The 57671-nt window shown below is 47.7% G+C and carries 40 protein-coding genes and 6 pseudogenes (1 of these 46 running past the window's edge); 12 read left to right on the top strand and 34 right to left on the bottom strand.

Annotation, left to right across the window (positions count from 1 at the left end; all coding sequences use genetic code 11):
* The 3 genes and pseudogenes from JCM15548_RS26240 to rlmN form a co-directional block, all read left to right on the top strand.
* Positions 1-403: pseudogene (locus JCM15548_RS26240) on the top strand (glycoside hydrolase family 10-like protein) (it extends 1102 nt beyond the left edge of the window).
* Positions 404-426: 23 nt separating this feature from the next.
* On the top strand, positions 427-1098 hold the full coding sequence (locus tag JCM15548_RS08505) for a ferredoxin--NADP reductase (RefSeq protein ID WP_062124374.1): 672 nt from the start codon (positions 427-429) through the stop codon (positions 1096-1098).
* Positions 1099-2145, top strand: a complete 1047-nt coding sequence (gene rlmN, locus JCM15548_RS08500; RefSeq protein ID WP_062124372.1) for a dual-specificity RNA methyltransferase RlmN — start codon at positions 1099-1101, stop codon at positions 2143-2145. It begins immediately after the preceding gene.
* 262 nt (positions 2146-2407) lie between these two features.
* Here the strand turns inward: rlmN and JCM15548_RS21930 are convergent, their stop codons facing one another.
* The 3 genes from JCM15548_RS21930 to JCM15548_RS23470 all read right to left on the bottom strand — a co-directional run bounded on the left by JCM15548_RS21930 (position 2408) and on the right by JCM15548_RS23470 (position 6109).
* Positions 2408-3916: a family 16 glycosylhydrolase gene (locus tag JCM15548_RS21930; protein WP_062124370.1), complete on the bottom strand. Its 1509-nt coding sequence runs from the start codon at positions 3914-3916 to the stop codon at positions 2408-2410.
* A 205-nt stretch (positions 3917-4121) separates the two neighbouring features.
* On the bottom strand, positions 4122-5858 hold the full coding sequence (locus JCM15548_RS08490; protein ID WP_227625611.1) for a retaining alpha-galactosidase: 1737 nt from the start codon (positions 5856-5858) through the stop codon (positions 4122-4124).
* Positions 5852-6109: a hypothetical protein gene (locus JCM15548_RS23470; RefSeq protein ID WP_227625610.1), complete on the bottom strand. Its 258-nt coding sequence runs from the start codon at positions 6107-6109 to the stop codon at positions 5852-5854. The genes JCM15548_RS08490 and JCM15548_RS23470 overlap by 7 nt, the downstream gene beginning before the upstream one ends.
* Before the next feature lie 295 nt (positions 6110-6404).
* On the opposite strand from JCM15548_RS23470, the gene JCM15548_RS08485 reads away from it, so the two are divergent.
* A complete protein-coding gene (locus JCM15548_RS08485; RefSeq protein ID WP_062124368.1) occupies positions 6405-7346 on the top strand; it encodes a bile acid:sodium symporter family protein in 942 nt (313 codons plus the stop codon).
* On the top strand, positions 7343-8701 hold the full coding sequence (locus JCM15548_RS08480) for a 1-acyl-sn-glycerol-3-phosphate acyltransferase (protein ID WP_062124366.1): 1359 nt from the start codon (positions 7343-7345) through the stop codon (positions 8699-8701). The genes JCM15548_RS08485 and JCM15548_RS08480 overlap by 4 nt, the downstream gene beginning before the upstream one ends.
* Here JCM15548_RS08480 and JCM15548_RS08475 read toward each other — a convergent pair.
* The 4 genes from JCM15548_RS08475 to JCM15548_RS23460 form a co-directional block, all read right to left on the bottom strand.
* A complete protein-coding gene (locus JCM15548_RS08475) occupies positions 8694-9188 on the bottom strand; it encodes a 3'-5' exonuclease (protein WP_062124364.1) in 495 nt (164 codons plus the stop codon). The two genes, JCM15548_RS08480 and JCM15548_RS08475, sit on opposite strands and share 8 nt — an antisense overlap.
* Before the next feature lie 227 nt (positions 9189-9415).
* Entirely contained in the window at positions 9416-11725 is a 2310-nt protein-coding gene (locus JCM15548_RS08470) for a glycoside hydrolase family 2 TIM barrel-domain containing protein (protein WP_227625609.1), read from the bottom strand.
* Complete coding sequence (locus JCM15548_RS23465) at positions 11671-11913, bottom strand: sugar-binding domain-containing protein (protein WP_262486956.1); 243 nt, start codon at positions 11911-11913, stop codon at positions 11671-11673. Before JCM15548_RS23465 ends, JCM15548_RS08470 begins: the two co-directional genes overlap by 55 nt.
* Positions 11877-12299 (bottom strand): hypothetical protein, encoded by a 423-nt coding sequence (locus tag JCM15548_RS23460; RefSeq protein WP_227625607.1) that lies wholly within the window; start codon positions 12297-12299, stop codon positions 11877-11879. The genes JCM15548_RS23465 and JCM15548_RS23460 overlap by 37 nt, the downstream gene beginning before the upstream one ends.
* Before the next feature lie 189 nt (positions 12300-12488).
* Between JCM15548_RS23460 and JCM15548_RS08465 the strand changes: the two genes are divergently transcribed.
* On the top strand, positions 12489-13439 hold the full coding sequence (locus JCM15548_RS08465) for a glycoside hydrolase family 43 protein (protein ID WP_062124404.1): 951 nt from the start codon (positions 12489-12491) through the stop codon (positions 13437-13439).
* 71 nt (positions 13440-13510) lie between these two features.
* Here the strand turns inward: JCM15548_RS08465 and JCM15548_RS23455 are convergent, their stop codons facing one another.
* The 14 genes and pseudogenes from JCM15548_RS23455 to JCM15548_RS08420 all read right to left on the bottom strand — a co-directional run bounded on the left by JCM15548_RS23455 (position 13511) and on the right by JCM15548_RS08420 (position 32039).
* Positions 13511-15070 carry a glycosyl hydrolase family 95 catalytic domain-containing protein gene (locus JCM15548_RS23455; RefSeq protein WP_227625606.1) on the bottom strand — a complete coding sequence of 520 codons (1560 nt, stop codon included), beginning with the start codon at positions 15068-15070 and terminating at the stop codon, positions 13511-13513.
* Positions 15058-15918: a glycoside hydrolase N-terminal domain-containing protein gene (locus JCM15548_RS23450; protein WP_062124361.1), complete on the bottom strand. Its 861-nt coding sequence runs from the start codon at positions 15916-15918 to the stop codon at positions 15058-15060. Before JCM15548_RS23450 ends, JCM15548_RS23455 begins: the two co-directional genes overlap by 13 nt.
* A 272-nt stretch (positions 15919-16190) precedes the next feature.
* On the bottom strand, positions 16191-16559 hold the full coding sequence (locus JCM15548_RS23445; protein ID WP_227625617.1) for a DUF5110 domain-containing protein: 369 nt from the start codon (positions 16557-16559) through the stop codon (positions 16191-16193).
* 33 nt (positions 16560-16592) lie between these two features.
* Positions 16593-17407: pseudogene (locus tag JCM15548_RS26235) on the bottom strand (glycoside hydrolase family 31 protein); the annotation flags it as partial.
* Positions 17326-19023: a TIM-barrel domain-containing protein gene (locus tag JCM15548_RS08450; protein WP_369403687.1), complete on the bottom strand. Its 1698-nt coding sequence runs from the start codon at positions 19021-19023 to the stop codon at positions 17326-17328. The gene JCM15548_RS08450 and the pseudogene JCM15548_RS26235, both read right to left, overlap by 82 nt.
* Positions 19024-19274: 251 nt before the next feature.
* A complete protein-coding gene (locus JCM15548_RS21585; protein WP_157482565.1) occupies positions 19275-21356 on the bottom strand; it encodes a hybrid sensor histidine kinase/response regulator transcription factor in 2082 nt (693 codons plus the stop codon).
* An 11-nt stretch (positions 21357-21367) separates the two neighbouring features.
* A complete protein-coding gene (locus JCM15548_RS21580) occupies positions 21368-23434 on the bottom strand; it encodes a ligand-binding sensor domain-containing protein (RefSeq protein ID WP_062124357.1) in 2067 nt (688 codons plus the stop codon).
* Between the two features lie 156 nt (positions 23435-23590).
* Positions 23591-24645: pseudogene (locus tag JCM15548_RS08435) on the bottom strand (glycoside hydrolase family 5 protein).
* Between the two features lie 125 nt (positions 24646-24770).
* A complete protein-coding gene (locus JCM15548_RS23440) occupies positions 24771-25109 on the bottom strand; it encodes a BACON domain-containing protein (protein WP_227625605.1) in 339 nt (112 codons plus the stop codon).
* Between the two features lie 79 nt (positions 25110-25188).
* A complete protein-coding gene (locus JCM15548_RS08430) occupies positions 25189-27150 on the bottom strand; it encodes a hypothetical protein (RefSeq protein ID WP_157482561.1) in 1962 nt (653 codons plus the stop codon).
* Between the two features lie 20 nt (positions 27151-27170).
* Positions 27171-28889 (bottom strand): RagB/SusD family nutrient uptake outer membrane protein, encoded by a 1719-nt coding sequence (locus JCM15548_RS08425; protein WP_062124353.1) that lies wholly within the window; start codon positions 28887-28889, stop codon positions 27171-27173.
* Positions 28890-28906: 17 nt separating this feature from the next.
* On the bottom strand, positions 28907-29623 hold the full coding sequence (locus JCM15548_RS23435) for a SusC/RagA family TonB-linked outer membrane protein (RefSeq protein ID WP_227625604.1): 717 nt from the start codon (positions 29621-29623) through the stop codon (positions 28907-28909).
* 44 nt (positions 29624-29667) lie between these two features.
* Positions 29668-29916: a TonB-dependent receptor domain-containing protein gene (locus tag JCM15548_RS23430; RefSeq protein ID WP_262486958.1), complete on the bottom strand. Its 249-nt coding sequence runs from the start codon at positions 29914-29916 to the stop codon at positions 29668-29670.
* Positions 29917-29936: 20 nt separating this feature from the next.
* Positions 29937-32039 (bottom strand): SusC/RagA family TonB-linked outer membrane protein, encoded by a 2103-nt coding sequence (locus JCM15548_RS08420; RefSeq protein WP_227625603.1) that lies wholly within the window; start codon positions 32037-32039, stop codon positions 29937-29939.
* Positions 32040-32544: 505 nt separating this feature from the next.
* Between JCM15548_RS08420 and JCM15548_RS23425 the strand changes: the two are divergent.
* Positions 32545-33006: pseudogene (locus JCM15548_RS23425) on the top strand (ligand-binding sensor domain-containing protein); the annotation flags it as partial.
* 722 nt (positions 33007-33728) lie between these two features.
* Positions 33729-35990, top strand: a complete 2262-nt coding sequence (locus JCM15548_RS08410) for a sensor histidine kinase (RefSeq protein ID WP_083985046.1) — start codon at positions 33729-33731, stop codon at positions 35988-35990.
* Positions 35991-36114: 124 nt separating this feature from the next.
* On the opposite strand, the gene JCM15548_RS08405 is transcribed toward JCM15548_RS08410, so the two are convergent.
* From JCM15548_RS08405 to JCM15548_RS08390, 4 genes and pseudogenes are all read right to left on the bottom strand, one after another.
* A complete protein-coding gene (locus tag JCM15548_RS08405; RefSeq protein ID WP_062124347.1) occupies positions 36115-37824 on the bottom strand; it encodes a glycoside hydrolase family 9 protein in 1710 nt (569 codons plus the stop codon).
* Positions 37825-37872: 48 nt separating this feature from the next.
* Positions 37873-40303: pseudogene (locus JCM15548_RS08400) on the bottom strand (glycoside hydrolase family 94 protein).
* Between the two features lie 52 nt (positions 40304-40355).
* A complete protein-coding gene (locus JCM15548_RS08395) occupies positions 40356-41975 on the bottom strand; it encodes an MFS transporter (protein ID WP_062124345.1) in 1620 nt (539 codons plus the stop codon).
* 70 nt (positions 41976-42045) lie between these two features.
* The gene (locus tag JCM15548_RS08390) at positions 42046-42810 is read right to left on the bottom strand and encodes an NUDIX hydrolase (RefSeq protein ID WP_062124343.1); all 765 of its coding nucleotides are present in this window, start codon (positions 42808-42810) and stop codon (positions 42046-42048) included.
* 306 nt (positions 42811-43116) lie between these two features.
* On the opposite strand from JCM15548_RS08390, the gene JCM15548_RS08385 reads away from it, so the two are divergent.
* Positions 43117-43866: an NYN domain-containing protein gene (locus JCM15548_RS08385; RefSeq protein ID WP_062124341.1), complete on the top strand. Its 750-nt coding sequence runs from the start codon at positions 43117-43119 to the stop codon at positions 43864-43866.
* 24 nt (positions 43867-43890) lie between these two features.
* Here JCM15548_RS08385 and JCM15548_RS08380 read toward each other — a convergent pair whose 3' ends face one another.
* From JCM15548_RS08380 to JCM15548_RS08370, 3 genes are all read right to left on the bottom strand, one after another.
* Positions 43891-44367: a low molecular weight protein-tyrosine-phosphatase gene (locus JCM15548_RS08380; protein WP_062124338.1), complete on the bottom strand. Its 477-nt coding sequence runs from the start codon at positions 44365-44367 to the stop codon at positions 43891-43893.
* A 64-nt stretch (positions 44368-44431) separates the two neighbouring features.
* On the bottom strand, positions 44432-45109 hold the full coding sequence (locus JCM15548_RS08375) for an NUDIX hydrolase (RefSeq protein WP_062124402.1): 678 nt from the start codon (positions 45107-45109) through the stop codon (positions 44432-44434).
* Positions 45110-45260: 151 nt separating this feature from the next.
* Entirely contained in the window at positions 45261-46262 is a 1002-nt protein-coding gene (locus tag JCM15548_RS08370) for a substrate-binding domain-containing protein (RefSeq protein WP_062124336.1), read from the bottom strand.
* A 156-nt stretch (positions 46263-46418) separates the two neighbouring features.
* On the opposite strand from JCM15548_RS08370, the gene JCM15548_RS08365 reads away from it, so the two are divergent.
* Positions 46419-48200 (top strand): methyl-accepting chemotaxis protein, encoded by a 1782-nt coding sequence (locus tag JCM15548_RS08365; RefSeq protein WP_062124335.1) that lies wholly within the window; start codon positions 46419-46421, stop codon positions 48198-48200.
* A gap of 15 nt (positions 48201-48215) precedes the next feature.
* Here the strand turns inward: JCM15548_RS08365 and JCM15548_RS08360 are convergent, their stop codons facing one another.
* The 3 genes from JCM15548_RS08360 to JCM15548_RS08350 are packed head-to-tail and all read right to left on the bottom strand — an operon-like array spanning position 48216 to position 49847.
* Entirely contained in the window at positions 48216-48566 is a 351-nt protein-coding gene (locus JCM15548_RS08360; RefSeq protein WP_062124334.1) for an MmcQ/YjbR family DNA-binding protein, read from the bottom strand.
* Between the two features lie 25 nt (positions 48567-48591).
* Positions 48592-48960, bottom strand: a complete 369-nt coding sequence (locus tag JCM15548_RS08355; protein ID WP_062124329.1) for a YraN family protein — start codon at positions 48958-48960, stop codon at positions 48592-48594.
* Between the two features lie 17 nt (positions 48961-48977).
* Entirely contained in the window at positions 48978-49847 is an 870-nt protein-coding gene (locus tag JCM15548_RS08350; RefSeq protein WP_227625615.1) for a S66 peptidase family protein, read from the bottom strand.
* A gap of 220 nt (positions 49848-50067) precedes the next feature.
* Here JCM15548_RS08350 and metG point away from each other — a divergent pair, with 220 nt between their 5' ends.
* Entirely contained in the window at positions 50068-52101 is a 2034-nt protein-coding gene (gene metG, locus JCM15548_RS08345; protein WP_062124318.1) for a methionine--tRNA ligase, read from the top strand.
* A gap of 138 nt (positions 52102-52239) precedes the next feature.
* Here metG and JCM15548_RS26685 read toward each other — a convergent pair.
* The 3 genes and pseudogenes from JCM15548_RS26685 to JCM15548_RS08325 all read right to left on the bottom strand — a co-directional run bounded on the left by JCM15548_RS26685 (position 52240) and on the right by JCM15548_RS08325 (position 55443).
* Positions 52240-54305: pseudogene (locus JCM15548_RS26685) on the bottom strand (Aq_1262 family (lipo)protein).
* Between the two features lie 209 nt (positions 54306-54514).
* A complete protein-coding gene (locus JCM15548_RS08330) occupies positions 54515-54982 on the bottom strand; it encodes a hypothetical protein (protein ID WP_157482557.1) in 468 nt (155 codons plus the stop codon).
* Positions 54946-55443: an HU domain-containing protein gene (locus tag JCM15548_RS08325; RefSeq protein ID WP_157482555.1), complete on the bottom strand. Its 498-nt coding sequence runs from the start codon at positions 55441-55443 to the stop codon at positions 54946-54948. The genes JCM15548_RS08330 and JCM15548_RS08325 overlap by 37 nt, the downstream gene beginning before the upstream one ends.
* Positions 55444-55661: 218 nt before the next feature.
* Between JCM15548_RS08325 and JCM15548_RS08320 the strand changes: the two genes are divergently transcribed.
* Positions 55662-57251: a site-specific integrase gene (locus tag JCM15548_RS08320; RefSeq protein WP_162198196.1), complete on the top strand. Its 1590-nt coding sequence runs from the start codon at positions 55662-55664 to the stop codon at positions 57249-57251.
* Positions 57252-57671 lie beyond the last annotated feature (420 nt).

Genomic DNA, 57671 nt, shown 5'->3' with positions numbered 1-57671 from the left:
CGTCAAAGGCAGTGCCTTCTACAGCCACAACCATTTTATGCGTGAGAACAACAACCTGAACAGCATGCTTCAGGATTCCCTTTATCAATCACGGGCACTTACACCGCCCATGCCTTGGCTGAACAATATGGCCCCCCAAGCTGTTAAAAACGTGCGCCACAAAAGGGGCATCATTACCTGGGAAGCTCCTGAGATGGTCAACACCATCCATAAGCCCTTGAAATACATTGTCTTTATTGACAGTGGGGACGGTCAGGAGGAATGGTTCATCACCCCTAACCGGTTTTACAGGCCCAGTAATCCGAGTTCAAACAAAAAATCCCGCTACACCATTTCGGTGGCCAGTATGGACAATTTTAATCAAATAAGTGAGCGAAGCGAACCCCTGAAAATTCGCTTTTAGTCACTGCAACGCATTTATACATAATGGCAGAGGTCGTCAAAAGAAGAAAAAAAGTATTACCGGCAAAAGTACACGCCAACCGGGAAATCACGCCGGGCGTATTTGCCTTGGAAGTTGAAAAACTGAGCGATTTTATACCGGGCCAAGTCATTGCAGCAGCCATGCATGCCGATGATGACTTGCGGCTGTACAGCATAGCATCAGGTGTGGACCAGCCCTTCCTGCGGATTTTATTCGATGTAAAACCGGAGGGACAGCTAACGCCGCCCATGTCAAAGCTGAAGGCAGGCGACACCCTCTATATATCAGCACCTTTCGGTCGCTTTACCAAAACGCCCGAAGGGGCCTGGTGGATAGCCACCGGCACAGGTATAGCGCCCTTTATTTCGATGGCCGAATCGGAGGAATTTGCCCACAGAACGCTCTTGCACGGGGCCCGCTTTCTCAACCAGTTTTACTATTCGGATCTGTTTAAAGAAAAGATGGGCAGTAACTACCTGCGTTTTTGCACAGCTGAAAGCAGCGAGGACGTGGTTTCGGGTCGCCTCACCACTTTCTTAAAAGAAAGCAATAATATATTGCCCGAAAGAAAGTATTACCTTTGCGGAAATGCCAACATGGTGGTTGAAGTAAGGGACTTGCTGCTCAACAGGGGGGTTCCTTTTGAACACATTATTGCTGAAATATATTTTTAGATGACAAACAAAGCGGTACTTTTTGGAAAGACACTGGATGAATTAAGGGTGGTGGTAAAAGAACTGGGACTTCCCGGTTTCACGGCCACACAGATTGCCGACTGGCTTTATAAAAAGAAGGCAGGCAGCATTGAGGAGATGACGAACCTGTCGAAAAAGGCCCGGGGGCTGCTGTCCGACCAGTACGACATGGGCCTGACCATGCCCAGCAAGGAGCAAGCCTCCGTGGACGGTACCAAGAAGTATCTCTTCCCGGCCCACCGCAACTTATTTCTCGAAGCGGCCTACATTCCGGAAACGGACCGCAAAACACTTTGTGTTTCTTCACAAGTGGGATGCAAAATGGGCTGCCTGTTTTGTATGACCGGTAAACAGGGTTTTCAAGGTCAACTCACGGCCGGTGAAATCATCAATCAAATCCGCAGCATTCCGGAAACGGATGAGTTGACCAATGTGGTTTACATGGGCATGGGCGAGCCCATGGACAATATAGAAGAGGTGCTTAAGAGCATTGAAATTTTAACATCCGACTGGGGCTTTGCCTGGAGTCCGCGACGCATCAACGTCTCCACCATTGGCGTCATACCGGCCATGCGCCGTTTTATTGAAGAAAGCGAAGCCCATTTAGCGGTCAGTATGCACTCGCCCTTTGATGAGGAAAGAAAAAAACTCATGCCCATTCAGCAGGTCTATACCATTGAAAATGTCATTGAACTCCTGCGCGAATACGATTTTGGCCGCCAGCGCCGCATCTCCTTTGAATACATCATGTTTGATGGCATCAACGACACGGCCGCCCATGTCAAGGGCATCACCAAATTACTCAACGGCTTGCGCTGCCGACTGAACCTCATCAAGTTCCATCCCATTCCGGATTCCCCGTTGCGGGGTACGCCGCACGACAAGATGGTCTGGTTCAGCGAGCAACTCAACAAAAAGGGGCTCACCACCACCATCCGCCGCTCGCGGGGCGAAGACATCTACGCCGCCTGCGGCCTCCTCTCCACCAAGCAACTCCTGAAAAAAGAGGAGGATAAGGATTATTAATTGGGGAAGGGTTGATGGGGGAAGAAGGGTGAGAAGGGGTGAGAGGGGTGAGAAGGGTTGATGGGGTGAAAAGGGTTGATGGGGTGAGAAGGGTGAGAAGGGTTGAGAAGGGGTGATAGGGCAAATGGCAAAATGAAAGGAAGTCCCGCGAAGCGGGATAAAAAATTAACAGTGTGCACCCCATCCTCTCACACTTACCCAAACTACCCCACTTACCCTACCAACCCCACTTACCCTACCAACCCCATCTACCCTTCCTACCCTACCTACCCACAACCACCTTCCTCGCTTTCCCATCCACTTCCACCAGGTAAATCCCCTGGGCCAAACCGGCCACATTAAATTGAACTTCACCGTGCAAAGCCACTTCTGAGGCCACCTGAACACCGGTTAGGGTGTACAAAGCCACTTTCTTTCCCGGGTCTGTATGCACAAAAACATTGCTCTCAGCGGGATTGGGAAAAACGGTCACATGAATGGCATCCACTTCATCCAAGTTGGTGGTACCGGCGGGAGCAAAAGAAATATTATCCAGGTAGACTTTGGTGGTAAGGGTGCCCGCTCCAATATCCCCCATTTCAAAGACGAGCTTACCCACGGTCTCCACATTCTCCTTCGATATGGGAAGGGAAAAATCCTGCCATTCAGTGGTCAGATCAAAACTCGCCGGATCCATGTAGGCGATGAACCAGGGATCGACGTTCAGTCCTTTACCCAAATTCACATTGATGGTACGGGCATGATCGGCCTTTGCCCGAAAAGTCAGCACATAATCCCCGTCAGGAATCGACAAACCATCTTTAAACAATTGGACAGAGTAGGCTGCCCAACCGGCGTTGGATATGGTGATGGTGGCCAGATGCTCTTCAGGGAAGGCCACACTTCCGGCACCGCCATCTCCAAACCAGGAATCCCAGCCCTGCGAATCGGTTTCCACCACATCCCCTTCGCCGTCGAGTTGATAAACGCGAATGTAATCCACAAACATCTGAGCAGGCAGGGGTGCGTTTATATTATTGGGATTGGTAATACCAGTGAAAGAACCACCCACAGCCAGATTCAAAATAAAATAGTGTGCCCAGTCGCGAAACTCCTCTGCATCGGCGCTGGTGATGTCCATGGAAAAGTAAGGCGTGCTATGGTCATTCAAATGCATCTCTATGCGCTGGGGGGTCCAGGTCAGCGTGAACTTGTTGTAATCGTACAAAGATGTCCCTGCAGGGGCGGTCCACTGCGGGCCATAACCGGCATAATTGCCCTGATGCTCCCAGTGCAAGGCACCATTCAAAGTTCTTTCCTGCGTGCCGGCAGCAATTCCCTGCGCGTTACCGGCCTCCATAATATCTATTTCGCCACTGGCGGGCCATCCCTTCTCGGTGCCCAGCATCCAGAAGGCCGGCCACAAACCATTGGCCAGCACGGGTAATTTAATGCGGGCTTCAATTTTTCCATATTGGACCTCTACTTTGCCACGCGATTGAATGCGTCCCGAAGTAAATTGGTAGCTGCCAACCGTCTCCTTTTTGGCTGTAATAATCAGGGCATTGTTTCCTTGCCCGTCGGGACCCACAGCCACGTTCGCGGCCTTATAGTATTGCAATTCGGCATTGGATCCGGTGTTCCAGATACCAACACCTTCTTCGTAGTTCCAGACATCGGTATTAAGTGCGGTGCCATCAAAGTTTTCTTCCCAAACCAATTCGTAATTCTGAGAAAACAGACCACCGAAAACGAAAACAAAAAGGAAAAGAAGTAAAGAATTGTTTTTCATTGTCATTGAGATTTTAGGGTAACTTAAACCTGCCTGTCGGCGACAGGCAGGTATAAATGAAATTTCAGGTGTGAAATTGAAATATTTTCAATACCTCAAAACTAGACATCCATGTTAACAAACGCTAAATTTCCTGTTCACATAAATCTCATAAAACGACAAAAACAACTCACAAAAACCTCATCAAAACATCTATTTTTAAGAATTACTCAGGTGAAACAATCGCGGCCCAGCCGCCTCCTGAGGCCATGGAAATGGGGAGTTTGGTGGAGCGGTTAACTTTTATGACTTCCCGCTTGTAATCGGAGGCTTCCCGGTTGGCGTTGATGCCATCGCGGAAAATGAGGGCCTCAAATTCCCCTTCGGGTAGAAAGGAAAAATCGACTTCAAGATCGCGCTCATCCCAATTGGTCATCGCCCCCAAATACCAATGGTTGTCTTTACGGCGGGCCATGAGGATGAATTCGCCCAACTGGCCGTCCAGGGCTTGGGTTTCGTCAAATACAGTGGGCAGCGCAGCAATGAATTCTGTGGACGCTGACTCCCGCATGTAGTTGGTGGGCTTATCGGCCAACATGCTAAAGGGTGACTCAAAAATCACATACATGGCCAGCTGGTGGCAGCGGGTACCCTGACTCATGGGATTGCTATGCACAGCACGCCAGTTCGATCTGTTGGCATTGTTCATGGCGCCAGGCGTGTAATCCATGGGGCCGGCCAACATGCGAATAAAAGGCGCCGTTACATCGTAGCGTGGAAAATCTGTGTAAGTGGTCCACTTTACCTGCTCCAGACCAAACACCCCCTCGTAAGTCAAGACGTTGGGATAAGTGCGATGCAAACCGGTAGGTTTGTATGCGCCGTGAAAATCGACAAACTGTTCATATTCGGCGGCTTTACGAGCTGCTTCATAATAAAAATTCACCACCGGCTGATCGTCGCGGTTCATGAAATCAATTTTGTAGCCTTTGACGCCCATGGCCGAATATTTGGCATAGACCTCGTCCATCTGGTGGCGCAAAGGTGCCCACCCGGCCCATAAAACAATATCGACCCCTTTGGCCTTTCCATGGTCGATGATGGCCTGCAGGTCAATTTCAGGAATAATGTTCAATAAATTGGTACTTTCCGACCAGCCCTCGTCCAAAATAACATACTCAATGCCGTGCTCTGCAGCAAAATCAATGTAGAATTGGTAGGTTTCCGTATTGATACCTGCCTCAAAGTCCACCCCCGAAATATTCCAATCGTTCCACCAGTCCCACGCCACCTTCCCGGGCTTGATCCAGGAAGTATCTTCAATACGTGAAGGCGATGCCAACAGAAACACCAAATCATTGTCCAGCAATTCCACATCTGTCTGAGCCACCGTCAAAACCCGCCAGGGGAAGGTACGCGTGCCTTTGGTCCTGGCTATGTAGTCGGCATATTCGGTGACAATCGACTGCAGATTATTATGTCCGCCTGGCGTTTCAGCCAGGGGGACACCGGCCTGCTCCGCCACAAAACCGTTGCGCGCCTCATTGATGGTCAGATAAAAGCCGGGATAATCTTCCAAATCGGCTTCGGTGATCACCACTTTGCTGCCGTTCTCGTTTTCAATCAACAAAGGAAGGATGATTAAGGAATCGGCATGCATTTCATTGAACGACTGAATGGTATATGGGCTCTCATAGGAAGCCTGATAGCGGTGGATACTTTCCCGGATGTAGGGAACCCATGCCTGTCTGGCATGGGGAAAATCCAAATCAATGGTTTCGCCCATCACGGTTATGTCACGCCTTATAGCGGTCTCAAAACGATAGGCCATGCCGGCATCGTACATTCGGAATACCAGTTTGTAATCGCCTTTCATTTCCAATGTTAAAGCATTGTAGACCTCCGGAATACGGCTCTTTTTGTAAAGATCAGAAAGCACCTCTCCCTCGTAGGCATCTACCAACTGCGACGAACTGCTGCCTGGTGGCCCAAAACGCCCTCTCTTTCCAATTCCATGGCGATGGAAGGGGAAGTCGCCACTACCAGACCATTTTGCTTAAGCGTCCAGCCGATGCGTTCATCCACCTTAACAGATAACTCTAATGAGCCATCGGGCGAGGCCACCTGATAAGAGGGGTGCTGGGCCTCTAACGGGGCCAGGGCCATTGTTAAAAACAGCAGAATTAATACAGCATGATTTTTCATTCCTTTCATATTGGTCGTTTTTTAGAAGCGGGGGCACTCCGGCCACAAGAAGCGGGTCATTAAAATAGGGATTCCCCACCCGCTTACAACACAATAGGTCGTTAGATTATTAGGTCGTTAGGGTAAATTAAGTAAATAAAAAAGTTTAACGAACTATTGATAACAAAAATAGCATTAATAATAAAGGGGGACTACTTCAAAACGGACAAAGACTTTGCATATTCTACCAAAGGGGATTTATGGGAAATTCAGATACTTTTTCTAATTTCGCCTTTTCATTTGGAGGCATTCTAGAAAAACAACGATGAAGGTTCTTGACAATATTGTTTTAAATTTTTCGCAGGAGGGGCTACTGGCTCTAAATATTGTGATAGCCCTGGTGATGTTTGGTGTGGCGCTGGATATAAAATGGCAACATTTTATTGATATTGTCAGAAGTCCCAAAGCGGTTATTGCCGGTGCTCTGTCGCAATTCATCCTTCTACCGGCCGTCACTTTTCTTTTAATCCTGGCGGTTAATCCCACACCCACAGTGGCTCTGGGAATGATACTGGTCGCCTCCTGTCCGGGGGGCAACATTTCCAATTTCATGAGTTCCCTGGCCAAAGGCAATACGGCCCTATCGGTCAGTCTCACCGCTGTTTCAACCTCTGCCGCCCTCATCATGACACCTCTCAACTTCACCCTTTGGGGCCAATTGTACCTGAGTTACACGGCCGCTTCCGATGCGTATCTGGTCCCCATCGAAATTGAGTTGATGCAGGTGGTGCAAACAGTGGTTCTTTTGCTGGGTATTCCGGTGCTCGCAGGATTGTTGTTCAATGAATACCTACCCAAAATCACGAAAAAAATCACCCAACCTTTCCGAAAAATATCCATCCTGATCTTCATTACCTATGTGGTGGTTTTACTGTCGGCCAACTTCGATCACTTCATCAGACACATCCATCTCATATTTTTGATTGTTCTCATTCATAATGCACTGGCCCTGGGTACGGGTTTCTCCGTGGCCTCTGTCTTCAGGCTTTCCCGAACAGACCGAAGGTCGGTCACCATTGAAACCGGCATTCAAAACTCAGGTCTGGCACTGGTGCTTATCTTTAACCCCAAAATTTTTCCACCTGAGCTGCAATTGGGCGGCATGGCTTTTATCGCAGCATGGTGGGGCGTATGGCACATTGTCAGTGGCCTCCTGCTTTCAAGCCTCTGGTCCCGAAAGTCATTAAATAAACCTGTTGTACAATGAGTTACGAAAAATGGTCGCCAGGATATTGGCTATTAAAGTCTTATGTTAAGATTGTAGACTGGTTCATCCACAAAAAGATCATTGTGGTTGGGGAAGACAACATACCCGACAACAAGCCGCTTGTTTTTGCACCGAATCATCAAAATGCCCTGAGTGACCCAATGGCCCTCGTGCTTCATTTGGCCCATCAACCGGTCTGGTTGGCCAGAGCCGATATTTTTGGTCAATCGAAAATCGTCGATGCCATCCTGCGTTTCATGAAAATCTTACCCGTTTACAGAATACGGGATGGCATCGGAAATCTGGAAAAGAACGATGCCACCTTTAACACTTCGGTAAAAATCCTCGAAAACAATGCCTCCCTGGCACTGTTTCCGGAGGCCGCCCACACCGGCAAGCGACAGGTGAAAGAACATAAAAAAGCGGTACCGCGCATTGTGTTTATGGCTGAGGAGAAATCCGGCGGACAACTGGACATCCAAATTATCCCCACCGGCATTCATTACAGCCACTACTGGAAGTTCAACCGGGTGTTGTTGGTCAATCTGGGACAGCCGGTAAAAGTAAAGGATTTTTATGACCTCTATTTGACGGATGCGCAGGCAGGCATCAAAAAACTGAAAGAGGCGATCTATGAAGCCACGCTGCCGCTGATCGTTAATTTCAAAAGCAAGCAGTATTACGATATTTTTGAGCGTATCCTGAAAATTTATGGGCCCCGCTTTCTTAAGCGCAGCGGTTTGAAACATACGCATGGCCATTTGTTTAAAACGGACCAGGTACTGGCCAACCGGCTGGACCAGATGGAAAGCGAAAAGCCGGAAGCAACCGGAAAAATGGTAGAAAGGGTTAAAGGCTACCACCAAAAACTCAAAAAACACCAACTCAAAAACAGGGTGGTGAAGCCTGGCAATAAATGCTTGCTACCATTGATGGGAAATGCCTTGTTGCTGGTATTCACTTTGCCTCTGTTTCTATATGGTCTGGTATTTAATGCCCTGCCCTTTTTTCTGATAGACCGGTATGTGCGGACCAGGGTGAAGGACGTGGTATTCTGGAGCAGCTACATTCTGGTGGCTTCCATGGTTCTCTTTCCGCTGTTTTACCTCCTGCAGTTTTGGGCCATCAGCGCTTGGGTGCAGGATCTGCGACTGGCCTTTCTGATGGTCGTCAGTTGGCCTTTCATGGGAAAACTGGCCTTTAACTGGTATATTCTTTGGCGAAAAACATCCGGTCAATTCAATTTCTACCGCATTAAGTGGTTCAATAAATCGCTTTTCAATTGGCTCATTGCCGAAAAGCAAGCCATCTATCAACTTTTGGATGAGCACCTAAAGCCGGCCGACTTCAAATAAATAACTCCCGGGCAATCCAGGCACAAGCCTCGGCATCGGCCAGAGCATGGTGATGCTGATCGAGGTAATATCCGCAGTACTCTGCCACCGTGTGGAGCTGGTGATTGGGCAGTTGCTTCAACTGCTTCCGGGCCGCCTGCAAAGTGCAATGAAAGGGGTAATCGGGATAGTCCAGACCATACATTTTAAACACGGCCTTCAAACATCCTTCATCAAAAGGCCGGTTGTGCGCTATCAACGGCAGCCCCTCGATCAGCGGCTCTATCTGCCGCCAGACATCCGGAAAAACCGGTGCCTTGAACGTGTCCTGGGCCGTCAGACCATGCACCCGCGTATTCCAATAAAGGTAATAGTCGGGCTCTGGCTTAATTAGACTGTAAAAGCGCTCGGTTATTTCCCCGTTCTTCACCACCACCAGCCCCACACTGCAGACACTGGTGCGGTGCTGATTGGCAGTCTCAAAATCAATGGCGGCAAAATCAATCATAACACAAAAATAAAGCGGCTGTCTAAAAAGTCACTCTGTGGATCTCTATTTGTTCTCTGTGGTTTCTCCGTGAAATTTAATTAGTTACACAGAGGTTCACAGAGAAATGAGGGAGTAACACCGAGGCTACAAATCATATAGGTTTCCCCAGGATAACTTTTTAGACTGCCCCAGCAAAATTATAATTTTTACCGTCTTTTCTGTAATAAAGCTACCGATTTTTCGGTCTATTTAATGTGCGCTCTTCTTTCTGAAGCTTCCGCCTCAATGCTTAAACTTCCCTCCTTCAAGCCGGATGACGTGGCTTTGACTTCAATAGCTCCGGGTGCTCCGGTGGATTGCACAAGAACCTGGGCCAGACCGTTGAAGGTCCTGCGCTGCCATGGTTCAGCCGGAATGACGACTTTCAAGGCGCCAGGATCCATGTTCACCTCGTCCCAGGGATGCGCCATCACAAAGGGCTCCGCCACAATGGTCACCACATTGTCCCCTTCTTTAAGCAAGTCGGTACTCAGTTGCAGCGTATGCTCGCCCCTGTCGAGGTGCTCACCCAGCAAATGGCCATTGACATAAAGCGACTGCCCGGTGCCAATGCTTCGGTACATCCATTGAATCTCGCCCTTCAACTGCGCTTCTGTCAGTTCAAAAGCACCCCGAAAGACCCTTGGCGCCGATTCGGAACCCGGCACCAGCGCACCATCCGCAAAAGCATTCTGCCAATGAGCGGCATCGTAAGAAGGTTGAACAGCAGCTGCAAGATCAACCTCAGACAAGCTCTTTTCTTTCCACTGGGATAAGGGAATGGCGGAAACAGTTTCTAAAAAACGATCGGGCTCATGAGAGGTTGGATCGCCATTACCGACACCTATTATCCGGCCCGGGCCGGTAATAGAAAACACAAGCTCCTCATTGGCATCCGGCACCACTCTGCCTGCTTCATCCACCACCCGGACGGTGATAACAGAAAGATCTTCATGGTCCCCCTGAATGCTGGTCCGGTCGGCCACCATCTCAACCGCGGCGGGTTGACCGGTGGTGGACACAGCGGATTGCATCTTTTCCTGCCCATCCTTATAGCCTATGGCTTTGATGGTACCAGGTGTATATGTGACCTTCCAGCTCAGGTGACTGTTGGGTTCCATTTTCTGGCTTCCCAGACTCTCATTGTTCAGGAACAGCTCCACCTCATCCATGTTGCTGTACACCCAGACATCAATTTCCTCTCCCGGGCGGTCGGGCCAGTTCCAATGCGGCAAAATGTGCAGCACATCTTCCTGGCTCCACCACGACTTCAAATAATAGACATTGTCCTTAGGCAGACCGCACAAATCAAACATCCCAAAATAGGAAACAACCGAAGGGTAGACAAAGGGAGTGGATTCTCCGCGGTAGTCGAAGCCGGTCCATATGACCATGCCCGACAAGTAATCCCGGGATGCATAATGTTTCCAGCCATGCTGTATGCTGAAAAAACCGGTGGGGGTATCCCGGTCGTAGGCCGCCAGATACTGCTTTTCCTGATCGTCCACATAAATGCCACGTGTCGTATTGGTCGATCCCTCCTCTGTACCCAGAGAGGCCTGCCAGGGATATCTGGCATGGTGGGCATCGGTAGATCCATGACGCAGATAATTATAGCCCATCACTTCTACCACTGAAGAAATACCGCCGCCCCAGGTACCACTAACGGCGGCATTGATGGGTCGCGTGGTATCGTATTTTTTGGCGTAGGCTTGCATATATTCAGCCATTTTGGCCCCCCGCTCATTGCCTTCAATTTGCCATTCTTCGTTGCCAACGGACCAGAGCACCACACTGGGATGGTTGCGGTCACGAATCATCAAACGGCGCAGGTGGTCCAGAATCTCATCCGTGGTGCCCATCAACCGGTTTTCATTCAGGATCAGCATGCCCATACGGTCGGCCGCTTCCAGCAAAGCCGGCGTAGGCGGATAATGAGCTGTGCGATAGGCATTGTTCCCCATATCTTTCAGCTGCTTCAATCGCCACTCGTGCAAGGCATCCGGAATGGCCGTGCCCACACCCGCATGGTTCTGGTGGTTGTTGGTCCCCTTGATCTTCACATGCCGACCATTCAAAAAGAAGCCTTTGTCCGGCGTCCACTCAATGGTCCGGATGCCAAAAGTCGTCGGATAGCGGTCCACCACCTCGCCATCACGCAGCAATTCGGTCACCACCTGATACAGGTGAGGTGTGTCCAAATCCCACAACAACGGATACTCCACCGGCAGAAGCATGGTGTATTCATCGCTATACATGGGCGCCAGCTGATATAATTCACTCGTTTGAGAGGCTACCACTTCTCCCCGTGGGTTCACAATGGCATTGCGCACCTGAAAAGAGGACGGCTCCGTGGCTTTATTGGTCACACGGATACGTGCCGTCACCTCTGCCCGGTCGCCCTTCACCTCCGAAGTAACGTAGGTACCGTATTGCGGCACATGCGTGGTGGAAGTCTTGGTCAGCCAGACATGCCGGTAAATACCAGCCCCTTCATAAAACCACCCCTCCTCCATGGAGCATCCGCCCGGACGGCAATCACATTTTCACCGCCATAATTCAGGTACTCACTTATATCAAAGGAAAAGCTGGTGTACCCGCTGGGTTCATGGCCACAATAAAAACCGTTCACCCAGACTTTCGCATCGCGATACACACCATCAAACTCTATAAAAAGACGCTTTCCCTCATCCTCAGCCGGCACCTCAAAAGTCTTGCGGTACCAGCCCACACTGGATTCGGGAAAAGCATGTCCCACCGTTTTATAACCATGACTGTGACTGGCATGCCCGGCGAAGCCTGTTCTACCGCCCAGTCGTGCGGCAAATCCAGCGTACGCCAGGTGCGGTCGTCAAAGCCTTCTGCGGCCGCTCCATCCCCATAGCCGGCCTTGGCCAGATAGGTAAAATACCGGGTTCCCACATTAAAATCCTGCTCTATATCGCTGGCATGTCCGTAAGCAAACTGCCAGTTGAAATTCATTAGCAGTCGCTCACGCGGTGCAGCCAAAACAACTCCGGCTATCATTAACCAGGCGGCTGTCAGAAATAACTTTCGCTGCTTCTTCTTATTCCAAATCAAGTCTCTCATTGTATTCCATTTTTAATGCCTCAAATTTAAGCGACTATAGCTTAAAAAAACCGCTTATTTGTCACCGGAAGGGTGATTAAATGTATTGCTTGCGGCTTGAATGGATTGATTTTGTATCACTTTTTTTAAAAAAACTGCCAATCCAATCGATGACGAATGGCTATATTTGAAAAAATTAATTTTACATCTATGAAAAACTTTGTTGTATTGTTTTTGGGCGTCCTGCTTTTGGCAGCTTGTCAAACGCCCCAACCAAAAGAAGAGCCGGTTTACCTCTTCAGCTATTTCAAAGGAAACGGCGAGACCGGTCTGCACTACGCCTGGAGTCAGGATGGTTATACCTGGCAGGAAATGAACGAGGGCCAACCCCTGTTGGCCCCCATGGTAGGAAAAGACAAACTGATGCGCGACCCGTGTATCATTCAGGGACCCGATGGCACCTATCACATGGTGTGGACGGTCAGCTGGACCGACAAAGGCATTGGTTATGCCTCTTCGGAAGACCTTTACAACTGGTCGGAACAAAAATTCATTCCCGTGATGATGCATGAAGATTCGGCACGCAACACCTGGGCGCCCGAGATCACTTATGATGCCCAAAACGATGAATTCATGATCTATTGGGCCACGACTATTACCGGCCTGTTTCCGGAGACTTACACAGAGGCTGACGCCGGTTTGAACCACCGCATGTACTATGTTACAACCAGGGATTTTGAGACTTTCAGCGATACAAAGTTGTTGTACGAACCCGGCTTCAATGTGATTGATGCCTCCATTGTGCCCACTGAAGAGGGCTATGTGATGTTTTTGAAGGACGAAACGCGCACACCGCCTGCCAAATCACTGCATGTGGCCATGGCCGATGAACTCACCGGTCCCTATTCCAATCCTTTGGTAAAAATCACGGGCGACTATTGGGCAGAAGGCCCCACTTCTCTGTTCATTGACGGAAACTGGATCGTCTATTTCGACAAATACACCGACCATCAAATGGGCGCGGTCAAATCAAGCGATTTGCAAAACTGGACCGACATCTCCGATGAAGTCTCGTTCCCCGAGGGAACCAGACATGGAACCGCCTTGAAAATTGAAAAATCTACTTTGGAGCAACTCAGGGAAAACCTGGCTAAGGAATAAATACAAACATCCACGAACGAAAGGGCTTGTAAAAACCCTTCGTTCGTGGACTTTTTATTTAACCCAAATTTCTAGTAGACCACAGAAATCGTCTGTGAGTCACCCGCTTTCAACTGAACCTTCAAGCCGACGGAGGTTCCCTTTTCTATAGATACACGACGTTTCTGACTGCTCTCGAAGGATTGCATCGCCGGCAGCAGCATTGTTATATTCTGGTCGATGGCTGATGTAAGGACCACTTCGAGACCTGTCGGGGTCCACGACAAGCGATCGATCACGATCTGACCACGCAGGGCCATTCCTTCCACAGAACCGCTTTTCCAATCGGGCGACAAGGCGGGCAACAATTTCACCATCCCCATTTCTGAATAGGCCAGGGAGCGCAAAATCACTGCCGGAAATCCACCACTCATATCCATATTGAATAAATTACCCGAATTGTGATAGGTCGCCAATGAGGGTGCCCAGTAATACCTCGACATTAAATCAATAATTTCACCGGTCAGCCCTGCTTGTCCCGTATTGGCCGTGACCATACCGAGTTGGGCCAGACCAAAGACCATTTCTCCGCCGCCCGACCGGCGGCGATGTTCCATGCGGGCCTCCACTGTTTGTAAGGCTGCCTCTGTCAGTTTCGGGTTGTCCTTGAAATCGGGATCGATCCGCTCAAACAAACTGTAGAGCTGTGATACATGGCGGTGACTGTGGTTTTCCTCAAAATGTTCCGGCAGCCACTCGGCCAGTTCCCCATCCGCGTTGATCTGGTATTCCGGCATCCGCTCCAGCATATTTTCCCATTTTTGCAATTGGGCAGAAGTTTCACCCACCACCTTCCCGGCTTCGATGCAATTTCGGAGAAGCTCCTTGGCAATCATCACATCCATGGTGGCATTCACCACGAGTTGGGAAGGACTGTTACCCGGATTGTTCTCCGGCGAATAGGAGGGTGAAAATAAGTATTTACCATCTTCGCCTTTAATCAGGAAATCTTCATAAAACCAGGCACTCTCCTTCATGAAGGGATAAATGCGGTCCTTCAGCAAATCCTTATCCCCGGTGTATAAAAAGTAATCGTACAGAATCCCTGAAGTCCACCCAGCACCCCCGCTCCACAACGTCAGCGTCCACGTTTGGTCATAATGAATGTTGTAGCCATGACTGCTTGAGTGGGCCGGCACATGAATTCCGCGGGTCCCAAACAAGCGCTGGGCGTTCACCCTGTACCAGGGCATCATGCGTTCGTGGTAGTCGAGATAGGCCATCATCAGTTCAGGGGTATTGGCACTCAACAAATGCGACACGGCTACCTCTACATTGCCATCGTGGGTAAAACCGGACGACCACGGGGGCGTCCAGGTGCCACTCCATATCCCTTGCAAGGTTGGGGGATTGGTTCCGGTTGAGGAGATGATGTTGTAACGGGCCGCATCAAACTGCTTTTGAATAATGGCCGGTGTCGACCCCTGGCGGGCCCGCACCACAAAGGCTTCGGACTGCAAATCCGCTTCGGGTCCATCTCCCAGACTTAAGGTCACCCGCTTAAACAATTCACCGTGCGTGGCCTTTTGGCCTGCCAGCAAGCGCTCATAATCTGTGCCTTTTGAAGCCAAATGGGATTTCAGGTCTTCCACCAAGGATTGAGTTTCATCGTAGTTGGCTTGACCGCCATCACCACCAACACCTCATCGGCATCTTTAATGACCAGTCGGCCACCAACCACCTCCTGTGTACCACCCTCGGCATGCACCTGAGCCACTCCCTCAAATCCCTGAGGAATACCCTCGTACTGGTGATGAAAGAAAGTCTGGTAAGTCAGGAAGTCCTCCGTTACCTCTGCCGTCGCACTTTTAATGGCGCCATTAACAAAGGCCGACTGGTCCCAGGCGATGGGATGCTGGCGCAAAAACAGCTCCATATTGATTCCGGTGGTGCCTGAAATGCGCAAAACAATGAGGCTATCGGCGCGGGAGACAAACAGGCTGCGCTGAAACATGTCCCCATTTTGCTGCCACTGCACTTTGGCCTCACCGGTCTCAAAATCGACCATGCGCACATAATCAGAAATATTTCCGGGCTCCATCACCAGGCGAAGGTTGCAAAGGGGCACAAAAGGATCAATCCAGTGCATCTCTTCATAGCCCTCCAAGCGACTTTGCGCCACAGGAATCTGGGCGGCCTCGGCATACTTACCCTCGGCCAGCAAAGCCCGGATTTCAGCCAGGCGGGAGGCCTGATCAATGGGTAAAAGCGGTACTCTCACAGGCATGTGATTGAGCGCATGATTGATGATAATGGTTTCATCATGCGGCTCACCAAACACCATGGTTCCCACCGTGCCGTTCCCGCTCAACAGGGCATCTTCCCATTGGGGAGCTGGCTTCCAGCTCACAAACCCACGTTCAGGAGCGTCAAAGCCCTGCGACCAACCGGACCCTGTCATCCATAAAAAGGCCAACCCTAAAACAACTGCTTTTTGCATATATCGTTCTTTTTATAAAACACTAAGATAGAAGCTGTTTAAATTTTACGAACCGCACCAAAACAACCCAAAGAATATGAACTGAAACGAAATCCCATATCGGGAAAACTTAAACAGTTTCTTAAGCTTAGAAAAATATCCATAATAATTATTGTGGCCATAAAGGAAATAAGAAAAGCCCCGTGCAGACGTTTCTGCACAGGGACAATTCACCCTTACCACTATTAAAAATAGGTCATTAGATTTCTAGGTCGTTAGATTTTAGGCAAATACTATCTTTTTATAACCAATTCTTCTCCGGTGTAATCATACACCTTTCCCTTGTCCAGATTCTCCAAAGAAAAATCAAAGGGGGCATCGGGACTCACCCAAATGACACGGAATTGGCGGTTTTCAGCCATCCCCTCGAAGCTGCCTTCGCGCTGACCAAGGGTTAAGGCTTGCTCTGCCTCGTTGTAACTCAAAGCAATGGTGGAAAAATCCCCCTGCTCATAGTTGTAATTGGTTCCTTCGTCTTCGTACCAATCAAAGGCCCCGTCTTTACCGGTGTAGACCACGATGGTATAGGGCGCATCCGTTTTTTGAGCCGTATGCTCAATCTCTGGTCCAAAAGGCACCACAGCGCCAGCCGGCACGTACATGGGCATGCGCTCATAGGGTGCTTCAACCTGGCGACTTTCGCCACCGGTGAAGTATTCTCCCGAGTAGAAATCGTACCATCCATGGCCGGCCGGAAAATACACCTCACGCTCACGTGCCTCGTATTCGTGTACGGGACAAACCATTAAAGAGGGGCCAAACATATATTGATCGTCGATGTCGTAGACCTTCTTATCATGGGTGTAATCCATGGCCAGACCACGCATCATGGTGTAATCATCGTGATAAACCGCACCGGTCATGCTATAAATATAGGGCATCAGACGGTAGCGCAGCTGGTTATAAAACAACATGGAATTATAGGCCGGATGTCCCTCAGGCGCTATGTTGTAAATCTCCCGGAACGGAAACTGTCCATGCACCCTAAACAGTGGCACAAAGGCACCAAACTGATACCAGCGGGTGTTCAGCTCCCGCCACTCCTTCATGTCTTCCGATCCCTCTTCGGCCACTTCGTATCGCTTCTCAACGCAGAAACCGCCAATATCCATGGTCCAGTAGGCATGCCCGACATAGAAAAATTAACACCGGCCGTGATCTGGGCTTTTAAATCTTCCCAGACTGTACCCACATCCCCACTCCAGGTAACGGTACCATAGCGCTGCATCCCGGCAAAACCTGAACGGGTCAGGATAAAGACACGTTCCTCCGGATTATAATCGCGCTGTCCCTCATAAATGCCTTTGGCATTCATCAAGGCATAGGCATTGAAATATTTGGTAGAGGGACCATAATAGGTCGGATTCATCAAAGCTTTGCGGTATTCCATGCTCGCATTGGAAAGGATGTCCGGCTCGGTAGCATCCAGCCACCAGGCATCGATGCCCATATCATAGAGATGCTCCCTGATCTGTTCCCAGAACAAGTCTCTGGCACCGGATTATAGGCATCGTAAAAGGAACCAATGTAACCATCGCTGATCCAGTCCCGCACGCTGTCCTCCACAGCCCTTTGGTACATCCAGCCCTTTTCATCAAACTCCTTATAGTGCTCGGTCCCCACATAATACTTGGGCCAAACCGATATCATGATGCGGGCATTGTTATCGTGCACCTCCTGAATCATACCTGCCGGATCAGGGAAGCGGGCCGGATCAAATTCCTGACTGCCCCACTCCTCTTCTTCCCAGAACGACCAGTCCTGTACAATATTGTCGATGGGAATCTGTCGCTGGCGGAACTCCTGCAAGACATCCAGTAATTCTTCCTGGGTTTTGTAGCGCTCCCGACTCTGCCAAAAACCCATGGACCATTTGGGCATGACCTGGGCTTTACCGGTCACATAACGGTAAGCGCTGATGACTTCATCCATGGAATTTCCCTTCATGAAATAGTAATTGATTTCATCGCCCATTTCGGAGTAGAAGGACAGGTTTTGTTGCTCTTGTGGATCAACCGGTGACAAGGCTTTTAAGCCCACATAGGATTCGCCGCCATCGGGAAACCACTCCAGCTTAACAGGGTACTTCTCGCCCGCAACCATCTCTATCTGAAACTTGGCCACAGAAGGATTCCAGGCAGTGCGCCACTGATCGGCCATCAATTCACCATCCACCCAGATCTTAGTGTAGCCGGCATAATAAAGAAGAAAGTGGTACAAACCACTTTCGCGTGGCTCCAGGTGACCTTCCCAGGTAATTCGGGCATTGTTAAAGTTGAATCCTTCCGGAAAGTTTTTAATGGTTTCCAAATTTTCATAATCAATGGTGCTTTCCTCTCGCACGGTAAAAACATGCTCAGCATCCACATCATCCACATAGGTGGCGGTCAGACTGCCTTCTTCACCATCCGCATTGTAAAGGTTAAACTGATTGATTTGGCCGTGGGGACGGGGATTGCCAAAACGCGACAAGGAGTAATTGTCCCACAGAATACCATAGTTATTGGTAGAAATGACAAAGGGGACGGCAACTTTTGTGTTGTACTGAAAAAGCTCCTCATTTTTGCCTTTGTAGTTCATTTCGTGGGCCTGATGCTGTCCCAAGCCATAAATGGCCTCCTCGTTGTCGCCCGATTCCCAAACCTGGCGCAACTCGTAGCCCCTGACGTCATCGACGGTTACGGGACGGAAGGTTTTTCCTTCCCGGGCTTCCTGAAGAATGACCTTTCCTTCTGTATCATAGAAGGTGACCTGACCGGCGGCCCGACTGACCGCAGCTACGATGTCGGAGGTTTTAAGCTGAACGCTTTCCGCTTCTTCAACGACTTCCCATTCAACCGAGGCATCTGCCCCACGAATGGCCATCAGGCTCTCATTGTCAGAGAAACTTTTTTCTTGTGTGGCTCTTACATGAATGATATCAGAAGCTATCACATCCAGCCTCACCAAATCTCCATTATGGGTTTTCACCTCTATACCGGTTTCCAAAACCGTATAGCTACCGCCATCGCATGACGTCCACATCAAGGTTAAAACAAGTAAACCATAGGTAAGTAATCTCATCATCCTAACTATTTTAAAATTCATATTCACAACTCATACATATTTTCTCATCACTAAATATCATTTTCAGCATGCTTCACTCAGGCCATCACGATTCAAAGCGCCTGGCGATGGCATGCATCCATCCACATTAACAACATCAAAAATATTTTAACAAAAATTACCAAACACCCCCCAAATGAATAAAAACAGTGGCGGTATTGTATTTAAAGGGTAATGAATTGTATTTAAGAAGTAGGTAAAATGACTACAGATCAGTCCTCATCCGACTGATTATCTGCGGGTTTGTGATTTTTGGCATATTCCGAAGGAACCACCCCAAACTCCTCCCTAAAATAGCGGGAAAAGTATTTTGGATCATTGAACCCCACCTGAAAAGCAATTTCAGAAACGGTCATCTGACTTTTCCCCAAATATTGGGCCGCCCGTTTCAAGCGCATGATGCGAATAAACTCCACAGGGGTTTTTCCGGTGAGCGCCACCAGCTTATTATAAAGATGTCCCCTGCTCACACCCAACTCTCGACCCATTTTCTCGACGGAAAATTCACTGTTGCCGATATTTTTCTCGGCCACCTTCAAGGCTTTTTTCAAAAACTTTTCATCCAAAGAGGTAATGCCGATTTCCCCGGGCTTGATTTCAAACTTTTGGGCAAAGGCTTTTCTAAAACTCTGACGCAATCCAATGAGACCTTGAATCTTCAGCTCCAGAATTTCGTAGTTAAAGGGTTTGGTTATATAGTCTTCCGCCCCCGATTCCAGTCCCTCAATCTTCTGGGCTTCAGAAGAACGGGCGGTGAGTAAAATAACCGGGATGTGGGAGGTTCTTTCATCCTGCTTAAGCTTTCGGCAAAAGGCCATGCCATCCAACCCGGGCATCATGATATCACTCACAATTAACTGTGGCTGGGCCGACAAGGCCACCTCCCACCCTACAGCACCATTGCCTGCTTCCAGAATATGGTATTTAGTTTGTAGGTTCTCTTTTAAATAAAGCCTGAGGTCTTCATTGTCCTCTATCAACAAAACGGTCGGCTTTTCCTGACCAGGACCCGTACCCTCCGAAGTAACAGAAACAGCGGGCTCAGCATCAACAGAGGATTCAGGTTCCACAGCATCCGGCGTTTCCTCCTCTTTAAGCGGTAGGCGTACCACAAACAAGCTGCCTTTTCCGGCTTCGCTTTCGGCATGGATCGTTCCACCATGCATTTTTACAAATTCACTGGTCAGCGATAAGCCGATGCCACTTCCCTGGTTGATCACCGTGTGGCTGTCCTGACTTTGGAAGAAGCGCTCAAAAACCTTTTCCAGACGGTCAGCCGCAATGCCAATCCCCGTATCTTTAACGCGCAATTCGATATAGCTTTCCGACGCAAAAGAGCCGGCATGCCCTGCCTGTCCGGGTGCTGACCGACTCATTTCAAGACTTATGCGCCCCCCATTGGGCGTGAACTTAACGGCATTGGAGAGCAGATTGAAAACGATTTTCTCTATTTTATCCTTGTCGAACCGCGTCATGTAGGTGCCCAGGTCCGACCTGAAAGCATATTCTATTTGTTGATTTTCAAAGAGATCGGTAAAAGAATCAAAAGACGTCTTCACAAAGCGGGTAAAATCACCATAACTGGTGGTCAGCTTCATTTTATCGACCTCCATTTTTCTGAAATCAAGCAACTGGTTGACCAGATTCAGGAGTCGCCGGGCATTCCTTTGAACCATCACCAACTGCGTCTGGATGCTTTCGTCCGAAACCTGTTTCAGCAACTTATCCAAGGGCGTTAAAATCAAGGTCAACGGGGTTCTGAATTCATGGCTCACATTGGTGAAAAACCGGGTCTTCATGGCATCGAGATCACGCATCCGCTCAAACTCATGGTGCTCCTGTTCCCGCAAAAATTTCATCTCAGCCCGTCGACGAATAATGTAAGTCAATAGGAAAACCAGCAAAACAAGCAATATAAAATAGATGCCATAGGCCCATTTGGTGGCATAAAAGGGCGGTATCACCTCTACCACCAGACGGGTTTCCTCATTGTCCCAGGTGCCATCACTGGCCGCAGCCTTGACTTTGAAGACGTAGGTACCGGGATTCAAATTGGTATAGGTAGCCGAGCGGTTGCGGGCATCTGTCTCAATCCATCCGGTATTAAATCCTTCCAGGGTATAACGAAAGCGGGTTCTTTCCGGATGGAAGTAATTGAGCGCAGAAAACTCAATGGAAAAAACATTTTGGTTGTGCTTCAGGGCCATTTTATCACTTTGGTGAAGCGCCTTCCGCAGCAAAACATGATTGTTGATGCGCTCACCAATGGCCACACTTCTGTTGTGTAATTTCAAATCGGTGAGCACTACCTTAAACTGGTGACTGTGTTCAATGATCTCATCGGGATGAAAAATATTAAACCCGTTGCGCCGCCAAACACCATTTCACCCGCAGCCGTTTTCAGGGAGGCATGTTCGTTGAATTCCTGCCCCTGCAGTCCGTCCAACACATCATAATTGCGAAACTCAAAATAGGTTTCATTGGGACCCACTTTCAGATTGGACAAGCCGTTGAGGGTGGCCATCCAAATATGACCCTGCGCATCGCCCTGCATGGTAATGATGTTGTGATCGGGCAGGCCATCCTCCTCTCTGAAAACCCGGAAAAGACCGGTCTCTTTGTCCAGCAAATTCAATCCGTTACGCGTCCCCACCCACAAACGACCATCGGCATCTTCCAAAACCGACAAGACATTTTCGTGACTCAGGGTTCCTTCGGTATTGGGTTCATGGGCGTATTGACGGAAGCGACGCGTAGCGGCATCCAGCACATTGAGTCCATTGGACGTCCCAATCCAGATATTACCGTCAGAATCCTCAGTCAATGCCAAAACGTAATCCGAATTGATCGAATTAAAATCGCCCAGTCGGTGGTGCACAAAACCATCGGTTCTTTCATCGTACAATTCCAATCCGCCGCCCAGCGTACCAATCCACAAGCGCTGCTGACTGTCCTCAAATATCTGCCAGATGCGGTCGTCCGACAAACTGGAAGCCACCTCCGGATCATGCCTGTAACGCTTAAAACGCCGCCCGTCAAAACGGTTCAGTCCCCCCTGATAAGTCCCGGCCCAAACGGTACCCGTGTGGTCAACGCACAAAGACACCACCACATCATTGCTTAAACTATTGGGATTATCTGGCTGATTTTTATACTTTCTGAAACGGTTCTTCTGGCGGTCAAAATAGACCAGGCCTTCACCGTTGGTCCCGATCCAGAGGTTGCCGACGGCATCCTCTGCAAAACAATTGACATCATTAGAGAAATACTTATCCTCCAGCATCGGATGGCTTCGGTAGAGCTGAAACTGGTAGAGTTCGGGATGGTGGTAATTAACCCCCTTTTTAAAAGTGCCCACCCAAATAATGCCGTCTCTGGTCTGGCAAAGCGCGGTAATACTATTGGAACTCAAACTGGTCGCATCACCCGGCACGCTTTGTTCCACACGCACTTCAAGGGTCTCTTTGTCAATCAAATTAATGCCGCCATGGTCGGTTCCCACCCATATTTGTCCCCTGCTATCTTCCAGCACCGATGAAACAATGCCACTCGACAAAGGGTAGCGCGTGGATTCCGGATGAAAAAACACCCGTTTTTCATCCTTTTGATGATAATAATACAAACCATTCCCGGATTTGAAAGAATACAACCATAAATTATCCTCCGAGTCAATGAAAAGGCGCAACTTCTGATTGGCATCCATCATCTCCGGATCCAGGTCAAAATCAATCCGGTCAACCACCATCAAACTTTCCGGGTCAATGATATCCACCACACCATTGGCATGCAGGGCATAAACATAACCCTGCGAACAGAAGGCCACATCCCACACCCGGTCGGTCGACAAAGAAGCAGCCACATCCGTTTGGTGAAACAGACGCTGCAGTTGATCGCTTTGGCGCTCATAATAATAGAGGCCCATTTGGTCATTACTGATCCACACATTGCTGTCGCTATCCAATCTTAAACTACTGATATTGCTGCGTGGCAGGGTCGTATTCTTCTTAAAAAGTTCGTGATCATAGCCAAACGACTCTTTTTCGGCATCATAAATATAGAAAGCGTTGTTCGTAAACAACCACAAAAACCCCAGGTGATCCTCGTAAATCTCCTGAATGCTGTTCTCAGGTAAGGAAGTCGGGTTACCCGGAATATTTTTAAAAACATGAAAAGAATAACCATCATAGCGGTTGAGTCCGGATATGGTGGCGAACCAGACAAAGCCCTTACTGTCGGCGAAGATGGTGTTTATCTGATTGTTAGACAAGCCCCACTCCGTATTGATACGACGAAACTGATTGGCCGCCTGCTGCGCATTGGTTGGCCAACCAAAACCTAATAAAATTACAACAATCAATAAAAACTTACGCATACACCCCATCTTATGGCTTATCAAAAATCACTGTTAAAATAGCTAAAAAGTTTTAATTGACACAGGTCTGCCAGCCCTAAAATGAGAACAGAAGCAATCGGGCTTCAACTGAAACCAGTTGAAGCCCGACAAACTTGTTAGATGTGAAGTAACGAGCTATTCGTCCAGAGTAGCCCCACGGATAATGGCATCCAGTGCACCGGGATCCACCACCGAACCATCGTTGCGGTTGAACAAGGCAAAGCCATCATTGCCGGCATGACCGTTATCCCAATAAACCGGAATAAGTCCATTTTGAACCATCGCCCGTGTAACATACTCCAGATAATATTCTCTGGAAGCTTTGTGCGCCGTATAAGCTTCACCAATTAATCCCTTTCGGTGTATGGCGCCGTATTCCCCAATAATAACCGGGACGCCCTGGTCCACAAATTGCTCCTTCATCATACCAAAAGCCTCATTCACCCAGGCTTCCTGGCCCCAGCTGGTCACATCGCCATCGGCATAGGACTCACCCCATTGCGTGTTGAAGGGCGTTTCTGTTTTCAGCGCAAATTCATAAGGATCGTAGTAGTGCACCTCTGCCATTAAGCGGTTTTCCACCACATCATCGGGCATGATAAAACCATTGAAGGTATGGGTAATATTGGTATTAAAACCCTGAACCACCAAATGACGGTAGTGGTTACGCCCACCGGTCGCCCGAATGGCAGACACGAAGGTCTGGTTAAAGGAATTCTGAACCTCCAGATTTTCAGAGGAGGGTGCTCCATAATTGCCGGAAACATGTACCTCATTGGTACCCGCAAACAGCAGGCGGTCGTCATAATCCCTGAAATAAGCCCCTATTTGTTCCCATAGCTTGGCCAGTTTGCTGTTAATGGCTTCCTGATGGGCATAATCAGGATGGTCCAACCAGCCACCGTCCCAATGCACATTGATTTTCACAAATAGGTCATTATCGAGGGCATAGTTCACCACCTCTTCTACCGTTGTAGCCAGGCGAGATTAATCAAATGGTTCTCCTTATCGGCCAGCTTGTGCGACCAGGCCACAGGAATCCGAATGGTGTTAAAACCAGCAGCTTTAACCGCATCTATCAGTCCTTTAGTAGTGGCAGGATTTCCCCAGGAGGTCTCCCCTCCGGTAAAAATGCCATTGTTGACCGTGATGGCTTCCAGAGAATTTCCCAGATTCCAGCCAGCACCCATAAGCGCAGACAGTTCCAAAGCGCTCATAGCCCGCATATCGGTATTATCGGGTTCTATGAAAGCCTCATATTCAAAAACCGGCTCCTGCTCTTCAGGCACTTTGGCGGACTGCGTGATGGTAATGGTCACCTCATCAGCCCTTCAGCACCAACCGTAAAGACGGCCGTACGTTCCTCTTCCAATTCATTGGCATCGGCCGTGACTTTCACAGTCACATCTCCCATGGCCACAGAAATGGATGGGCGCACCCATGTCACACCAGTGAAATCAATCTTCCAGGTGGTATTACTGGTGATGGAAACGGATTGTTCTCCGCCATCCTCAGAAAAGCTAAGGGTGGTCGGATTCACACTTAATTCAGCCACGTCCGGCACATCCGGAATCGGATCATCCTTTTCATCCCCACAGCTCCAGACCATAAAAGACAACCCCAGAACCACCAACACCCAATTCAATCGCTTCATCATAATAGTTTTAACTAGGACCATTAACAAACAGGAGTCAAAGGCTCCTCGCCTTTGACTCCCTGAAATTAATCATTTATTACTCGACCACAGGAACAAAAACATAAGTCAATGGCATAGCATCCTCACCACTGAGTTCCTGAGAACGCATGACCTGCAATAACAGGGCATCGTTCTGAATCTTGTAAATTTTGGTATCTCCCCAATCAGCCACTGCATAATCAGCAGTCCATGGGTGCAACATGCCTACTGACATAGAAACCTCTTTGGTTTCATAATCAAAGCTCCATGTGCCATTCAGAACCTCAACCTCATCAGAATCCAAGACATCTCCTTCAACAGGTAATCCTGAGCGCTCCAGGGTTTCGCCTTCCTCTGTATATGAATACCTTCGAACACGCTGATTAACGACAACGCTGCCATCCTTATTAAATGTCATGGTTCCATAGTCCACATCCGGTTCACCTGCACCATATTGCTCTCCGGGTAATGGGTTATAAGACCAGGAAGAATAATCCGAGAAAATGACGGGTCCCTGCTCAGCACCCCAGCTGGTTGCGACATCGTAAGTTCGCTCCGAATCCAACTTCCAGGTCTTACTGGTCAACATATTCACTACAGCTTGTGCCGGATCGGGCTCAGAACTTCCTCCCATAGAAGGCACCAATAGGTAGGCCATATATTCAGGTTTATCAGGGCTCAAAGCCCCCACCCACATGCCAGTCAATCTGCCCACTTCATTCTTTTGGATAGAAAGAATCCGGAGCTGATTTTCGGCGGTCAAACCAAAAGCCCCCCAACCAATTACAGGAAAACTTGGGTTTATGTCGCTGAAGGTATAAATACCCGTTTCTGTATCCAAGGTATATGTACCTTCTTGTTCGGTACCATCAGGTGCGACGTAAACCACTGAGTTGTCATCAGAATCCATCGTCAGTGAAAATCCTTCATAAACAGAAAGATCATGTACGCCTAACCAATCCGGGTATTCCTCCGGAGCATTCCATTCATTCATCAGTGAACCATCTAAATGGGCCCAGTTCAAAGGCGTTGTTTCTGACAATTTCCAGGTAATGGTGGTGGAGACCACTTGTGATACATCATCCTGCCAACCTTCTGGCAATTGAGGTTCCGGATCGGGTAAGTCCTCGGGCACCCAGTTGTCTGAATAATCCTTTGAAATATAGTTGTAAACCAGCATGGCCGAGGGTTCACCTGCAAGGACTTCATCCCTGATAACACCCAGCTGCATGCTATTTTCTGTAACTGACATGACGCGAATATCGCCCCAATCAACCACCTGCCCATCTCTTCCCTCATCGTGCAAAGGACTGGCATCCGTCATTCTCAAAGTCTTACCTGAAGCATCCAAAAAATAGGTGCCACTTTCCTGACGGTTCAACATTTTATGATCAACCGTAATGGTGGCATTCCCTTTTAGGCCAAAGGTCATGGAGCCGTAATCTCCAGCGGGCATTATCCATTGGTTTCCCTCCCAGTCAGGCAGCCAGTTCCAACTGTCTCCTTCAATTTCTTTTCCTTCAGTGACCGTTTCCCAACTATCGTCCGTTCCGTAAAAATACAGCGGACTATTAAAATATTTGCTTACCCCGTCTTCATTCAAATCCAACAGCCAGGTCTTTTCCTCCCCTACACCGCCACTCAAAAGGGTCCACAAAGGATCATTGACGTAATTCAGGTTATTGGTGGTAATGGACAACTTAAAGGTATCGTCCTGAACCACACCTCCAGGGGTAACAATGCCGTAAACAAAGTTATAGTCACCTGCAAAGGGGATGCGAATGGTGTCCTGATTACGTGTGCTACGTCCCATAGGGGTTGCCCAGAAGGCAGCATAACCGGGGTTGTTGGACTTCAGTACAATCATATTCGGATCTTCACTGTCCTGAGTAATGCTATAATTAAGGGCATCTTTGGTCAGCAACTCACCCAGCTCGAATTCCTCGGGCTGACAAGCTGTAAACAGCAAGGCTGCTGAAGCCAGAACCACCTTACTAAAATTCAATATCTTGGTCTTCATAATTAACATGTTTTTTGTGATTACCATCCGGCATTTTGTTTCAACAAACGGTTTGATAAAGAAATTTGCGTCTGAGGTATTTGGAACAGGCCTTTTTTGGAAGTAAAATTATTCGATTCTATCACCACCTGGTCGGTTTCTTCTCCTGAGAGCACCTCTACGCCAGCTTCTTCTGAAATCACAGAGGCGGCGTAATCAACGCCTTGGCGTAACAGGTCCCAATAGCGCAAACCTTCAAAGGCAAATTCCAATTCCCGCTCTTCCATTATATTTTGCTCAGAGGCGGCCACTTCACTAAATTCAGCAGCCACTTCTCCGTCAACCGTATAAGCTCTTCTTCTCACCCGGTTGAGGTATTCACCCGCATTGGCACTACCCAACTCAGCAGCCATCAGCAACACATCTGCATATCTGATAACAATATAATCCTGGTACTGGGAAACCTGGAAGTCCCCCTCTCCCAAACCGGCCACACCGTCCACCAAACGCCACTCATTGGTATTTGGATCTTGCTCCCACTTGCTCATGGGCGTATACTTCTTGACGGAATAACCGGTGTATTCTCTCTGGGTCTCAATGCCCTCAAAATCGGCCAATATACCTTCTCCCTCAAAATCGATCATTGAAGCGGTGCGACGGGTATCCCCATTGTCGTAGGCCTGGGCCACTTTTGGGTGAACCGTACAGGCCCCCCAGCCACGGCCATAGGGGAAAATATTGGTATTTCGCATACCCATCATCACCAACCAGCGATTACCGTCCATATTCCCATTATAATCCTGGGTATAATTAAACTTCTGTGCCAGGACGGTCTCGGAATTTCCCCGACCGGCAAAAGAGGATTGCATGACCTTATTACCTGCTTCATCTTCTTCAACAGTGGTACTGGCAGCTTCCCACAAATTCTTAAATTCACCCACCAAAGCAAATTCCTCACTGGCGATAACCTCTTCCAGGCCAGTCAAGGCTTGCTGAGCACTTACCATGCCAACCAAATCAGTCTGGTCATAATAACCGGTATAATACAAATAAACCCGCGCAAGAAGGGCCTTGGCAGCATGTTGGGTAATGCGGCCATCATTTTCAGAGGCCTTGGCTTTGGGGTAGGCATTGGCCGGAATGTTCCCGGCACCAAACAACAAATCTTCAGCCATCAGTCGATAAACCTCATCCGGATTTACCTGAGGAAGGTTTTCCTCAGTGGGTTCTGTCAACAAGGGAATATTCCCGAACAAACGCACCATATCGAAATACAACAAAGCTCTTAACACTCTGGTTTCGCCTTCAACGCGGTTCCGATTGACCAGTCGGGCCGCCTCATCCTCTCCGTTCCAGGCAATGTTATCCAATTCCTGTAACAACTTATTGCAGCGGAAAATACCGCGGTAATAAGAGACCCACAAATTATTCGCCAAATCCGTAAAGGTTGGTTCCTCTGAGATGTCGAAACGATCTATGATTTGATAGTTGCGCTTATCATTGGTTCCGGTAGCACCAAAACACTGGTCCGACATCACCTCCGACAACAAATAAAAGGAAATATCGGCATCGGAAGACGTCCGCTGCCATCCGTCGTAACATCCAATCAGCGCCAATTCTGCATCGGCCTGAGTCGCATAAAAGTTTTCATCAAAGAGGGAGGTTTCCGGCTCAACATCCAAAAAGCTGTCGGCACAGGAAGCCAATCCCAATCCAACCAAACCCAATGCTGTAATAAAATATATTCTTAAGGACTTCATAGACTCACATTTTTAGATTAAAATTTAACATTTACACCCAGAAGATAAACTCTGGGACGGGGATAATACCCAAGGTCGACACCTGAAACCCAATCGCTTGTTCCGTATCCAACCTCCGGGTCCATACCATCATATTTGGTAAATGTAAAGGCATTTTGAACCTGAGCATAGAGTCTCAATTGTCCCAAATATTCCCACTTGACAAGTTGGCTAAAGTCATACCCCAATGAAACATTGCTGATGCGTAAAAAGTCTCCATCCTTAAGATACAAATCGGAAAACGACCAGTTCACATTGGTTTGGGTCACACGCGGCATCTCATTGGAGGTGCCCTCACCGGTCCATCGCTCCAATATGGCACTCGTATAATTGGCCTTGTTGTTGGAGTGGTTGCGATACGATTGTACGATCTTGTTTCCTGCCACACCGTTGGCAGAAACACTAAAATCAAAATTCTTATAATCCAGGTTGATGTTAAAACCGAACGTGAAATCAGGCGTTCCATCTCCCAAATCCATCTTGTCATCCTCGTTGATCAAACCATCCGAATTCTGATCCACATATTTCACATCGCCTGGTTTTACATTGGGTTGGAAGATGCCATTCCCTGCATTTCTCCAGGCTGCTATTTCTGCCTCGTTCTGAAAAATACCTGCGGTTTCAAATCCCCAGAAATAACCAATGGCATAGCCGTTTTGAGCTCGGTAAAACTCCTCAGAATTGTCGTACAACATATTGGTCTCACCATGAATGATGCCATCTTCGGTAGGAATAGAACCTACCTCATTTTGATTGTAGCACCATTGGCCGAGAGAGAGTAACGCAAATCACCCAGATAGTCCGTCCAGTTCAGGGCCAGTTCCACTCCTGTGTTTTTAACGTCTCCTCCGTTGATAAAGGGAGCTCCGGTACCGGCCGTTCCCAAAATAGGTGCTTCCACCAACCAATCTTTGGTGGTTTTAATATAGTAATCGGCATTGACACCCAATCGGGCATTTATGAAGCGGGCATCAACACCAACATTGATCTGCTCTGAGGTCTCCCATTTTACACCGGGATTGGCCAGACGACCAGGATAGGCACCCTTGGAATTAGAGCCAACTGTGTGCCAAACAAATAATAACCTGCCGGAGAATTACTGTCCCAGTTAGTGATGATCATAGGGGAAGCATATTGGAAATTATCAATATTCTGATTACCAACCTGCCCCCAACTTGCACGCAGCTTCAAGAAGTCCATCCAATCACCGGAGTTGGAGAGAAAAGACTCTTCACTGATGACCCAGCCGGCAGAAACAGATGGAAAATATCCCCAACGGTTGTCCTTTTGAAACTTGGAGGATCCATCAGCACGGAAGGTGGCATTCAACATGTATTTTTCCTTAAAGTTGTAACCCAAACGCGCAAAATACGAAGTTCGTTTGGCCTGCACAGAAGGACCTCCTCCCACATTCCGCTTTTCCGTTACACCAGTGATGTTGCCCTCTTCATCCTCAACCAAAGAGGCTTGTCCGGTCGTATTATCCAGGTAAGCATACTCCCAGCTATTAAACTGATCCAACAAATCCCAATTAGAACCATTGACTGAAATTCCCTGATATTGGATGGATTCCATACCGGCCAAAACATCAAAACCATGATCTCCCATATTAAGACTATAAGCGGCCGTATTGGTCCATGTAAAAGTATGGCCCTTTGACATGCTCTGATTGACCGAGGTGTGATCCTCATTAAAGTTATAAACGGAAAATTTGTACAATGGGGTATAACTTCTATAAGCTCCGGCATAATAGTTCATACCAAAAACGGTCTTCAGAGTCAGATTTTCAACGGGTGTTAATTCCGCGTAGACATCGGCCAACAAACGCTGATCGTTGTTTTGGTTATTGTTATTGGTCATCATGGCACCGTAGGGGTTACCGTCCCCATCATACCACGCCGATCCGGAAGTATCGTTATACGGTGAATCGTATAAATTATTATCGCTATACACAGGTGCGATCGGGGAGGTACCAAAAGCGCCCCGGAGGGTATTGCTGTATTGGTTACCCACCTGGATCCCATTCCGCATGATGTAACTAAAATTCATATGCTGCCCAACTTTCAGTGCATCGTTGTAAAGTTTATGCTCGGTATTCAGTCGGAATCCATAACGCTCATAATTAGAGACATCGGCTCCGCCAACTACGCCTTCCTGACCGGTATAATTGAGCGACAGAGAATAGATAGAACTCTCGGAACCACCACTTACGCCAATATTGTAATTTTCAGTAACGGCATCCTCCACAAACATCTGTCGCACCCAATCGGTATCGGCAGCACCTGCAAAAACAGACGGATTAAAGAGGCTTGCACCAGAATTGGCAGCCTGTTCCTGCATAATGGTAATGTATTCCTTTCGATCCAGCATATCGGCGTAACGAGCTACCTGTTGTATCCCATAATAGGCGTCGAAGGTCACCTGCCCTTTTCCTACCTGACCGGTTTTGGTGGTTACCAAAACCACCCCGTTCGCTGCCTGAGAACCGTAGATAGCAGCTGAAGCTGCATCCTTTAACACATCAATACTCTCGATATCAGATGGAGAAAGAGAAGAGATGTCCCCTTCAATGCCATCAATAATGTATAGCGGGCCTGAATTACCTATGGTACCCAGTCCGCGAATGGTCACCTTCATATCAGCGCCAGGCTGTCCGGAAGTAGAAGTGATGGACACACCGGGTGTTTGCCCTTGCAGAGCCTGTAAGGCACTGGTTGAATTTCTGCTCTGCAGATCATCACCAGACACCTGAATGGTAGCTCCGGTATTCAATTTCTTTTTCTGAACCCCGTATCCTATTACAACAACCTCATCCAAATCCATAAAAGAGGATTTCAATGTCACATCGATGACAGACCTTCCGGAAACAAGCACCTCCTGGGTAACCATTCCCACAAAGGAAAACACCAATATATCCTCGGCTTCAGCCTCCAACGCGTAATTTCCATTGATATCTGAAATAGTTCCGATAGCGGTCCCCTCCTTAATGATGGAAACTCCGGGAATCGGTTCATTCGACGTGTCTGTGACCGTTCCGGTCACAGTGAGCTGAGCCGTAAGGCTTGCTCCCGTCATTAGCATTAATAAAAACAACAAACTTTTTCTTAACATAGCGTTCGTTTTAAATTGAATATTGATTTCCAAAGATATTTTAACACTATTTAGTATTTATGATGATATGTTTAAAGGATAGGTATAGTTTGTACACATGGGGCGTTTGTTTGTATTCAAGAAAGGGGCGTTTTGTCATGACAATACCGATCAATATGCTCAACTACTGTCATTTAGCTGTCATTTACAATCCTATGAAAAGACCGCATAAAATACCCGGTATTGAATGTAATTAATCATGCGTGGGTAAGAAACTATGGGTAGCTATCTGTTTAATGATAAGGGAGTTTCCCATCTGCTTTCATAAAAGACGAGCGGTGAGACCTGACATTATAAGAAACTTATAACTTTAAATGAAGTGCGACGTTTTTGTGAAAAAACACCGTGATAATTTTAAAATTCGTTATCTTTGATAATTAAGTGATTTTAACACATCATACCAAGATGTTTATTAAACACATAGAAACCTGACGCAAAAGACAGTCTGTCGCACATCCAACGGAATATGAGCAGTAGAAAAGCAGCGAGCGAATCCATTTTAGCCTTTATTTTTATATGGGTGACCAATTGCGTTTACGCGCTGAGTCCGGCCCCCTTATCCTCACACCACTTTTCATCGGCCAATAAAACGCCGGGAGAATCCGTTCAATGTATCTATGAAGATAGGTTGGGCATTTTGTGGTTGGGCGTTGAATCCACCGGATTGGTCAAATACGATGGAAAGACCTACACCGTTTATAAAAACAATCCGGAAGACAGTACCAGTATTACTTCCAATTACCCGGTAAAAATAATTGAAGATACAGACGGCTTTTTATGGGTGGCTACGCACAATGGATTAAACAGGTTTGACCGACACGAAGGTGTTTTCAAGCGTTTTCTTTACGACGAATCAGACCCCGCATCCCTTTCATCCAATACGGTAAAAGACATCATCAGGGATGACTCGGATCGTCTCTGGGTGGCCACTTCCAATGGGGTGAATATTTTTCAACCGGAAGGCGAAAATTTTCTGAGACTCCTGCACAATCCGGATGCCACGAAACCGGCCAATGATAATGAGATTGGGGACTTACATATCGACAGCGCCAACAACATTTGGATTGGAACCATGCTCAACGGACTCTTTTTAGTTCCGTTAGAGACTTATAGCCAGCCAGCCCTCTCATGGGCACTTCCCTTAAAAAGTTATTCTACCACCCATCATACGGGCATACGAAACTGGAAAAACGTTTTAAAGGACAGGGGAATTAATGCGATCCGAAACATTACTTCCAGCCATCCCGATACGGTATGGATCGCCAGTCAATCCGGTTTATTCTATTTTTTGAAGAAGCAAAATCAATTCCATCACTACCAATTTCAAAAAACCGAACAGGAAAAATTGAACCGATCGACCTTTCTTTCGCTGTTGATTGACTCGGAACAAAACCTTTGGGCCGGAACCTCCAGCGACGGATTGGTGATTATTGACCCTGGGAAAGAAGAATCCGACTATTTGAATGCTGAAAACTACTCATCCAACCAATTCAAAAGTAATGCCATTAGAGACCTGATGGAAAGTAGACATGGTTTGGTATGGATCGCCACGAAATTTGGGGGACTGCATTACTATGATAAGCGTCAGAAAACTTTTCCGGTCCTGCGAAAGGCGGAAACTCCGGAGGAGGGGCTCAGCATGAATTTGTTATGTCCATCTGTGAAGATGCTGACCGTAATCTATGGGTGGGGACCAAAGGCGGGGGTGTCAACCTCTACAACCGCCAAAAAGATACATTTACCTGGTTCATGGCAGATGGCCAACCAGGAAGTATTCCCAGCAACAGAGTGGAAAGTATTACAGAAGACAGCAACGGGACACTTTGGTTTGGGACGGAACGCGGCATTGTAAGCAAGGAGAAATCCTCATCCAATTTCACCCAACACCTGAATATTCACGGCCGCAACCTCCATATTACCCGGGATGAATTTATGTGGATAGGTACCTCAAACGGCCTCTTTCGTTTTTCACTGGAAAACAAGGAGCTGGCACCGCTCCCCAGCAAACACAATTATTTTTTTGATTTAGAGAGCAATATCGGCATCACAAGGGTGTTTGAAGATCGCCATCAGGTCCTGTGGATAGCCACCACCAACAATGGATTATTTGAATACCATGCGGACACCGACAGCCTGATTAACCATGTCCATGATGCGAACAACCCTTTATCCATAAGCGGAAATCAGGTAAGAGCCATACATGAGGATCAAACAGGCCGACTTTGGTTCGGCACCAAGTCAGATGGATTAAATCTCTACGAAAGAGAAACGGGACACTTTATTCAAAAATCAAGTCCGACCACCCTGCCTTCCAACACGGTTTACCATATTCTGGAGGATGATAAAGGGGCCTTTTGGATGGGCACCCACAGCGGCATCTCCAGGTATAACCCGAACAATGAAAATTTCACCAATTTTGCCATGCACCACGGCTTGCAGGGACTTATTTTCGACATCAACGCGCACGCTAAGACGCATGATGGCTTCATGTTGATGGGTGGTGCCATGGGGGTCAACTTCTTCAATCCTGTAACCATCGAACACAAACCTTATGAAGCGCCTTTAATTATCTCCAAATTTGAAATATTCAATAACGTAAAAGCGATTGACATTAACGCGTTCCGACATTTTGACCTTGAAAAATTCAGCAACTACATATCCTTCGAATTTGCCTTGCTCGACTTTACCAAGCCTGAGGCCAACAACTACGCCTACCAATTACAGCCTTTTGACAACGATTGGATCTATTCGGGCACACGCAATTTTGCGACCTACACCAATCTTCCGCCAGGCACCTATCAATTCAGAGTCAAAGGGGCCAACAGTGATGAGGTATGGACCAGTGATGAATTACAGATTGAGCTATTCATTCCTGCTCCTTTTTGGGATAAGCCCTGGTTTATCCCGGCCTTTTTCCTGATAGCCGTGGCCCTTTTTGTCATAGCCTGGTATATTAAAGTACTAACTACCCGACGTCGTGAAGCCCTCTTAAAGCAGGAAGTGGATCAGCGCACCAAAGACCTTTTTGAGGCTTACAACCAACTCGAAGCCTCCAACCAACAAGTAGAAAAACACAACACGGCCTTAAGGCAGCAACGTGACCGCATTTCCAGACAAAATCTCGAACTCAAAATTCACCGGCAGAATCTGGAACTGATGGTGGCTGATCGCACCAGAGACCTGGAGGAAGCCAAGCAGAGAGCTGAAGAAAGTGACCTTTTAAAGTCGGCCTTCCTGGCCAACATGAGCCACGAAATACGCACCCCGCTCAATGCCATTATGGGCTTTATTGATTTACTGGAAACGGGCGATTTTGAAATGGAAGAACGTCAACGAATGAACGCCATCATCCAATCCAACAGCAATACCCTCCTGCAACTGATCAATGACATCATTGATATAAGTATCATCGAAGCCAATCAGGTCGTTATCCGGAAACACCCCCTTAATTTCCCTGCCTTTCTCGATGAGATTGAACTCCATTACAAAGCCAACAGGGATGCCAAAGAGAAAGGGGTTCCCATTGTGAAACAGCTACCGGCCAACAATGAGGATTTAATCATTCATACGGATCAGGGCAGAGTCAAACAAATATACAGCAACCTGATAAACAATGCCATCAAGTTCACAGATAAAGGATCCATCACCTTTGGATTTAAGTATGCAACGGATCAGGCAAGGATCATCTGTTTTGTAAGGGATACCGGCATAGGGATTTCGGAAGAGAACCGACAAAAACTATTTCAACGCTTCCACAAAATTGAGCCCATGAGTTCCCGGGTTCATAGGGGGACCGGACTGGGGCTCTCCATTTCCAAAAACCTGACGGAATTGCTGGGTGGTGAAATATGGCTGGAGTCTGAGCCGGAAAAAGGAAGCACTTTCTATTTTACGCTACCGCTTAAAGATTAACATTGAATTTTTAACTAAGAGATAGCCAGTCATAAAAAGGGCGCCCCACGTTTGGGGCGCCCTTTTCTGCATAAAAGGAACAACGACCAACTTGTCCGCTTGGGTGTTAATTTTTATCGGGCCATCAGGCGTCAATGCCGCCCGCTAAATAGACCAGAGGAGCATTCCAATTAATGGCTATTTCATTGGTGGAATAGCTGCACTCTAAATCGACATAGGATTTAGCAGGATAAGGGCTCCGCTCAACATCCGGACCGCAATCGGTTAACACGGCTAAATTGGGACCTCCGACAAGGAAGCCGGGAACAGGATCTGCCACGCCATCGGCCCCCGATGGCCGGTGGTGAATATTCATAACACGCTGGTTGCCAAACCCGGTCACCAAACAAAAACCAGTGGCATTTCTTCCCAGAATATAATCCAGATCTGACAGGGCTGATTCCAAATAAGAAGCCTCACCGGTCAACTGATGGGCAAACAGTTTAATCATACCTTCATTGGCCACCTGGGAACTGCTCCCCCAGGCAAACTCCTGAATGCTTATCCCATATGGTGAACGCTCAGAAATGGCCACCAGATCATCGGCCAGCTTAAGAAAGTCTTCTTTTATCGAAAGATTGATCAGATCAGCCGTGAGTTCATCATAAAAATCCATCAACGAATAAACCCCCAATAGACGCACCTGATTCCAGGAAGGCACCTGAGGTTTTTGGTATTTCTCCTTGATGACTTTCAGATACCGGTCACTACCGGTAGCCAGATAAAGTTCTGTAGCTGCCCAAAACCATTCGTCCTCCAAATGATCATCTCCGTATGCACCCGTGGCAATATCCTCAGGCTGCTCATAAATCTCTTCGGGATGCTTCATAGCCCAGTCCCAGGCTATTTCAGCACGGGTCAGACAGCTGTCGGACAAGCCCGGCAACTGCTCTTCATAACCGCTTAACACCCGGTAGGCGGCACTAGCCAATGCCGCATAATTCAAGGTGGCCGCAGTGCTTTTGGCCACTACATAACGATCATTCACCGCTCCATCAGGCATCACAAAACCCTCGAACTGCTTGGTGGTCAGCTTATGATACACCCCGCCATCATTCGGGTCCTGCATGCTCAGCACCCAACGCAGATTGAACAATGTTTCGGATAAAAGATCAGGAATACCACTGCCCGATTCAGGAATGTTCAAATCCAAACCGGCATAATACAGCGGATAATCTTTCAATGCCCGAAGCATGGTATAGGTGGAGATGCCACTATTGACCACGTATTTATTATAATCCCCGGCATCGTACCAACCCAGTGGGGATGAGATGACCGTTCCCTCCGGACGCTGGTCGTCGGCCGCAGAAGCGTGGATATACACCACCGTGTCGGGGTGTCCCGCAGCACGCGCCCACTCACCCGCATAGGCCGCCTCAATGGGCATGGAAGTCCGGTTTAAATAATACGACTTAATGGCCGCTTTACTAAGCTCATGGTAGGGGCGCGACTCAATTACCAGATCGTAGGTCTTTGAAAAGCCGGGTAACTGAACGGTATAATTACCTGCCTGTTCCCATTCCGTAAAATCGACTTTTCGGACCGTATCACCAGAGGCCTCCCAGTATTGAGGTGCAGCCGCACTGGCCCTGAAAACTTCCTGGCCATCTGCATCGAGCAGGACAAATTCATCGACATCTTCAGCGACCAGGGCCAGTTTAGGACCATGGGCGATGTAGCCCACCTGGTTATAGATTAACCGTGTGGCAGACGAGTCATCAACGGACTGCCCGCAGCTGCTCAACAAGGCACCCAAAGCAGTCATTAAAATAAGGAACTTCCATAAAATTGACATATCTGTAATATTTAGGTTTGTAACGATCTATATCATAACCCCATGCACTTACCCCATTATCACCTCTACATCGTATTCGCCGGAATGGTACACGGGGACAAGCTGGTCGGCCACCTCTGCGCCATTGACCAGGACCCGCCTGACACCTTTGCTGACACCATGCGGATTCGTCACCTTGATATGGTAAGTGGCTCCCCGGAATTTACGGACCACTTCAAAACCTTTCCAGTCGGCCGGAATACAAGGATTAATCAGCAAGCCGTCATACTGCGGCTGAATGCCCAGGATGTAGCGGCTAATGGCGTAAAAATTCCAGGAGGCGGTTCCGGTTAACCAACTGTTCTTGGCTTCTCCCGGCTTAAAGGCGTCCTTACCGGCAATCATTTGGGAATACACATAAGGCTCCGTTTTGTGCAAATCACTGATGTCTTCGAGGTAGGCGGGACAAATTTTCCGGTAATAATCCCAGGCGCGTTCGCCCCGACCAATCAGGGTCTCTCCGATCATGATCCACGGATTGTTGTGACAGAAAATACCGGCATTTTCCTTGTAGCCCGGCGGGTAGGTCGAAATTTCACCATATTCAATCACATACCGCGTAAAAGCCGGATTGTTCAAAACAATGCCATATTCACAGTCGAGCCGCTCCTTCACCGAATCCAGCGCTTTTTCCACCATGCCCTCCTCCTTACCAATCTCGGCCATGGAGCACCATCCCTGCGATTCTATAAATATTTTTCCTTCTTCGTTCTCCTCGCTGCCCACTTTGTTGCCAAAAAAGTCGTAGGCCCGCAGGTACCAATCCCCATCCCAGCCATGCTGTTTTATGGCCTCCACCATCTGGTCCACATGCTGCATGGCTGCATCGGCCTCGGCGGTTTTTCCGATTTGTCGACAAAGCTGGGCAAACGCTTTGCCATACACCACAAACAAGCCGGCAATCATAACAGATTCAGCCGTTCCGCCTGTTTTATTCTCTGTGGTCTGAAAAGACTCATTGGGATCATTGGAAAAACAGTTCAGGTTCAGACAATCGTTCCAGTCGGCCCGACCAATTAAAGGCAAGCCATGGGCCCAGGTTATTGACCACATGATAAAAGGACAGCTTAAGGTGCTCAAAGTGCGGCTTAGCCGTACTTGGATCGTTATCGAAGGGCACCAACTCATCGAGCAGCGAAAAATCACCCGTTTCCTTGATGTAATCCACGGTCGACAGAATCAGCCAAAGCGGATCATCGTTAAAATTACCGCCAATGGCATCATTGCCCCGCTTGGTCAGCGGCTGATACTGGTGGTAGGCGCCGCCATCCTGAAACTGGGTGGAGGCAATGTCGATGATGCGCTCACGGGCCCGCCCGGGTATCTGATGCACAAAACCTATCAGGTCCTGATTGGAATCGCGAAAGCCCATGCCACGGCCAATGCCGACTTCGAAGAAGGAGGCCGAACGCGACATGTTAAAGGTGACCATGCACTGGTACTGGTTCCAGATATTCACCATCCGGTCCAGTTTTTCATCCCCACTCTTAATATGGAAAACGCTGAGCAGCTTATCCCAATGCGCCTTGAGTTCCGCCATGGCCTTATCCACCTTTTCAACGGTATTGAAGCGGTCGATATTGGCCAGAGCCCTCTGCTTATTTATGACGCCTTTTGATTCCCATTTTCCTTCTTCCGGATTCTCTACGTAGCCCAAAATAAAAATCAGCTCTTTGGTCTCCCCGGGATTCAGATCAATTTCAAAGTAATGGGAAGCGACGGGCGACCACCCATGGGCATGTGAATTCCGGGGACGACCTTCCACCACAGCCTGTGGCTCGGAATATTCATTGTACAAACCCACAAACGATTCCCGATCGGTATCAAAACCCTGAACAGGCGCATTGGCATGGTAGTAGGCAAAATGATTCCTTCGGTCCTTGTACTCCGTTTTATGATAGATGGTGGAGCCCTTGACTTCGACCTCTCCGGTGCTGAGGTTACGCTGCAAATTGTTCTGATCGTCTTCGGCATTCCACAAGGCCCATTCCATGAAAGAAAAAAGCCTGAAGCTTTTTTTGGCACCTGAAGTGTTGGTCAGCCGGACCTTCTGCACTTCACTCCACGATTTGAGGGGCACAAAGAACAAAACCTCGGCTTCCAACCCATTCTTGGCGCCGGTAATTTTGGTATAACTCAGGCCATGGCGGCACTCATACTTATCCAGTGGTGTTTTGACCGGCTTCCAGCCCGGCGACCAAAAGGTGCCTCCATCATTGATATAAAAATACCGTCCCCCGTTGTCCATGGGCACATTGTTGTACCTGTAACGGGTCAGGCGGCGAAATTTGGCATCCTTATAAAAGGCATACCCTCCTGCACTGTTCGAAATCAATGAAAAGAAATCCTCATTGCCCAGATAATTGATCCAGGGCCACGGGGTTTGTGGATTGGTGATCACATATTCACGGCTATCATCATCAAAATGTCCAAACTTCATCTGTCTTATTATTAACTTTTTTCTTTGTTTTAAACGATCTCTCTATACAGCACTAGTTGCCAGCTGCCTCGACTTGATTCCGCCGGTTGTTCAGTTCCGTGGTAATCTCATCCATTTTTGTTTGATTCAAGGGATACAGGGTCATTACACCGGCAGCTATCAAAGCGATGGTCGTTGGTATCCAACTCATGAGCATCACAATGCCCGGCACCGCACCTTCTATGGCCACAGAATCCTGTCCGTCATAATGGAAGGAAGCGAGGACCATACCTATTATAGCCCCTGCGACGCCGCCCCCAAATTTGGTGGAAAAGGAGCCTGCAGAATAAATGAGTCCAGTAGCCCGGCGTCCATTTTTAAACTCTGAAAAATCAGCGGCATCCCCCAACATCGCAAAGAAAAGCGTAGGAAATATGGCGGCTCCAAATTCAGAGACGATGCCGATGATGAAAATACTCACCGTATTTTCCGGTCCACAGAATGCCAGCAAGGCATTCACCAAACCCGAAAAAATAAAGGCATAAATAAACAAATTCCGCTTGCCCAAACGCTTGGCTAAAAAGGCGGTGGCCATGGCCCCTGCGATGGAAGCGACCATCAGTGCCACCATATAGGAAGCCGCCAGTAACTGATGGTGCAGATAATGGGTAAAATAGATAACGACGATACCCTGCTTTATGGAGTTGTAAACCTGAAACAGCAGACCAATGAGCAAGAGAATGACCCATGGCCTGTTCCTGAAGAGATCTTTTAAATCCTTCCACAAATTATTCTGTTGGGCTTCCAGTGGTTTAACCCGTTCCCTGGTGGTATAGAAAGTAATGATCAAAGAAAGGGTCAGGAAAAACGACAACACATAAATGGCGTTGCTATACCCCCTTTTCTGATCAATAATCACAATACTTTCCGCATGAAGATCCTCCTCACCGGTCAGCACAAAACGATATTCCTGATGGGCCGTCATAGAAAAACTCTTGCCCTTCGTGGCTAAATTCAGGCTGTCGGGCAAACTGGCATCGGCCCAGGTGAATAGAGCCAAACCATTTTCCGTTTCAATATTAACATTCTCCACATCTTGTGTTGTAGATACAAGCACCTCATATCTGGCAGGTTCCAGTTCTTTGACGGAGATAGAAGGATCAATATTTCCAAAATACGCGACAAGGAACAAAAGCGCACCCTGAACCAGCATTCCGCCACCAAAAGCGCCCACCATGCGGTAGGAACCCAGTGTGGTTCGCTCCTTATCGTCGCCCGTCATTACCGCCATCAATGCACCGTAAGGGATGTTGTTGGCTGTATAAACCAGAGTAAAAATGATGTAAGTCGTGTAGGCATAGACAATCTTCCCTGTATAGCTTAGGTCCGGCGCCGTAAAAAGCATTGAAAGGATGGCCCCCAGAGGAATAGCCGTCCACAAAATCCAGGGACGGAATTTTCCGTAGCGGGACTTGGTCCGGTCGCCTATCACACCCATAAAAATATCACTGATGCCATCCCCTGAGCGGGCAATCAGCATCAATAGGCCAACGGCCGCCGGATTAAGACCAAAAACATCGGTGTAAAAAATAAAAAGGAAGGTGGAAACGCCTCTCCAGGCAATATTGGCAGCTCCGTCACCCAAAGCATAGCCCAATTTTTCCCGCAGAGATATCTTTTCAGAGACATTCATGGTATCATTCTTATTTATCCTAAGATTTCAATTTTACAGGCAACTTATAGTCAAGTACTATTAAGCGATACTAAATGGCAAAATCCAAAAGTTCTTTGCGGTTCAGCTCATACAAGTCGCGATCAAAATTGTATAAGCGCGCCGGTTTATGGGCCACGCCCTTTTGCTTTTCATCCAAAGGCACCAGATATTTCATCCGGGCCACTTTTTTCCGAAAATTTCGTTTATCCAGTTCTACCCCAAGAATCACTTCGTACAGACGTTGTAACTGCGAAAGCGTAAACTTTTCAGGCAGCAATTCAAAACCAATGGGTTCTCTCAGCAGTTTTTTTCGCAACGCCACCAAGGCTTCCTGAAAAATATCCATGTGGTCAAAGGCCAGATCGCGAACACCGGCTACGGGTGTCCAGCGAACATTTCGGCCCTTCCATTCCAAAGTCACCTTATCCGTGGCCAATAAGGAATAGTAACCCACGGTAACGATGCGCTTGTCAGGATCCCGTCCGTTGGCCGCCAACCAGGCCCGGTCATTTTCACGCTTTATCCGGTCAGGCGCACCAAAGGTTTTAAACTGTTCCAGGTAGATATCCTGCAGCCCGGTCAGGTCAAACAACACGCGGGCAGCAGCTTCATCCAAATCTTCGTCTTCATAAATATGGTTCCCGGTTAAGGTCAGGTCGTTAAACAATTCCTTTCCCGTCAACTCATCCACCATTACCCGATCCACGAGCAGCACATTCAACTGATTAAAATCAAATCCGAAAATGACGCAATCGACGGATAAATAATCGTTCAACACACCTACCCGTGTTTTTTGTTCTATGCTTGAGTTCATTTGAGAAGATTTTAAAATCTTAGTGTAATTTTTACACTATTAAAACTTGTGCTAAATTATAACATTAATGCAAAATTGCAAATACTATTTTTTAATATTTTTACAATTTTAAACCCTAAAACAAGATTAACAATCGCTGCGTCGGATGCAAACACCTACAGAGTGCAGCTTTGTGTAAAACATACACTATTAAAACTTCTGCAATTTAGACCAGTTCTAAACTACACCTTTCGTTTCGCTTATATGACAACCACCAAATAATTCAGTAATTTTACAGAAGTCACTTGACGAACCAACGGGAACAACATGAAAACAAATGAAGAATTGCGCTTAGCCGTCCTCATCGACGGAGACAACATACCGTATGCCAACATCAAAGAAATGATGGAAGAAATCGCGAAATTTGGCGTACCTACTTTCAAAAGAATTTATGGCGACTGGACCAAGCCACAGCTAGGGGGCTGGAAAGGCGTTCTTCTGGAAAATGCCATCCATCCCATTCAGCAATACGGGTATACCACCGGCAAAAATGCCACCGATTCGGCCATGATTATTGATGCCATGGACATCCTGTATTCCGGCAAAGTGGATGGCTTTTGTCTGGTTTCAAGCGACAGTGACTTTACGCGACTGGCAACCAGACTCAGGGAGTCAGGCATGAAGGTCATTGGTATTGGTGAAAGGAAAACCCCCTCTCCCTTCATTGTGGCCTGCGACAAATTCATCTACCTGGAGATTTTAAGATTACAGGATGAAAAGGAACCTGGCAAAACAACGAAGGATAAGCCAAGCACCCCGGTACAAGTGATTGACAACAAACTTCTAAAACTCATTAAATCGAGTGTCAACGATTTGGCCGATGATGATGGATGGGCATTTTTAGGCGAGATTGGCCAGATGCTGAATAAAAAGCGCCCCGATTTTGACCCCAGAAACTATGGGTTCACCAGATTGACACCCTTATTAAAATCACTTAAGAAGAATTTTGAGGTGGATGAACGCATTTCCGGCAAATCAAATGCCAAACAGGTTTATGTAAAGAACAAAGGAAAGTAAGCTGTTCCGGCAAAAACACCCCGCCTATTTCCGGCTGACGTGATCATAAAGCCCCTGGCAGGCATCTTCCAACAGATCCAGCACCAGCTCAAAACCGGCATCACCGCCGTAGTAAGGGTCGGGCACCTCATCATAGCCCATATGACGGGCATAGTCGGTCATTTTAACAATCTTATGACGCGCTGCCTCATCCGGTGCCATTCCCGTCAAATCACGGACATTCTGATCGTCCATGGCCACCACCCAATCGAAATAATCAAAATCAACCGAGGGTACAACAGGGCGACTGATGCTTGTCAGTTGATACCCCCGTTTGATGGCATGCCTTTTCATTCGGGCATCAGCAGGTTCCCCCTCATGGGCAGCGATAACGCCTGCCGAATCAATTTCGAAAAGGTGTCCGGAACCATTTTTGTCGATGATCCCTTTCATCACCGCTTCAGCGCTAGGTGACCGGCAGATATTACCCAGACAAACAAATAAAACTTTCTGTTTTTTCATAATGCTTCCCTCTTTAGTCTGATTTTATCGACCATTCTAATGGAGACCTTTTCGCCACAAGCCCTTAATTAATTTTGAAAATGCGGTCACCGTTAGAGTTATCCTCACTTTCTTTAAAACGATAATAAAAAGCGCCCTTTTTCGACTCGGTGGTATTCTTGATATTTAAACGTTCCAACACATTCAGAGACAATACTTTCTTTCGAAAATTACCCGGATCAAACGGCCTTTGGTAAATGACCTCGTAAAGGCTTCTTAATTGCATCAAGGTGAATTTTTCGGGTAGAAGCTCTTTACCGGTTAATTCAAAAGAAGCCCTTTTCTGTAGGGAACGCAGACCGTCATTGATGATTTTCTCGTGGTCAAAGATAAGCTCGGGCAATTGGTTCAATGGCCACCAATGGGCTCCATTTTCACGCACCAAAGCTTTATCATGCTGGTCTATTCTTATCAGCGCCACAAAGGCAATGCTCACAACCCTGGCTCCAGGATCCCGATCAACTGCCGAAAAAGCAGCCACCTGTTCCAGATAAATATCCTTTAACCCTGTGGTTGAATACAACACCCGCATGGCAGCGTCTTCCACCGACTCTTCCAACCCTACAAAACCTCCCATGAGCGACCACTTACCAAGGGCCGGTTCAATTTCCCGGGGACGTAACAACAACTTCAGTTCCCCATCCTCATAACCAAATATGACACAATCAACAGCTACAAGTAATTTAGGGTGATGATAAACCATGACTAAAAAATTCAAAATTGGGACAAACAAAAAGGAACAATCAATCTGTTTGAATAGTTAAAGATGTCATTCGAAAAGGCAAATATAGGGATTTAACTGAAATCTCAGAAATTCCTTTTTTTTAAGTCCGGCAAATGTCGTGACCTTCACCTTAGCGAATATCCGTCCAGGCATATTCACCGGATTGTATCAATACCTCCTCGATGTTCTCTTTGGTGACCTTTACCGAAGGAATATTAACGGTCGCAATATTGGCGGCCCCGTTGAAAGTAGTAACGGCCGTCAGACCGGAAGGCCGCTCGCCTTTTAAAAGGGCATCGACCAGCTCCGCTGTCTTTACACCTAAAATCTGGTGCGGATGATAGATGGTCATGAACATCTCCCCCTGATAAATGCTCTGTACCGCTTCCTGCAAGGCATCCTGACCAGTAATAATCACCCCGTGGTGCGCATCGTATTGTTTAAGAACTTCCAGTGCGCCCATCCCCATAGGATCGTTGCAGGCTATTACGACATCAATGTCGGTACCATACGCATCTATCACCTGTTGCATCTCAAAGGCAGCCCTTTCGCGGTTCCAACCCTCCATATGCGTTTCATACAGCAAGTTAACATTCCCTGAGGCAATGTGCGGTTTGAGCAATGAATCGATGTGCTGTTTAAGCTCCATCCCGTTCCGGTCGAACCGATCTCCGGCAAACACCACATAGTTACCGGATGGCTTGTGTTCCAGCGCGGTTTCACAAAACAGCCGGGCATTGTCCCTGTTATCCCCTGTCACGTATAAATCAAAATCCGCATTGTTAATCAAACGGTTATAGGCTATCACCTTTACTCCCCTGCTTTGGGCCTCGCGCACCAAAGGCGCAATGGTGTTGCCATTGACAGGAGCAATAACCAGGGCATCTACCCCCATATCCAACAGCTCATAGCCCTGCGACAATTGAATGGCACCATCGTCCTCGCCCGACTTAATAATCACTTCATGTCCCATCTCCCGAAGTTTCTCAGCCATGTAATTACCTTCACTGACAAACCGATACCTGTCGGCCGACGGGTTCAGGTAACCCACCGTGTAAGATTCCTGTTTACTGCACGAAAAGAAACTCAGCAAAACAAAAATCCCCAGAAAAAACTTCATCGCTTGACTCATAATTTAAAGTTTAAATTTCAAATAACTAACACTTTAGACCTTTCAACAAAGAAATAAACCAGGTGTGTATGTCCAAAAATTAAAACATATCGTTTACTTTGTCCGTACAAAATTACATAAATTATAGTAATTTTAAGCTTCTTAAACATTTTGATTATGCCAAATATGACCAACTGGAAGGATTTAACGGTCCGCAAAAAAATAGGCTTAAGTTTCAGTATCATCATTGCCATTTCTATGGTGACCGGACTGTTACTCCTTTTTAACCTGTACCAGATTTCCTCCAAAACACGGCAAATGGTAAATGTCCATATACCATCCGCCAATGCCACCAACCAACTGATGCGATATTGGCAGGAGGCCAGTGAATTTATGCGATCGCACCAATTTACCGGTGACGATTTTTATAGTGCCCAACATGACATCGCCTTTACCCGTTTAAGCAATGCCATTGCTGAGTTGAGTGAACTCACGGCTGAACGCGAAGCAGAACTCGAAGGCAAGGGTGTTTATATTAAGCTGCTAAGAACGTATGCCGCTCAATACAGAGAAACAAGAGCCGACTATATGCAGGAATTTGAGGCTTTCAACAACCAACAGCTGGCGTATTTCGATTTGGTGGAAGACATCAACGCTGCCCCCGGAAGCTATCCGGCGACCATTAGGGCGCCACTCAACCATCTGTCGCTCGGCATCAGCCAATCCATCTATAATCGGGATGGTATAAGCATGCAGGCTTTAAACGAGGTGGTGGAAGCGCTGCAGAACAGTGTTCAGAGAACCGGCGGAACCACCGCCTTTAGAGAGGATATGAACCAATCGCTTCAACTGGCTGGCGGACTCATTGAAGCGTACCGGACACTGCGCATAGCGGAGCTGAAAACCTATGAGGCGGCCAAAAATATTTTGTGGGAAGTGAGGGCTTCTGCGGATATCGGTCTTGACCAGATCATCCTTACCGGAAATGTGAGTGACGAGATTACCAGGCAGCAAAGAAATATTCAATCAGCTACCCTGGCCCTGACCTTGATTCTGGGCATTGTTTTCATATTTCTGCTATCGAGTTCCATCAGCAAGCCCATTATCCGCGGCATAGAAATGGCCGAAAGGGTAGCGGCGGGAGATCTCACTGTTGAAATGAAGGAGGACCGAAAAGATGAAATTGGCCGCTTGGCCATTGCACTTAACAACATGACCAGAAATCTGAACAAATTAATCGGTCAGATCATTACCACCTCTTCCGCCATTTCTTCCTCCAGTGAGAAACTGAGTCACAAGGCCATGGACTTGGCTGAAGGGGCCAATCAACAGGCCTCATCGGCCGAAGAAGTATCCTCCTCCATGGAAGAAATGCACGCCGTCATCGAACAAAACACAGAAAACGCCAAAGAAACAGAGGGCATTTCTGCCAGTGCTGCCAGTCAAATGAAAGAAAGCAACGAACGCAGCAAAGAGGCCAATCACCATTTGGAAGAAATAACCAACAAAATACTGGTCATTAAGGACATTGCCTTCCAGACCAATATCCTGGCCCTTAATGCCGCTGTTGAAGCTGCCAGAGCGGGACAGGAAGGTCGGGGTTTCGCCGTAGTAGCCGCTGAAGTCCGCAAACTGGCCGAACGCAGTCAGGCCGCCGCCCAGGAAATTACCAAAGCCTCCACCGTTACCAACGATGCGTCCAAACTGTCGACCGATTTACTGGACAGTCTGACACCAGAAATTGAAAAAACAGCCAACTTAATCCGTGAAATTTCAGCCGCCTCCATTGAACAGGTAACCGGGGTGCAACAAATCAATCTGGCCCTGCAGGAACTCAATCAGGTGACGCAAAGAAATGCCTCCAATGCCGATGAAATCAATCAGGCCTCATCGGAGTTGCGTGAGTTATCGCAACAACTGGCAGAAGCCACCAACTCTTTCAGAGCCGTCCAACAATAGGCATTCACCCATCACCTAGCCGAACAATTCTGCCCTGACCTTTTTGGTCAGGGTTTTTATCACCTGCTGATACGAATGGTCGATCAGTCCGCATAAAAATTGATCCGTTAAAGAGCCATCCACATCCACCGTATTCCAATGCTTCTTATTCATGTGGTAGCCGGGACGCACAGCGGCATGTGCCTCCCGAAGCTCCATTGCGTATTCCGGATCACACTTCAGATTGATGGAGAAAGCGCCGCTCAAACCGGTCAGCAAAAAAATCTTACCCCCCACTTTAAAAACGAGTGTGTCCTCACCAAAAGGCATATCTTCCGTCGCGTGCGGTAAGGAAAGACAATAGGTCCGCAATTCTTCAATGTTCATTCGTGTTGTTTTTTTTGTTAAAACCCTACTCCACCTGGGCCGTAAAAGCTTTTTCAATGTGTTCAATCTCCCATTTCCCGTTATTGACCGGCAGACAGGTAATGATGTCAAAACGAATCCGGTTATCCATCTTTCTATACCGCACATAGGCATCAGCTGCCAAAACCAGATATCGCACCTTCATGGGAAAGATACTTTCCCGCGGGTGAAGCCATTCACTGGAGCTGCGTGTCCGCACCTCCACAAACACCAACACCTCCCCGTCAAAAGCAATGATATCCACTTCCTTGTGATGAAAATGCCAGTTCCGGTCCACTATTTGGTATCCTTTTTCTTCAAGAAAGTCGGCAGCCTTTTGTTCCCCCAACTTTCCCAAGTCATTGTGTTCTGCCATTGGTAAGGGTTATTCTATTATTTTCGGACGTAAGTAAACGCCACCTTATCCTTCATCACCTCCAACCGGACTTTATGCCCCATCAAAAGCGGCCAGTTGCATTTATCATGACCGGAGGGAAAATCAAATAAAACCGGATAGTCGTATTCCGCTACTGCTTGCGAAATGATTTGATATGCCGTGGCACCAAAGGCCGTCTTATTGTCCTGCATATCCGTCATTTGTCCCACCACCAAACCAGCCAACCCCTTCAGCTTTCCGGCTACTTTCAAGCCATACATCATCCGGTCGAGATGATAGAGGTGTTCGCCCACCTCTTCGATGAAAAGAATTTTTCCCTTAGGGTCAAAATCAATGTCGGCCCCTTTGAGCATAGACAAAATGGTGACATTGCCACCCGTCAGGCGACCGGTGCCCTGTCCCCCGCGATTCAATGAATGGGGTTTAAGCGGATAAACCGGCCACTCCCCCTGAAGAAAATGCCACAAATGATCCATTCCCGTATCGGCAGCCAGTCCGTCCTCCAGATTTTTTGGCATGGGTCCGTGCATGGAAGCCAGACCGAGCTTTTTTTGCCACAAGGCATGAAAAACGGTGATATCACTGAAGCCCACCAACCATTTGGGGGACGTCAACAACAAGTCAAAACGCACCCTGTCCAGCAAGCGAACCGCCCCGTAACCACCACGCATGCACCAAATCACCGCCACTTCCGGATTCAGCAGCATGCTGTTCAAATCATCCGCCCGCTGCTGATCGGTCCCCCCAAACTGGTGCCACGACCCGGCGACATGCCTGCCACGCAAGTGGCGCATCCCAATTCCATCGAGGTACTTCTCAGCTTGTTCCACATAACGGAGAGCAATTTTTCCGGCCGGAGCAACCAGCCCGACCAGGCGCCCGGTTTAATAAATTCAGGGTAAATCATAATCCTGTTTCCGCGTTTTTCTGATTCAACAATTGGCTCGTCACACTTACACCTCGGGATTTTTATCGCATCGAAATCTAAAATCCAAACAGTTTCTAAATGTTTAATTATCTTTGTGCAAATTATTAAAAAAATTTCGGATCCCATATTTTCCCTAAGAAATAGCTACCTCTTTTCGTATGACAAACTTTAAACGCACACTTGTTACCACCGCCCTTCCTTATGCCAACGGCCCCGTTCACATTGGTCACCTGGCTGGTGTTTATGTTCCTGCCGACATCTACGTCCGCTACCTTCGTCTGAAGGGGGAGGATGTTTTACTCATAGGCGGCTCAGATGAACACGGGGTACCCATTACCCTTAAGGCGCGTAACGAGGGCGTTACGCCTCAGGACATTGTGGACAAATACCACGGCATCATCAAAAAATCTTTTGAAGACTTTGGTATTTCCTTTGATATCTATTCGCGCACCAGCAACGAGACCCATTTTGAGACCGCCTCCGGCTTTTTCAAAACGCTTTACGACAAGGGCGAATTTATTGAAAAAGAATCGGAGCAATACTACGATGAGGAAGCCGGTCAGTTTTTGGCCGATCGTTACATTACCGGCACTTGTCCCCATTGCCACAAAGAGGGCGCCTATGGCGACCAGTGTGAAAGCTGCGGCACTTCTTTGAATGCGACGGATCTGATCCAGCCCAAATCCACCATTTCGGGCAGTATTCCCGTACGCAAAGCTACCAAGCACTGGTACCTGCCCCTCGATAAGCACGAATCCTTTTTACGCCAATGGATATTGGAAGACCACAAAGAGTGGAAAAGCAATGTCTATGGTCAGTGTAAATCCTGGATCGACCTGGGTCTGCAACCCCGGGCGGTGAGCCGCGACCTCAACTGGGGCGTACCGGTACCGGTGGAAGGCGCTGAAGGCAAGGTCCTTTATGTTTGGTTCGATGCCCCCATTGGCTACATTTCGGCCACCCGCGAACTCACGCCGGATTGGGAAAAATATTGGAAAGATCCCGAAACCCGTCTGCTCCACTTCATTGGTAAGGACAACATCGTTTTTCATTGCATCGTTTTCCCTTCGATGCTGAAGGCGGAAGGGTCGTATAACCTGCCCGACAATGTGCCCGCCAATGAGTTTCTGAATCTGGAAGGCGACAAAATATCTACCTCCAGAAACTGGGCGGTATGGTTGCACGAGTACCTGACTGAGTTTAAGGACAAGCAGGATGTCCTGCGCTACGTATTAACAGCCAATGCGCCGGAGACCAAGGACAATGATTTCACCTGGAAAGATTTTCAGGCCCGTAACAACAACGAATTGGTAGCCATACTCGGCAACTTTGTCAACCGCAGTCTGGTACTCACCCAAAAATATTACGAGGGTGTTGTGCCCACACCCGGGCCATTCGACACCTTTGATACCGAGACTCTGAACAGCATCGGGACCTTTGTGGATAAAACCGAAGAGGCGCTGAAAAACTTCAAATTCAGGGAGGCCATTAAAGAAGCCATGAACCTGGCCCGTTTGGGCAATAAGTATCTGGCCGACACGGAGCCGTGGAAGTTGATCAAGACCGATGCGGAGCGGGTGAAGACCATCATGTACATTTCCTTGCAAATCACCGCCAATCTGGCCATTCTGATGGAACCGTTTTTGCCCTTCTCAGCGCAAAAACTCAGAACCATGCTGAATATGGGACAGGTCGACTGGCAGCAATGCGGTCAAAAAGAGGTATTGAAACCCGGACATACCATCCATGAGGCTTCGCTGCTTTTCCAGAAAATTGAAGACGCAGAAATTCAGGAGCAGCTCGATAAACTGCAACAATCGAAGAAGGACAACCAGGCAGCTGCCAAAACGGCCACACCTGCCAAAGAGAATATCACCTTTGACGAGTTCACGAAGATGGACATCCGCACCGGAACCATCCTGGAAGCCGAGAAGGTCGCCAAAACGAAAAAGCTGCTTCAACTGAAAATTGACACCGGTATGGACCAGCGAACCGTGGTATCAGGCATTGCCGAATTCTTTCAGCCCGAAGACCTTATTGGTCGCCAGGTATCCATCATGGTCAACCTGGCCCCCCGAAAAATCAAAGGCATAGAATCGCAGGGCATGATCCTCATGGCGGAAGATGCCGACGGAAAACTGGTCTTCGTTAGTCCCGCCAGTCCCGTGAAAAACGGCTCAGAGATCAAATAACGCAGCGCTGTAAAAGATCAATAGGTCCTCAATCCTTTTTTACCTGTTTTACAAATAGTTATGATTTCGCTGTTTATGCAGGTAATTAACTTATAGTTAGAAACTTGCTAACACCTAATGATCTAACGACCTAAAAACCTAACGACCTTTCCTTACAGGTTGGTCACTCAGGATCGGATTATACATCCAATCGAGGGTGCCGGTGGTGGAATAGGCATCAGGTGCGTCGGGGCTGACCACAGCCCCGGCCTTATTAAGGGTTTCTCCCTGAATGATGCCGGTGGGGGTAGTACCTACCCCTTCCGAGTTGTAGGGTCGACTGTAAATGACTTCTCCCGCAGGGATGCGGTTGCGGTGTTCATCCAATACTGAGCCGTCCGACCGGAAGGTAAAAGGCACATGCCCGGCTTCTGAACCAAAAACATCTTTGCCCAGATTAAAACTCTGATCCAGCACCACCTTTCGGTAGGCCTGAATATTCGATTGCATGGTGGTGTAGGTTGGGTAGAACAGCCTCCCCTTTATGTAATACTGGTCGTCCGCTTCATGATAATCCAGATAGGCCAGATCGTCCGCAAAACGGCGCATTAATTTTTGACGCTCCAGCAATCTGGGTTTACGCTCTTCCAGCGACATATCTTTTAAAACATCGTCATTGAGCATTTCTTCCGAAGAAAAAGAAAGGTTCAGTGTCTCCCCCTTCATCTGGGCATAGACTGCCAGCTCATCGCGAATCTCATCGGGCATCACACCATACAAATCACCCCCCACTACCGAATGATAAAACCCGGCCAGCTCACCCATTTTTCCATCCGCGGCATAATAATCTTTCAACCGGGTGATTTCCGGAGTGGTGCTCGCATACTGGCCATAATTCATTTCTCCCCACCCTTCATCACCGGGTAATTGGCGTTGAAAGGACCAAACGGCATCAATGGTGTTGCCGACTTTGGAGTGACAGCCAATGCATTGGGTCAGCTCCTCAGTGGTCTGGGGCCGAAGCTCGCCATGGCGGTTCTCAATAAAGGCGGCCAGAATCCAGCCCATGCCATTATCGACCCATCCTTGCCCCTCTTTACCAATAAACCACTCAAATTCCTCTTCCCCCTCTTCTTCATCCATCGCGATGTCCGCCAACCCCACTTCCTTCCACTTATACATATACCTGATTTCCTTAACGCGTTTGGATCGGGTTCCCGGAAACTCATAAGTCAGGCCGCCATCACCCATCACGCCATCCAGTTGAGTGCCATGCTCACCATCGGCCAGCAAATCCACATAATGCAAGGGATGGGCAAACTCGGTGCCCACCGGATAAAAGCCCGCTTGCACTTCAATGGCCGCTGCATCGCCGTAATAGTGACTTCTTTCGTAAAATTTATTTCTGATCTGATCAGCCAATAACTGCCAGTTGGCTGATAGGTATCGTAGTCGAACACCCCGTTCAACTGTTGAAACGATGCCGGGAGACGAACATAAATTCCACTTACACTTCCTGTGAGCGGCGTAAATATGGCATAGGGAAAAAAGTTGATCGACCGCCAGCCCGTATATCCGCCTGATTCATCCCGCACATAGCCAGCCTCATCCACATAGCCATGCTGACCGCCCGATGTCGGATTGCCTTCCACATAGGGAAATAAATGATGGGGATCAAGAGCGGGCATCAAGGCAAACCGGCTGTCCGGTGCCGCCGTGCTTAGCCATTCTGTATCCCCATTGCCCCGGCCTTTGTCAAAGGCCGACTTCCAGTTATCCTTCCGCACATAATCCACATCCTCCCTATCCGGAAGTTCAATGCCATCCTGCTCCAGACGCTCTGTAATTTTGTGCGGATGAATCACATTGTCCCACAATATGCGGTTCAGAGCCGGCGTGGGAAAACTATAAACGATCTGATCTTCGGCAATGGGATAGTTATTTCCATGACCAATGGAAGCCAAATAATCGGTATGGCAATACTTGCAAGCATTCTGCGTGCCATAACCCGTTTCAATCCAACACTGGGCAGGTATGGCAGGTTCCTCATTGAAGGAAGGCTTATAGGTAGTTCCGGCCACCTCTTCAAAACCCTTCGGAGCAATCCCGAGGAAAAAATCCTCGGCCGAGATGACTTCAGGATCTAAACCTATGGCTTTCCATTCATCCAGACCAACAGAGGCCTTTTTATGGAGTTGCTGACAGGTAATGAACCCTGTGGCCATAAGGATCAAGAGGAATAAGGGAAGCAGTTTAGGCAGAATGGATGGTCGCATAAGTATCTTGTTTGTTTTTACTTACCAGCAAAATAAGCAAATAGCACCGATCATCCAATGCGATGAAGCATTAGCAGACCTATTTATAACCATTACAAAAAACAAAAGTCACTTCCCGCTGACGAGAAGTGACCTTTCTAATATACTAACAGAAAATCTTATTTACTGGTGTGTACCCAAACGGAGGCAAACCGGGCTTGCTGACGGTATTTTTTCATCGCATCAATGGCCGCCTGGCGATTTTCAAACGACTCCAGGGCAATCCGGAACCGTCCGGACCCATCCGCCAGAACATGGGCTTGTGCAAATCCTTCCTGGACAAAGTTGCTAAGGGACTGATTGGCAGGTCTCGATTGTTTAAAACTGGCAGCGATAAGGTGGTGCCTTTTGACAGTTGCAGGCTCCTCGGCTACGGGCAAAACGCTTTCTTCCTTTAGATCCGCCTCCACCATCAATGCTTCACTTTCGACCACCTCAGTAACACCTTGTTCCGTTGCTGCATTGAGCATGGACGAAAAACCAGCCTCACTGACCTCAGGCATTTTGAGCTCAAATGTTGAGAAAAAGAAGAGTCCCGCAATCATGGCAGCTACCGCTGTCCAGTAACGTGGGGAGCGATTTTGCATGATGCGTGCACATGCATTTTTTGCTCAATTTTGGCCACATGCTTATAGTCCAGTGGCTCAAACCTAAAGGTGCTTAAGCCCAGAGCATCCGGCAAAAACGAAGCATTTTCATTCGGGGCATACAAAATATTCCCTATGGCATCGCCTCTCAGAGACCCCACTTCCCCCATGGGCACTGTTTCACCAGCAGCAATGCGGCTTCTGACATCATTAACAAAAGCAGCAAGAATGTCGGAGGCCTCCGCATAACTCACGGATTGCTCAATGGCCACATGGTTGGCCAGCAATCCATCCTGATGCAAAAGACTACGATTGAATCCAATCTCCTTTAGCGGGGGTACAAATAAATTCTGCTCCGGATGAATCATGGCCGATTTATAGTTGGCGACAAAACCTCCCAGACCAGGCACAATCACGCAGTCGTGATAGTGTAACAAATGAGCAATATGTTTTTCGATCATGGTTGACATATTTGCAAATATAATTAATTTTAGTCCGATGTGCACCACCTTTTTTTTAACATCTGTTGAAAGTTTGTTGATAACTCCCCCCACCCCTCCGCCTAACCGATTAATTTTGTGTTTTCAACCATTTTGAATTATTCGTTTTTTTATATACTTTGGTTCCCATTAATTCCTTGACAATTTTGTAAACCGCAACCCTGTTTTACATGGCCCTATTGAGTACATACCCCGTAATTCATCCCAATAAAGAGCGTGTAGCTATTGGGATCGGTGCTGGTATTAAGGACCATGATTTAGACTTCTCACATCAGCGCCCAATTTTCGAAGCCTTCACGGAATCAATGATTCTGAAGCGTCTGAGTCCGGTTACCCGTAAAATTTACCTACAAGGTTTTAAAAGATTTCTATCGCACCACACCGGTTCAGATATTAACAAACTCTGTTACGGTGAACTTTTGATCTTTGTGAAAGAACAAGCACTGCTAATGCACCCCACAAAGCTTAAGCAAACCATTTCAGCCATAAAGTTTTATTATGAGCGCACCCGGGGAGGCGACAAAATGTTCTTCCCCCTTGCCAAGGATAAAAGGGCCTCGCTGTTCACGCTCTATCTGCCATTTTACGACCTAAAAGAACTACTAAATGGCATCGACTCGCCTGGCGACAAGTTGCTTCTATTCCTGGTTTACCATGCCAATTTTAAGCTAAGGGATATTTGCAGACTACCAAAAGAAGTCGATGGTATCTTTGAACACCAATTCCGCTTACCCGGCAATGATGAGCGAGCCAAACAATATTTCCAGGAATTGGTATCTGAATGTAATAACCAATATCGCCTGAATACCTACTTAATTGAGAATAAAGGGCAAGCGCATAGCTTGAGCACCTTAAAAAGAAAAGTTTTTCGGGTATTGTCACATTACAGGCTGGCAGATATCTACCGAAAACAATATCAACAGATACTCAAACGGACCGATTATAGCGTCAGAACCCGGGCCATGTACCTGAATGCCTTCATGAAGTTTTTGAAGCATTTCAATTATAAACATCCGGTCTTTATCACTGATGGCGACATCCGGACCTATATCGCCTTGCACCGCAAGAATTCCTCTGCCCATCTGAATACCATGATCAGCAGCTTCAAATTCTTTTTTGACAAGGTACACAAGCTTCCCGTCTCACCCCAAATATTGGTGCGTCCCCGCAATGACTTGCATGTGTCCGAGTATTTCTCTGAATCCGAGATGGCCGCCATGCTTGGCACCACCGACTACCTCAAGCACAAATTGCTCTTAGAGTTGAGATGTATAAGCAGTCTGCGCCAACAGGAAATTCAAAATCTGCGACTGGTCGACATTGACTTTAAACGCAACCGACTATTTTTAAAAGCCACGGAGGGCAAGCGCAACCGCTATTCCTTGTTTTCACAACATCTGAACGATTTGCTTAGGACCTACCTGGCCGTTCATAAGCCAAAGACATTTCTTTTTGAAGGCCACAGGCCCGGCATGAAATGCAGTATAACCAATATGTCAGCCATCTTTAAAAACATGGCAAAAGCAGCAGGCATACAACGCCGAGGACACAAACAAATGCTTCGCCACAGCTTCACCACCCAATCACCAGAAGGCAATAAAGACATAGTTTACAGGCAAGAAATGCCGCTACCAGGATATGAAAGCATCAAAGCCTCTGAACGATACACCCACTTTTCAGGTGGCGCCCTGCTCAACATGAAAAGCCCGTCCGGTCGTCCGGGAGTCCAAACAAGCTTCAAAGCGAACAGAAATCACAGTCCGCCCTAGTTCAACACTACCCGCAAAACTATTGCAAATCGCACGAAGCATATGCGATAACTGCCACAAAAAAAAGGCACTTAGTAAATAATTGTTTGTTCGTCTGAAACATAGTCTCCTTACCAAAACACCCCCTGCGTCATGGGACTCAGGCCAACGAAGTTATGTCCAAAGTCAACAAAATAAAAAAAAATAGCACCAAGTCGCTCAACTAATATTATATTTGAACAACACATTACAATAACCAAACAATTGCGGTTAATCCCAACCCAAATCCAATCACATTTAACCGGAAAAACAACCACCATGAAACCCCACCACCAACAACCAAATATATCCAAAAAAGCAACACGCTCGTTAAATCAATCACTTACACCCCAAAACCACCTCACAATATAATAGTCATAAACGTAATGCGTTTATGGAGGT

This window comes from Geofilum rubicundum JCM 15548 (assembly GCF_000974365.1).
Taxonomy (GTDB): Bacteria; Bacteroidota; Bacteroidia; order Bacteroidales; family Marinilabiliaceae; genus Geofilum; species Geofilum rubicundum.
The sequence above is the reverse complement of the archived record's forward strand: the minus strand, read 5'-3'. Positions and strand labels throughout refer to the sequence as shown.

Coding starts and splice junctions, on each gene's coding strand:
- JCM15548_RS08475 (WP_062124364.1), bottom strand. CDS start 9,188: ATGATTGATTTTGCCGCCATTGATTTTGAGACTGCCAATCAGCACCGC.
- JCM15548_RS08385 (WP_062124341.1), top strand. CDS start 43,117: ATGAAAACAAATGAAGAATTGCGCTTAGCCGTCCTCATCGACGGAGAC.
- JCM15548_RS08480 (WP_062124366.1), top strand. CDS start 7,343: ATGAGTTACGAAAAATGGTCGCCAGGATATTGGCTATTAAAGTCTTAT.
- JCM15548_RS23435 (WP_227625604.1), bottom strand. CDS start 29,623: ATGTTGTACGACAATTCTGAGGAGTTTTACCGAGCTCAAAACGGCTAT.
- JCM15548_RS08395 (WP_062124345.1), bottom strand. CDS start 41,975: ATGAATGTCTCTGAAAAGATATCTCTGCGGGAAAAATTGGGCTATGCT.
- rlmN (WP_062124372.1), top strand. CDS start 1,099: ATGACAAACAAAGCGGTACTTTTTGGAAAGACACTGGATGAATTAAGG.
- JCM15548_RS21580 (WP_062124357.1), bottom strand. CDS start 23,434: ATGCGTAAGTTTTTATTGATTGTTGTAATTTTATTAGGTTTTGGTTGG.
- JCM15548_RS21930 (WP_062124370.1), bottom strand. CDS start 3,916: ATGAAAAACAATTCTTTACTTCTTTTCCTTTTTGTTTTCGTTTTCGGT.
- JCM15548_RS08405 (WP_062124347.1), bottom strand. CDS start 37,824: ATGTCAATTTTATGGAAGTTCCTTATTTTAATGACTGCTTTGGGTGCC.
- metG (WP_062124318.1), top strand. CDS start 50,068: ATGACAAACTTTAAACGCACACTTGTTACCACCGCCCTTCCTTATGCC.
- JCM15548_RS08450 (WP_369403687.1), bottom strand. CDS start 19,023: ATGATGAGATTACTTACCTATGGTTTACTTGTTTTAACCTTGATGTGG.
- JCM15548_RS08505 (WP_062124374.1), top strand. CDS start 427: ATGGCAGAGGTCGTCAAAAGAAGAAAAAAAGTATTACCGGCAAAAGTA.
- JCM15548_RS08325 (WP_157482555.1), bottom strand. CDS start 55,443: ATGATCGAAAAACATATTGCTCATTTGTTACACTATCACGACTGCGTG.
- JCM15548_RS08390 (WP_062124343.1), bottom strand. CDS start 42,810: ATGAACTCAAGCATAGAACAAAAAACACGGGTAGGTGTGTTGAACGAT.
- JCM15548_RS23460 (WP_227625607.1), bottom strand. CDS start 12,299: ATGAGAGACTTGATTTGGAATAAGAAGAAGCAGCGAAAGTTATTTCTG.
- JCM15548_RS23470 (WP_227625610.1), bottom strand. CDS start 6,109: ATGAAAGGAATGAAAAATCATGCTGTATTAATTCTGCTGTTTTTAACA.
- JCM15548_RS08360 (WP_062124334.1), bottom strand. CDS start 48,566: ATGAACATTGAAGAATTGCGGACCTATTGTCTTTCCTTACCGCACGCG.
- JCM15548_RS08430 (WP_157482561.1), bottom strand. CDS start 27,150: ATGAAGACCAAGATATTGAATTTTAGTAAGGTGGTTCTGGCTTCAGCA.
- JCM15548_RS08425 (WP_062124353.1), bottom strand. CDS start 28,889: ATGAAGTCCTTAAGAATATATTTTATTACAGCATTGGGTTTGGTTGGA.
- JCM15548_RS08470 (WP_227625609.1), bottom strand. CDS start 11,725: ATGGAGGAGGGGTGGTTTTATGAAGGGGCTGGTATTTACCGGCATGTC.
- JCM15548_RS08375 (WP_062124402.1), bottom strand. CDS start 45,109: ATGGTTTATCATCACCCTAAATTACTTGTAGCTGTTGATTGTGTCATA.
- JCM15548_RS23445 (WP_227625617.1), bottom strand. CDS start 16,559: ATGTACGTGCCGGCTGGCGCTGTGGTGCCTTTTGGACCAGAGATTGAG.
- JCM15548_RS08370 (WP_062124336.1), bottom strand. CDS start 46,262: ATGAGTCAAGCGATGAAGTTTTTTCTGGGGATTTTTGTTTTGCTGAGT.
- JCM15548_RS08410 (WP_083985046.1), top strand. CDS start 33,729: ATGTCCATCTGTGAAGATGCTGACCGTAATCTATGGGTGGGGACCAAA.
- JCM15548_RS08355 (WP_062124329.1), bottom strand. CDS start 48,960: ATGGCAGAACACAATGACTTGGGAAAGTTGGGGGAACAAAAGGCTGCC.
- JCM15548_RS08365 (WP_062124335.1), top strand. CDS start 46,419: ATGCCAAATATGACCAACTGGAAGGATTTAACGGTCCGCAAAAAAATA.
- JCM15548_RS23450 (WP_062124361.1), bottom strand. CDS start 15,918: ATGCAAAAAGCAGTTGTTTTAGGGTTGGCCTTTTTATGGATGACAGGG.
- JCM15548_RS08485 (WP_062124368.1), top strand. CDS start 6,405: ATGAAGGTTCTTGACAATATTGTTTTAAATTTTTCGCAGGAGGGGCTA.
- JCM15548_RS08330 (WP_157482557.1), bottom strand. CDS start 54,982: ATGCAAAATCGCTCCCCACGTTACTGGACAGCGGTAGCTGCCATGATT.
- JCM15548_RS08380 (WP_062124338.1), bottom strand. CDS start 44,367: ATGAAAAAACAGAAAGTTTTATTTGTTTGTCTGGGTAATATCTGCCGG.
- JCM15548_RS08420 (WP_227625603.1), bottom strand. CDS start 32,039: ATGTTAAGAAAAAGTTTGTTGTTTTTATTAATGCTAATGACGGGAGCA.
- JCM15548_RS08465 (WP_062124404.1), top strand. CDS start 12,489: ATGAAAAACTTTGTTGTATTGTTTTTGGGCGTCCTGCTTTTGGCAGCT.
- JCM15548_RS23440 (WP_227625605.1), bottom strand. CDS start 25,109: ATGAAGCGATTGAATTGGGTGTTGGTGGTTCTGGGGTTGTCTTTTATG.